The organism is Paenibacillus sp. GCM10027630 (assembly GCF_042676305.1).
Lineage (GTDB): Bacteria > Bacillota > Bacilli > Paenibacillales > NBRC-103111 > Paenibacillus_S.
Window position 1 is genome coordinate 288358 of sequence record NZ_JBHTGY010000031.1, and the last position, 57372, is coordinate 345729.

A 57372-nucleotide genomic window follows, 5' to 3' on the forward strand; every position below is an offset into this window, starting at 1 on the left:
GAAGGTTTTTTGACCTATTGGAAAGTTCGACCCGCGGATTGGCCTGGTACAAACGATTATGAAACAAATATGAAGCTGAGGTGCCATTTCTAATTTTAACATCTTTGAATTCTTAATTTTTTTACGTTTTCAATCATCAGCTACGTGCGCTAAAAGTCCATAACGGAACTTGAAATTCCGTTATTTACTCTACAGCATCCAATTTAAGATAATAGCGGAAGTCGGAATTCCGCTATGTGGAGCGAATGATGAGAATTATGTACAAAACAGAGCGATAGCGGAAGAGGTTATTCCGTTATCGCTCTGTTTTTGTGTGCTTCCATGCCATAACGGAAGGATTCCTTCCGCTAGTGGTTCAAATCACGGGAATAATGTATGATTCGAAGCAATTAACTTTGAATCTCGTATCTCCAACGCTACCATTTAAGACAGGACTTCAACAGCAGTGGCAGTAACCCGTATCTATCCCTCCAAACGCACACACGTAGAAGACACACCAAGTTAGCGCAGCTTTTTGTTTGATAATATTAAAAGTGATGTTTGAACCGGAGGTTCACCTAATATTAGAAGGAAAGCCACCACCAGGACACGAATGTATCTTAATCGAGAGGCTTTCGAATAGAAGTTTTTTTAAAATTAATTAGGCTCAACCTCAAAAACAGTACTTGACCCTCCACGACCACTAGTCCTCGCAAAATCCTGCAAACATGCAGTTATTTTCCTACCGGAATTGCGGTAGAGAGAACAAACCTGCAAAAGTACATCCATTTTCATGGGAAACGCTCCGCTTCAGCTAAGAATGAAAAAATAAATGCACATTTGTATGAATTCTATGAAACTTTCGGAAATACCGGCTAAAGGATGTATAAATGCAGTTTTTTGGGAGCAGGCAGTGGCTTCAATTCGAATAAATTCGAATAAAGTCGTGTGCGTTGTAATTACCGTTCTTAAGTTTTTGTCCAGGGCTAGGTTGGACAAGGAGACGGAATCGAATAACTTCGTTAAGCGCTGATTTCGGTTTTGAGCCATTAATTATCGTAAATATTTAATGCCATCGAGGTATACCTAACTTTTGCGAATGAGTCCGTGCGGCCCGATGCATCATGCAAGTTATTTTCCAAATAATGATAGGCTTGTAAGTCAATAATTCCATCATGCTGTAAAGACATAATCCAGTGGCTTGGAATATGAAGCCATGCCGATTGTAGATCTTCAGCAGATGGAATGGCTGCGGCAGTCGGATGAGAATGCAGCACTCCTACAATTAACCTTTTATTAGTTGAAGTATTCGTAACAATAGGGATCATTGCGGCGGGATCCATCATAAAGCAAACTGAAGCATTTTCAGCAACATTTGCCACGGGTATAAATTCATCTGCATAAACAGTATCCGCTTCTAGAGAACCAAGTAAAAAGCCGCAGGCTTCATACGGCTTTTTTTCTATGCAATAGTATGCCGTTTGATCAAACAAAACTTTTTTAATAAATACCGATCTATACATGGCTAGCCAAGTTCCTTTTAAGTTTGATCTACCTAGTATAATGGTTTTGTAAACATGCGGGAAGATCTGTTAACTAATTTGTCCTTTTGGTTTAATAAGAAAGAATACAAGGACAAGCGTCAGGAGAGATAAGCTGGCTACGGTAATGAAAACAATTTGACTGGATATGTCCATCATCCAACTGAACAACGGAGGGCCGAAGGCTACTCCAAGAAACCTTAAGCTGCTGTAGATCGAGGTAATCATTCCTCGTTGCTGTCTTTCAACAGACCCCGTGATCATAGTATTCAAGCATGGCAATAACAATCCTGTTCCGATGCTGCTAATCGTTAGCAAGCCTATCAAGAAATAGAGATTTTTTTCTAAAATAAAAATACAGGCTCCTAGCGCTATCGTCATAAGAACAAGCCCGATATTCATCAGCCATCTCATCAAGGTTCCATTCTTCTTAATCATGGCTCCGGTTGTGTATGAAGTTACAACCATGCCTAGCAAGGGAATGGCTAACACTAAGCCTTTTTTCACGCCATCGATGTTGTATGGATCTTCTTCCAATATATTGGATAAAAAGAAGAGAACGCCGAATAGAACAAACAGCGCCAAGGAGCCCGCGAAAAAAGCAGTAATCAGCCAACGTCCTTTCTGTTTTAAAATAGTGCCGATTGATTTCAAGTAAGGCTTAAGCTTCTGCGCTTGCTTTTCTTTTTTTGGTTCCTTTAATAAAAACATGACTGCAAGCAAAGAGATCAAACAGAATACAGGGAAAGCGAAAAAGGCAGCATACCAGACAATGAGGGCAAACAGAGTGCCGATGATAGGACTTAGTACTTTACCCATTCCATTGGAAGCTTCGGTTAAGCCTAGCGCTTTACTTTCCGTGCCTCCTTTGTATAAGTCCCCTGCCAATGCCATCGCTATAGGGGCCGTACCGGCAGCGCCAAGCCCTTGAATGGCTCTGGCGATGATAATGATCGTGTACGAGTTCCAGACAGCTCCAAACCCCGCTAGAACGCCTGCTGCTCCATAAATGATTAATGATGGGATCATAATGGCCTTTCGGGAGAAACGGTCTGACAAGTAGCCTGAGATCGGTATGATTAGACCTGCTGTTACCGAAAACAAGGTAATAACCAGACTGCTCTGAAATTTACTGATTCCGAGCTTTTCCTGCATTTCAGGTAAAATAGGAACCAGCATGGAATTGCCTAATACTAGTACCAAGGGAACTGTAGCAATGGCTATGAATTCCCAAATTTGTCCTTTGGATGTGCTGCCTTTTTTATCCTTTTGATTAGTGTCAGGAGCTGTAGTTGCTTCCGATTCCATATCGCTTTCGAAGGTGATGTTCAGCTTGCGATTCTTTGTCTTTTGCATCGGTCGAAAGTCTCCTCTAGAACAGTGTTGTACAAATAATGTGCCCTAGGGTTGATCTTGTCATTCTGTCCGACTTAGAAGGGAGCTCCAACTAACAATGAACCTTTTTGGTTACAATATAAAATAAAACATATTTGGGTTAGAGGAGCGTTTTGGATGAAACGGAACTTTCCAGTATTGCTAATTGCTTTAATATTAACAGGATTAGCGGCTTATCAAATGATACAAAATGGCCAAGAAGTTCGCGCCGCAGGGGGGATTAGACCGCCAGAAATGGCGAGGAATAAACCGGTGCCGTCATTTGCGTTACAAGGATTGGATGGAAAAGGATATCAAATTGGCGGCGAAAGAGAGAAACCTTTGATTGTCAATTTTTGGGCTTCTTGGTGTGGTCCTTGTCATGAGGAAGCGCCGGATTTAAAACGGATGTTTGATAAATACGGCGAACAATTCGATCTGTACAGCGTTAATGTCACCAGAGATGATAGGCTGGAGGACGTAAAGGGGTTTGTGAAAAAGTACGATCTATCCTTCCCTGTATTGCTGGACCAGAAAGGGACGACTGCGGAGCTGTATCGGATATTGTTTGTACCGACCAGTTTCTTGGTTGATAAGCATGGTATTCTTCGGGATGTGATACATGTTCTCCCACCAGAAATGCTTGAAAAGCGTATTCAATTGCTAATTAACAGCCAAGGTTAATAATAAAACCGCGGCAGCAGGAATAATATTCCATGCTGCCGCGGTTTTATTCTAATAGGAGCATTTAATGATTGACAAGCCCGATGCGTTCTTTTTGCTCTTCGGCTTGCACAGCGCTTCTTGTTTTCCCGATTAAAGCATATCGCAGGCTATCGATAAGGGCGTCTCCGCTTGCCTCGATAATATTGGCTGATACACCAACTGTACTCCATGTATTTTGGAAGTCAGTGGACTCAATTAATACACGAACCTTAGCCGCTGTTTTATCCTTTTCGTCAAGCACGCGCACTTTGTAGTCGCTCAGGTGCATGTCTTGCAATACAGGATAATATTGCAGCAGACACTTGCGTAGTGCATTGTCCAGTGCATTTACAGGGCCATTGCCTTCCGCAGCATTATAGACGGATTCGCCATTTACATTCAGTTTCACTATAGCTTCTGTAACGACAGGCTGTCCGGCATTTTTGGCAACTATGATTTTAAAGGATTCCAAGGTGAATAATTCTTCTTGCTTCCCGTAAGCATTACGGATTAGAAGCTCTAATGAAGCGTCGGCTCCTTCGAACTGATAGCCTTGATGCTCCATCTCTTTGATTTGTTCAATCAACTTACGTGATTGCTCATTATTGTGATCGAAATCTAATCCAAGCTCTTGAGCTTTAAACACCAGGTTGCTTTGGCCTGCCAGCTCAGATACAAGCACACGTTGCTTGTTACCGACAAGCTCAGGTTTGATGTGCTCGTAAGTGCTAGGGTTTCTTAGGATTGCCGAAACATGAATTCCGCCTTTATGAGCAAAAGCCGCTGCACCTACGAAAGCCTGGTTCACAGGCAAATGCATGTTTGCAATTTCGCTTACATAACGAGCAACATTAGACAAGCTTTGCAGCTGCTCTTCCGAAATACAGGAGTAGTTCAGCTTAAGCTGTAAATTAGGGATGATAGAGCATAAATTCGCATTGCCGCATCGTTCTCCAAACCCGTTAATTGTACCTTGAACTTGTGTCGCACCGGCCATAACGGCGGCCAAGCTGTTCGCAACTCCGAGCTCGCAATCATTATGGGCATGAATCCCTACGGGAATGGATACGGAACGCTTCACTACGGATACGATTTCACTTATTTCATGAGGAAGGGACCCACCGTTCGTATCACATAAAACGATCCAGTCCGCTCCGGCTTCCTCTGCTTTTTTGATAGTTTGCAGTGCGTAATCCGCATTGTTTTTATAACCGTCAAAGAAATGCTCAGCATCGTAGATGATTTCCAAGCCTTTATTTTTCAAATAATGAACGGAATCGTATATCATGGAAAGATTTTCTTCTAATGTAGTTTGAATGGCCTGGTGAACATGGAAATCCCATGATTTGCCGAAAATCGTTGCAACCGGAACCCCAACTTCCAATATACGGTTGAGATTGATGTCGTTCTCAGGCAGCGTATCCTTGCGTCGAGTACTGCCGAAAGCGGTAACCTTTGCATGCTTGAGGCCAAGCTCCTTAACACGTGTGAAAAATTCAATATCCTTATTGTTGCTGCCGGGCCATCCGCCCTCAATATAATGAACTCCAAGGGAATCAAGCTTGCGGGCAATTTTCATCTTGTCCTCAACGGATAAGCTAATACCTTCACCTTGGGTGCCGTCTCTAAGAGTTGTGTCGAAGATTTTTACGAAGTTGGCCATGGGTTATCCTCCTGCAATAAGACTTGCACAAAATATGATTCATTATTATATCACAATAATTCCAACATAGGGTATCATTTTCACAAAATAGACGGACAGTCCGGCTTGACCTGCAAATGCAAGGAAGGTATCCTGAAGAGGAACGGCTATGTTACGTCACTTTCCTATGGGGGAATAAAAATGTCACTTCTAACCCAGACAGATTATGAATATTGAAAATAAGCAAGCATATCCGGTTAATGGAAGAGTGATTCTTCATATTGATATGAATGCCTTTTATTGCTCGGTGCATGAGGCGGTGGAGCCTGAGCTTTACAAGGGGAAGCCGACAGCTGTTGCCGGTAGTGTGGAGCTGCGCAAAGGTATAATCGTCACATGCTCTTACGCTGCAAGGGCAAAGGGAATTAAGACGGGTATGCTGGTTGGGCAAGCGGTGAAAAAATGTCCTGAGCTGATCCTCATTCGCCCGAATTTTGATTTGTACAGGCAATATTCCCGTGCCTTTATGAATATTGTATATAACTACTCGCCAATGGTGGAAGCCATGTCGATCGATGAATGCTATGTGGATATAACAGGGTCCAAGCAATTTGGTACTCCACTGGAAATTGCTGAGCTTATTCAAAATCGTATTCGGAAGGAACTGCTGCTCCCCTGTTCGGTTGGAGTTGCTCCGAATAAGCTCTTGGCCAAAATGGCCTCCGACATGAAGAAGCCAAATGGGCTTACCGTCCTTCGAAAACGAGATGTGCCGCGGGTATTATGGGATCTTCCCTGTGCTAATTTATACGGTATAGGGGGCAAAACAGCCGAAAAGCTAAAGCGTTTGAATATCCATACTTTAGGTCAGCTTGCCAAAGCAGAAGAGAAGCTGATAAGAGAGCATTTCGGCGTGATGGGCGTTGTATTAAGACATTCAGCCAATGGCGAGGATGATTCACCTGTACATCCGGAGCGGGAACAAAGCAAATCGATTGGTCATACTACAACACTTCCTATTAACTTTACCGATTTAGCTGATATTCGCAGAGTTTTTCTTAATTTGTCGGATCAGGTTGGCAGGCGTCTCCGCAAGCAGATGCTGCTGGCCCAGACTGTACAGATTACTATCCGAGATCCCGATATGAGGACGATTACACGTGCGGCAAAGCTGCAAACTCCAACTGAAAACCGTGAGGACATTTACAGCATGGCTTGTAAATTGTTTGAAGAGCATTGGTCTAAGGGCAAGCCGGTCCGGTTGCTTGGAATCACACTTCAGAATTTATTGGATAAAGCCGAGGCCGCAGTTCAATTGGATTTGTTCGATTATGAGAAGCAGCCTGTGAGGGAAAAGCTTAATAAAACATTGGATGCTCTTCGTGATAAATTCGGGGAAAGCGCGATATTGACAGCGGGTATGCTGGGAGACGATCCATCATCGCTCATACGAGATCATAAAGCGAGAGGTACATCGCTGCAGATGGATCATCTTAAGCTAAATCGGTTGGAGGATGAGAAGTAAGAGATGACGAGTGTGATTGGGTTCGCGGGATTTTCAAATAGTGGGAAGACGACTCTGATTTCAAAGTTAGTAGCCCATTTTACCAATTCCGGACTGAAAGTAGCTGTGATTAAGCACGATGCTCATGGGCATTATAAAGAGGCTGAAGGATCGGATTCCACCCATTACCGGCAGGCGGGGGCTGCTGCGACAGTAGTTGTATCACCAACTTCCTATATGGCATTCCGGCGGGAAGCTGTGGATCTCGAACAAATAGTGGAAATGCTGCAAGCTCAAAGCTATGAGCTCATATTAGTAGAAGGCTTCAAAAATGGAACCCATGATAAAATTGCTTTATTCCTTAATGAAGAACAGGCTGAAATTTTTAAAAGCTTATCTCAAGCTCCAGCAGCTGCCGCATCGTTGGAATCATTAAAAGAGCTAGCACCTACAACGATTCCTTTTCTTGATATAGACGATATAAATGGGATTGCGGCATGGATAGAAGTTCATATGAAGAATACTATTTGAACTTTCTCTTGTTTTATATTATATTTTAGGATGAGCTTACAATTTAGGGAGGAATTTAGAGATGGCAAAATACACTTGGGTTGAAAAAGATACCTGTATCGCATGTGGAGCCTGTGGAGCAACAGCTCCAGATATTTATGATTATGACGATGAGGGTTTAGCTGAAGTTATTTTTGACGGTGATGGCAACAAAGGCGTAACTGAAATTCCTGACGACTTGTATGACGATCTGCAGGATGCTCAAGACGGCTGTCCTACTGATTCTATCAAAGTAGCAGACACTCCTTTCAATTAATCCTTTCAATTAATAATTGATTCGACAAAAAGCCTTTTTTTCTGGGGAATTATTCCTAGGAAAAAGGGCTTTTTTTGTTAAATTTCGTAGAAATTCCATGTATTTGGATGGGTTTTATGATAAGATTATGTACGAAACTTTGGGTTGGAGGGATTAGATGAGAAAAAATGTCAGTAAAACGGCAATAATTGTAACCGGAAATACAATAGTGGTCCTCATTTGTTTGATTTTTCTTACTTTTGGACTATGGAAAGTGCTCTCCGACCAAGTATTCGACATTAATATGAAACAATCCATGACTGGAGCACCACATGGTGATATCCTTGTCATCGGTATTGATGCGGAATCAATTAAGGCGGTCGGTCCCTATCCTTGGGATCGTAAAGTATATGCTCAGTTGATCAATCAATTGGAAAAGGCCGGAGCTAGAGTTATCGGATTCGATATTGAGCTTTACACGGAAAGCAATAACCCGGAGAGCGACAAGTTGCTTGGCGAGGAGATTGCTAAGTATAAAAACATCATCTTTCCTTCCCATGCCGAATTAGAAAATGAATTTGCCCGTTCTACTAAAGTTAAAGAGGGCGAATTGATCATGGCGCAGAGGGTGCAAAATCCAATTCCCGCCATTAACAAGTCTATGAACAAAGCGCATATTAACGCGGCTTTTGATACGGATGGTGTAATTCGTTTTAACTGGCTGCAGATCAATACGCCAGAAGGTATATTGCCTTCAATGGGACTTGCCATGGCTCAATTAGCCGGTGCAGATGTAAGTAAATATGTGAATATGCCAGTGCAGCAAAACAGTCCGAAATCCCAGTTGACCATCAAGTGGGACGGCGTGGAGAAAGATTTTGAAACCATTCCTTTTTCCGAAGTGTACAAGGGGAAAATTCCGGCGGGTACCTTCAAGGACCGGATCATTTTGGTAGGTTATACAGCACCTGGCTCAGATGAAGGGATTACACCGGTTGAACGCCACATGCATCTGGTTTATGCCCATGCCAATATTTTGAATCAAATCCTGAATCAAAAAATTATTACCCCTGTCAGCGGCTCTTGGACCGTCGCATTAGCAGCGTTGATGATTTTGTTATTCGGTTTCTTAACATGGAGATTAAAAGCAATTTCCGGTATTATTCTGGTCTTTTCCGTTTCAATAGGTCTCATGATAGTACAATACCTAACATTTGCTTATAGCGATTTTTACTTGGATTCAGTAGGGGCGGTTTTGAGCGGCCTAGTCTCCTATTTAGGGAACATAGCAATGAAGACCTATTTTGAAACGAAGCAAAAGAACTACATAACCAAGCAATTTGGACGGTACATTTCTCCTGATTTGGTCAAAGAGATTGCCAGTAGCGATTCGGAAATCCAGTTAGGCGGTATCAAAAGAGAGTTAACGCTGCTGTTCCTTGATGTTAGTGGATTTACACCGCTATCGGAGAAGCTTAAACCGGAGGAAGTCGTTGATTTCTTGAATATGATGTTCAACTTAATTACAGAGAGAGCACTTGAAAATCACGGCACAATCGATAAGTTTATCGGTGATGCAGCCATGATCCTGTACAATGCTCCACTGGATGTGCCTAACCATGCTTTCTATGCCGTAAAGACGGGCCATGAAATACAAAAAGGGATGGAGCAGGTTCGTGCTGATGTCGAGGCTAAATATGGGATCAATCTTAGTATAAGAATTGGTATCAATACAGGAGATGTAGTTGTAGGAAATATTGGTTCTTATTTGCGGGTGGATTATACGGCCATTGGAGACAATGTCAATACAGCAGCAAGGATCGAATCGACAGCCAGTCCGAATCAAGTTTGGGTATCTGAATCCACCTATGAGCAGACAAAGGATTATATCGAATATAACTTTGCCGGCGAGAAGCTAATGAAGGGGAAAAGCTCGGCTTTGAAGCTTTTTGAAGTGGTAAGCATAAAGGGTACTCCGGCAGAGGGAGGGAAAGCGGGGAAAGCCTCGTAATGTGTCAAATTTTGCATTGCTAATTAAAAAATATCAAATTACAATTAATAGAGTGAGTTAGTTCGTAAAAAAGATTGATAGAGATGAGAGGAGATTTAATGTGGGACATTCAAAGCGGATGAGGATGGGTGAAAAGAAATCATTTTTGTCGCTATTTGTTGCATTTTGCATGGTGTTTTCATTGTTATCAACAGCACTAGCCAAGCCAGCAGAAGCAAAATCAACTCGAGCTGCAATAATAGTTGCTGCTAATGGTACCGTTAGCGTCAAAAAGGCAGGAGGCTCCAAATCATACACAGCCTACAAAGATATGAGCTTAAACGAAGGCGATGTCATTATTACCGGAGCAAGCTCCTCGGCAGTATTAAAAATTGCCGACCACGAAGACGAGATTACGGTAAGTGAGAATGCGGAAATCATCATTGCGGAGCTGTCTGAACAAGGGGCCGGGAAAACGTCCAAAATAAAGTCATGGGCAGGCTCATTGTGGGTTAAGGTTAAATCCCTGGTTAGCTCGGAGGATGAATTTGAAGTTGAGACTCCAACCGCGGTCATGGGTGTTCGTGGAACGCAATTAGGCGTATCGATTAATCCGGAAACTGGAATTATGACCGTGTTTCTGGCGGCAGGAAAGATTGATGCATCAACAACTACAAACAATGGGCAAGATGGCACCCAGCAAACGACTAACACGATCTTGCTGCCATCCCAACAGTTAAATCTTGACAGCAGGGATGAAGTAAAGGATTTGGATTTTAAAGTCGATATTATTGACATTAATACATTTGTACAGACAGCATCCCCGGAAGTCATTAAAGCACTTATTCTTAATAAATCTCTTATAGATCAAGAAAATCAACAATTTATTGCTGCTAAGAAACAAGAGATTGAAGAGAACGGTAATTCCAATACAGGTGAATCTTCACTGACGATCAAGGATACGGCAGAGCTGGATAAAGTCGCTAAAAACTTGGATAACCTTATTGGAAATATTGCCTTAGCTGCATTGGCGCAAAATAAAATTACTCCGGATGCAATGAAGGCTATCATTTCGGATGCCAACAACCAAATTAATGATGCAACGAAAAAGCTGGATTTAGATAAAGTAGCGCCTTTGGATAAGACTGCGGGTGTAGACTCTGAGAAAGAAAAATTAAAAAAAGCTGAGCTTGAAAAATTAAATGCAAAAAAGCAAGCTGAGTTAGAAACGAAGCTAAAGCTTGAAAAGGAAAAGTTGGAAAAATTAAAAGCGATCTTAGAAAGTATGGAAAAAGAAAAAAAACGAATTGAAGAAGAAAATAAAAAAGCAATTGAAGAAGCTAAACAAAAAGCGGAAGCTGAATACACAAGCAAGCTGAGTGATGAGGAGAAGCAGCGTCTCCAGGCTGAGAAGGAGAAATCCTCGAGCAATGAACCAACAACAACGCCAAGTCCGTCACCTTCATCAGGTGGTAGTTCATCCAGACCGAGCAATACTGTTGTACAGCCGCCTGTACTGATTAGTCCAACAGCTGTAACAACGAATACAACAGGAAGTGTTGAAGTAAAGCTAACGGCGGCAGCAAACTCCAACATCCAAATTCTGAATGGTGAAACCATTGTATCTACTATTGTGGGCAAAGGGGATGCACCTTCCGTATTCACTTTAACTCTACCTGATGGAGTCTATAATTTAAAGGCTCGTGCTGAAATTGGAGGCAGGCTCAGTGCATCCATTACTATTCCGACCATTACTGTTCAAATAACGGATATTACGTTAACTCAGGTTAGCAAAGATGCCAATACCGTTACATTGCAATTGTCTATGAAAAATTTCCTGTCGGATAAGGAGTTTTATGCGATTCAAGCTCATCTGTTCTATAACAACACATTAAGCTACAATGGCCCAAAAGAGCTTGTAGACGTACCGAATACCGTATTTGACGGGGCGGATAAATCAGCAGAAACATTGAAGCAGCATACTGGAAGTACGCAATCAGAATTGGTCTATGCAGCTTCTCAGTTTGAAGCAACTAATTCAACAGCAGAGGTTAAAAATATTACAGTAGTTGGGACAAAGGCTTTGGTTTCAATTCCATTAACCTTCTCTCCCAATGCAACGGGTCCAACGAATGTAGATCTTATTTATGTCAAGGTTGTTAATAAGAACGGTGCTACTGTTGCGGAGTTTACAACTCCCAAATCGATTACAGTAACTAAGTAGGGTATGATTCGGGAAGGGGAACCATATGAAAAAAGTAAGTAAGCTCGTTGCTCTGAGCCTTATAGCATCTGTACTGATGAGCAGTACGACGGCATGGGGAGCATCATTATCCTCAGATAGCGTTAAGGGAAGCAATGACCAGATATTAACTGATGTCAAAACAGTAGCAGGAATCGGTGATTTCGGCGCAGAGAACGGGGCCGCTTTGTCATCATCATTCCGAAGCCCGACCAGTATCGTTGTGTTGCCTAACGGTGCTCAGCTTGTTGCCGACACTCGCAATCATTTGCTGCGTTTAGTCAAAGACAATCAAGTAACCACCTACGCAGGTCTTAGTTTGAAAAAAGATATTAAAGGTTTTCCTGAAGGTGGAAGATATGATGGTAGTACGGATGCATCATTTTTCCAAAACCCTGCCGGCCTTGCGATTGACAGTCAAGGCAACATCATCGTTGCTGATGCGGCGAACCATGCGATCCGTAAAGTTACACCTTCCGGTCAAGTTACAACTATTGCCGGTAACGGCTTAATCGGAATGAAGGATGCTGCAGGGATGGAGGCTAGCTTCTACAATCCTTCTGATGTAGCTGTTGCAGCAAATGGAACTATTTATGTTGCCGATACTTTGAATCATTTGATTCGCAGTATCAGTCCAACCGGGCAAGTTAAGACATTAAATTCCTTGTCAGGGAGACTCATTGAGGTTACGCCTGGACAAGTGATTCAATCAGGTGATTTTGCGGACGGTACCCTGGCATCTGCTAAGTTTAACGAACCTACAGGGCTTGCTTTGGACAGCAAAGGAAACCTGTATGTAAGTGACACAGGGAATCAAAGAATCCGATATATCGATTTGCAGAATAACATGGTAACGACGGTGGCGGGCAGCAGCTTAAATGATGCCAAAACGGGTTTGTATGGAAAGTCAGACCTATATGCTGCCGGCGATTATGCCGATGGACTTGCTAATAAAGCTTTGTTTAACTCTCCTCAAGGTATCGCAGTAACGGATGAAGGCGGACTTCTAATTGCAGACAGCCATAATCATTCGATTCGCTATTTATTGAATGGTCAAGTGTCCACCATTGCAGGAGCTGCAAACCTTCGTGGAGGAGAAGCGGATGGAGCAGATCGCAGCGCTCAGTTAAGAAATCCTTCCGACGTAGCCGTGCAACAGGATGGAAGCATCCTTGTAGCAGATTCTGGCAATAATAAGATTCGTAAGATCAGTCTCTATAAACTGCCAGCCAATCTTCCAAAGGATAATGAAGTGAAGGTGGCTTACGGCTCGCAACTGATTGAATTTAATGTGAAGCCTGAAATTAAAGACGGCAGAACGATGGTTCCGGTCAGAGCGATTACAGAAACACTGGGCTACAAAGTAACCTTTAATGAAGCAGCACGCAGTGTTCAGCTGTCGAAAGACGGGGTTGCCATTGAATTGTATATCGATAAAACAGGTATTAAAAAAACAGTAGAAGGAAAAGATGCAGTTATGAAGGAAACCGATGCTGCACCTTACATTAAGGACGATACTACATTTGTGCCCGTTCGTTTCTTTGCTGAACAAATCGGATTGAATGTCCAGTGGTATGAGGCCGCAAGGACTGCTATTCTTCGTTAATAAACGTCTATAGCTGTATGAGGTTTCGTTATTGAAAGACCTATAATGTTGGATAGCAGAAGGTTCTGCTCTTCACATCATAGGTCTTTTGGATTATGATAGAAGTCAAAAGCCCACTAGGTTGGAGGCGGGATCGAATGTCCAGTATGCAAGAGCTGCAGAATCGAGTGGAAGAATTGGAGAAGCGGAATAAGGAGCTCTCACTATTACTGGAATCGACGGATGAGTTGAAGAAGGGTATGACTGAAATCAATGATCCTTTTTCAATTAGCGTTATTCATTCGCTAGTATTAGCTCTGGATTCCCGCGATCCTTATACAGCAGGTCATTCTTCTAGAGTGGGGCTATATTCTTTATGGGTCGCGAGGGAATTGGGAATATCGGAAATTGAATGCAAGCATTTCTACAGGGCTGCCTTGATGCATGACATTGGTAAAATTGGTGTTCCGGATCGGGTGCTGCTAAAAGCCGACAGTCTGAATGAAGAGGAATTCCAGATTATGATTTCCCATACAACCATCGGTGCCCGAATATTATCCAAGATGCAGCCGGAAGAACGGATGATTCAAGCGACTGAGGTTGCGATGTATCACCATGAGAAGATGGATGGATCCGGTTACCCGGAAGGGCTGCAAGGAGAGGAAATACCGTTTTATGCCAGGATAGTCGCTGTGTCAGATGCTTTTGACGCTATGACTACAGATCGTCCTTATGCCAAGGGAAGAAGCTACAAGGATGGAGTAAATGAAATTATCCGGTGCAAAGGAACGCATTTTGATCCCTGGGTTGTAAAGGCCTTCGAAACCGTTATGCACACACGAAATTATTTAAAGGATGAATTTGAAGTAAGACCCTTTGTTGCACCGGTAGAATAAGTTTTTTTAGTTGAATACATCGTATAAATTTTTTTGCACCAGGTCCCTTGATACCGTGGTGTTTTTTTCTGCCCTAAAAAATTTTGAAAAAGAAGCCGATAGTAAGAGGTAAGGGTGGAAGGAAGGGATTGGATGAAAGGAAAAGAGCATGAGGAGCAGCTTCGACAATTTTTTAAGCATCAAGAAGATCCACTTCACTTAAAAAAATACGTGCGCGAGCACCCGAATAATAAAATGGCCTGGTATTTGCTAGGTCGTGAATATGATGCTCAAGGTAAACGAGGTAAAGCTCTGTATTGCTTTTCACAAGCAGGAGAGGTTTACGAAGCCTTTGAGAATAAAGCTATACCTGTTTCTTTGGAATCCCTCCAATCATTAAAGCAATGGGAACGTAAGGGGATGAGGAAACGCTGGCTTAATCGCTTCCGTATAGCTGCTCTAACGACACTGGCATTGGCAGCGATTGCCTATTCACCACCATTTGAACCGAGCTCACTTCCATTACCCAGTGTTCCATCACTTCCCCAGGATGTTAGCGCGGCGATGGTTGAACAAACCAAGGTGTATTATGTGACGGCCGGTAAAAGCAAAGAAAACGTCGGTGCAGCACTGCAGGAAATGTTGATTAAGGAAAGATTGAACAGCTACGCGATATTGGCTTATGGCAAGCCAACTGATGACGGCAAGTGGATCTCATGGCTGAAACCGCCGGATTTATTGCTTTCTGTCGAAGGTAAACAGGATGCCGCTCAACAGCAAATTTACTATCATGATGCAGAGAGCTGCAGTTGTCAGCCTACTGATTCCTCAAAAGCACGAGCAATTTATCAATCTTGGGCAGGACAACGAGAGCAGGAGCTTGTTCTTCGTTCAGCCATAGCCTCATATACACGTAAAAATGGTCAACCGCCTCAAGAGCTGCAAGCATTGAATCAACCATATCCACAAAATGTACTGCCAGGCATTACACCTTTCATGCAGCAGCTGTATGATCAGCAGAAAGAACAACTCGCTGTAGAATCACCTGACCGTCAGGGGAAGAATCCAGCTGCAATTACTCCAAGCTCTGTGCCTGAAACAGCGGGCATAGGTTCTGGATCGCCTGGTTCTCCTAATTCATTTTCAAGCGTAAGCGGGCTTATGAAGCCGTTGACGGAACCGATTCGGATTGTAGTTGATAAGACTAACCACCGATTGGCAGTTATAAGCGGCCAAATGATTGTACGCAGCTATCCGGTAGGCCTCGGAGCTAATAAAACACCTGAGGGCACGTTCGAGATATCGGAAAAGGTCAGGAATCCGAACGGAAAATCCAATGGCGACTTTGGCAGCAGAGGTATGACGCTTTCAGATACGCTGTATGCCATCCATGGGACTAATAAGCCGGCAAGTATTGAGAAGGACCAATCATTAGGCTGTATTCGCATGCTGCAGGAGGATGTTGAGGAATTGTTTGACATGGTTCCATTAGGCACCTCTGTGACGATCGGAAAAGGCCTTTTGCCGTCTGAAATCAAGCGAGGGGAGCCGGTGTTCCGCCTGCCGCTTAACAGCAATGAAACGAATCCTGGTAAAGTTTACAAATGGTTGGATTAATCCACCACAAAAAAAGGATATCAGGTGACAAAACCTGACGTCCTTCTTTGTTTTTTGATGTTAATTGAACGATAGAGCATTATTTATTCAATAGCAATAATACGGTCATGGCAATAATTATTGCCGCGAATACGCAGCCCACCCAAATTAAAAGTTTTTTGTTGATCTCATCTTTTGGTTTACGCTGCTGCAAATAAGTTGGTTTTTTACGCTGCATAGGGATCAGCCCTGCCTTTTAAGTGGATTTAGGAATATTTTATCATAATGTAACCCATTGCGTAGATGATTTTGCAAGACATGTCCTCTTTATTTTTCCTGCATAAAACGATAAACTGTTCAAAGAGAGCAACTTATCGTTCGTGGGGGAGAGACATAATGCTTTATAAAAAAATAGTTAAGCCGATTTTATTTCAAATGGATCCTGAAAAGGCGCATCATCTTACAATAGATGGCCTTCACACGGCTACAAAATTACCAGGAGGAAGGGCGCTGCTGAGAGGATTGTACGCGGTACCGGAGTATCCTGAATTGAGAACCGAATTGTGGGGAATTCCTTTTGCTAATCCTGTTGGGTTGGCTGCGGGTTTGGATAAAAATGCGAAAGCTGTCACAGGCTTTTCGAGCATAGGCTTTGGGTTTATGGAGGTTGGCACGGTGACTCCAAAGCCGCAGGCTGGCAATGAGCTTCCGCGCTTGTTCCGTCTGCCGGAGGACGTGGCACTGATCAACCGTATGGGCTTTAATAATGTAGGGATCGAAACGATGGCGCAGCATTTGCAAGAATCGGGAAAGCGATCTATACCAGTAGCCGTTAATATCGGGAAAAACAAGGCTACGCCAAATGAGCATGCAGAGGATGATTACCGGGCTTGCATTAAACGGCTTTACGATTATGGCGATTTCTTCGTAGTGAATATCAGCTCGCCCAATACGCCGGATTTACGAAGTTTGCAGCACGGTGACGATTTATCCAGACTACTGGACGCCGTTCAAGCAGAAATGAAGCTGCAGCATCAACAAAAAGGAGGGGCAGCCAAGCCCGTTCTTGTGAAGATTGCACCGGATCTTCAAGATGAAGAAGTTATGTACATGGTCCAAACTATTGTAAATAGCGGTGTTTCGGGCATCATTGCCTCCAATACGACAATCTCAAGAGATGGTTTGACTCATCAGCATAAAGGAGAAATGGGCGGCTTAAGCGGCAGACCGCTCACCGAACGCTCGACTCGCCTGATCCACTCGATATATGCAGCGACTGAAGGAAAGCTGCCGATTATCGGATCGGGAGGTATTTTCACGGCGAAGGACGCTTATGACAAAATATGTGCCGGTGCAAGCTTGGTAGAAATTTACACGGCACTCATTTATGAAGGACCTGGATTGATTCGAAACTTGAATGAGGGATTACTAAACCTTCTGCGGAAGGATGGATTCAGCCATATAACGGAAGCGGTCGGTTCTGCACACCGGCGTTAGTAAGAATGGAGGAACTTGGATGGATGGACGCGACTGGAAAAAATTCCTGTTACCCTATGAACAAACTGTTGAGGAAATGAAGGTTAAATTTAAAACATTACGCGGTGAATTGAAAAGCAGAGAGGAATATTCTCCAATTGAATTTGTAACCGGGCGGGTTAAGAAAGTTTCCAGTATTTTGGAAAAAGCGAAAAGGTTGAATGTTCCTAGTGAGCAATTGGAGAAAGGCATTGAGGATATTGCCGGCATACGTATTATGTGTCAGTTTGTTGAGGACATAGAACGTCTGGCTGAGCTGATCCGTAAGCGTGAGGATATGACGCTAGTCTATGAGAAGGATTACGTCACTAATAAGAAGCCGAGCGGATACCGAAGCTATCACATGATAGTAGAATATCCGGTGCAAACAGCACTTGGGATGAAAAGAGTGTTGGCTGAGGTTCAGATCCGGACACTTGCTATGAATTTCTGGGCTACAATAGAACATTCGCTTAATTATAAATACCGGGAGAGCCTGCCGGAGGAAGTGATTAAGCGGCTTAGCAAAGCTGCCGAAGCTGCCTATTTGCTTGACCAGGAGATGAGCAGTATCCGTGATGAAATTATGGAAGCGCAGCAGTTATTTGATGATAATTCGAATATTATTTCCCGGGTATTAAATGGAATTCAGGAGCTCTATTTCTACTATCGAGTAAGAGAAGCAGCCCAATTCCAGCTGCGCTTCAACGAGCATTGGGAGACTGATGACGTTAGGTATCTCAAAGAGCTGTCTGCTGAAATCGATGAGGCTATTGCACGGGCCAAAAAAGGGTAACTGCTTGAAGAAGCAGCTGCGCTTATCCTGTCCGAAATAATTGAGGTGAAACCGTGATAGGAGAGCAGCCATATGACCTGCTTTATGTTAAGTTTATTTATTACTTTAATGTGGAGCGGGATTATTTCGAGTGTCATGAGGTTATGGAGGAGCTTTGGCTGGAGGAAGGCAGAGCTCCTATATTTCAAGGCCTTCTGCAGGTTGCAGTAGGCCTGTACCATTACAGGAACGGTAATGTGAGCGGAGCCATTAAGCTGTATACAGCAGCGCTGGAGAAGCTTGAACACTCCAAGCAGCCGCGGCTTGGCATTGATTTGGAACGGTTGATACTGGACAGTAAGGCTTATCTGAAGCGCTTGGAGCGGTTGGATCAGGAGCCGTTTGCATTTTATGACTTGGATATACATATAACAGATCCAGAACTAGCTCAACTGGTCGCAGAGCTTACACTGAATCCGCCTGAAGTAAGTCATGAGGAAGAATAATAAAATTGGACTTTACTCCAAATCAGCGCCTTTGTTCAAATAGCGCAGTTGCCGAATATAATTTATGGCAGCAGTACTAGATGGAAAACCTCCCGCTAATTTTGACTCTATTGCCTCAATGGATCATTTTACTGGAAAATATACCTCTATTTGGGACGGATTACCCCGTAAACTGGGATATGTTCTGATTTAGCTCCGGAAATTCCAGTTATATCAGAATTATGGGTATAATTGAGGAGATTAGATGGAGGTTTTCCAGTTATTCTACAAGCGAGGGAATGCCGAGGGGAGTTGTGCCGCTTTGTGGTAGTTGATTCTGGTTAATCGGATCCCATTTTATTCAGAGCATGACTATGTGAGGCAAATTTGTATTCCTGCGTTTGCTTCCAAGCCACATAGGAACACCACTTCAATAAGTGGCTGAAGTCGCACAACCATCCATCCAGACGTACCAATGTACGAAAGCGCACATTGGTACGTTCGATTTCTGTTCAGGTCCTGAACGGAACAGGAAATTCCGTTATTTAATCTGTCGCATCTATTTTAAGACGATAGCGGAAGCCGGAATTCCGCTATTTGGGCCGAATGATGAATATTATGCACATAACGAGAGATGACGGAAGCAGCTGTTCCGTTATCTCTCTGTTTTTTGTGCTTTCAAGCTATAGCGGAACGATTATGTCCGCTAAGAGGTACCAGGTTTCGTTAGTATCAGCGAACTGACGTTCAATCTCACGTGATGCAAGCCCCCTATCGCTAATCGCTCCCTATGTTCTATGGGGCGGGGAGCCGGAAGTACCAGCTCGATGTATAAGTTTGAACCGACCAGAGGCTCACCTTTCTAATATTGCAAGAAAAGCCGCTTAGGACACGAATGTATCTTCATGGAGATTGCTTCGAATAGAAGCTTTTCTTATGAGGAATGAAATACCTTTTTTGGTCAGGTCATTAAATGAAGGATTTTTTACAGAGTTGTGGAATACATCATTACGCTTACAACGTAGAGTGATTCTTTGAACAGACTGCGGGGAATACGTTATGAAACTCAACATCAGAAAAGCAGAAAAACCTTTCATTTGGTTCGCAGTGGGGCTGGCTGTGCTATGTGCGGCAAGCTTCGTTGTTTTTTCATACCCTGTATGGAAAACGTTATTGGTTAAACCCATTGAAACATCCGAACGAAAGGCGAGTTCTGCCAAGCTAATTACTGCACCTGTCAGCTATAAAGCAGCGGATGATTTCAAAGCTTCCAATGTTGAATTGCCACAACACAACTTTGGCTCCCTGCAGGTTAACAAGTCCAAAATAAACAAGGGAATTCAGCTTTTTGCCAAGCAAGGGCATGTACAAGGACAATATGCGGCACCGGATGGAATACGAATGGATTATTTGGTACAACGGCAGCAGCTGGAGGGTAGTAATGCCTGGGTGCAGGTAGATCTTGTATCTGCCGATCCGCAAACACAACAAATGCTCGTAGAACCGATAGGGTTTACTTATTCTAATGGTGAACAACTGGAGGCCGGGCTGCAATCGACGGGATTGAGCGGTTATTTATCGGGGGATGAGTTTCTATACACAACTGTAAAGAATGAGCATGATGAGTGGGTTTATTTGGTCAATAAATTTAATTTTATACATAAGACGATAACACCTGTAATGGAATTATTCCGTTATTCATATAAAGCTGTGAATAGCGGCAAGCCGCCGATTATTTATAGCTCCCAGCTTGCCCCTGACAAATCACATTTGCTCGTACGAGATAGCAGGAATGGAATTTCAAGCTATGATTTGAGTACGGGTGAGGTTAGACAGGCTATAGAAGGCTCGAACGAAGTCAAGGCTGGAGAATATTTTGAACTATTGGCGAACAGCGGTATTGCCCTATATAGTACCTCGCGTTATCAGAATGATGTGTCGTGGATCGACCTGAGTACAGGAATGGTACGCCAACCGTTACTTACTGAGAAGGGTTTTGTTGAGGTTGGGATGGATGTACAAGGGAAAATAATGTATTATAATTTTACTTACGACCGTTTGCCGGAAAATGTAATGATGGGCGATAAGCAATCGCTGCTTTTGCCTAATGGCGTTCAATTGATAGATAAACAAGGGAATCCAACCAAGCGATTCAGCTTATCTAAGGATGCGAAGGAAAGGCTTGAATTCGGAGGCTACAGTGAAAGCAAGAAAGCGGTACTGCTGCATAAATTCATAGTCGCGATGAACGGTAATGGACAGCCCTACAAAAAGACGTTAGGCTGGCTGCTGGGCGATATGAGCACAGGCTCGATGACAATGCTTAGCAAAACGGATGTTCCTGACAATTGGGATAAGAAAGATATTGTGTTCGGTAAAGTAACGCTCAGTGCTTTAGTACCATCCAATCAAGAGCAAGTATTTGTAAATCTTTTGGAAAACAATTATTACATGACCCGTTGGAAGACGGCTTACCAGGTCCAATTGCTTGAGGACGAGGATATTGTTATCTATGAGGATGAAGGGATGAAAAGGATGTTCGTAAGTTCGTTAACCCGATCTGATCTGGTAGTAGCGGCTTTGAACTATAAGAAATATAATTGGGACAATAATACGTTTAGCCTGCTGAGCGGACATTGGTTGGCACGTTATCAAAAGCAGCCTGAAGGCGATAAGATGTATTTTTTTCAGTGGAATTAACTGGAACAGGTATTTAGTGTAAAATAAGATGCGGAAAGTTGGACGAATATGAGCAGTCAGTTGCCTGAAGCTTTTTTAACTAAAATGGAGCGTATGCTGGGTGAACAATATTCGGCTTTTCTTGCTTCTTATGAGGATACCAGGTGGTATGGGCTGCGGATAAATACGTTGAAAACGAGTGTAGAGCAATTCCTTTCCATCTCAGCTTTACCATTAAAGCCGATTCCTTGGACACCGACAGGGTTCTACTATAACGAAGCGGATCGGCCCGGCAAGCATCCGTACTACCATGCGGGCTTGTACTATATACAAGAGCCAAGCGCAATGGCACCGGTCGAGCTGTTGGACGTTCATCCTGGTGAGCGTGTACTCGATTTATGTGCGGCACCAGGAGGTAAATCGACGCAAATTGCAGCGAAGCTGGCGGGTCAAGGCATTCTGGTAACTAACGATATTCATTCAGATCGAGTGAAAGCATTGGTGAAGAACATCGAATTGAGCGGCGTACGAAACGCAGTTGTGCTTAATGAGCAGCCTGAAAAGCTGCAGCGGCCTTTCGAAAGCTATTTTGATAAAATTCTGATCGATGCCCCGTGTTCGGGGGAAGGCATGTTCCGTAAGGAAGAGGATATGGCCAAGGCCTGGCAGCCCGATTGGGTGAAGAAGTATGCTGAGATGCAGCGGGAGCTTCTTAAACAAGCTGCTGTCATGCTGCGAGCAGGAGGACGGATCGTGTATTCTACCTGTACGTTCTCTCCAGAAGAAAATGAAGCAATGATAGCGGAGTTTATCGAAGCACATCCGCGATTTAAGGTATTGCCGATTGCTCCAGAACATGGTTTTTGTTCCGGTGTGCCGGCTTGGGTGGATAGGGCTGCGGGTAGCAGGATCGATGAGTTTGAGAAAGCTTCAGCGCCTCATATTTCTGAACGCTCCAAGCAGGCGGTTGAGGGTACAGTGAGATTATGGCCGCATTTGCTGCAGGGAGAAGGTCATTTTGCAGCGGTACTTGAATATTCCATCGATGATGAGGATGAATTGGTTGATGAGATGCCGTTGCTGCAAGAAGCATCTGGCAGGTTTGAAGCAATGAAAGTAAGTAAGCAGGCTAAGGCTGGAAGGCAGCGCGGCACTGAAGGCTCTCGTCCGTCAGTTAAGGTGAAGGACCAGCCTGCCGTTGATTTGCAGCTGCTGCATCAATTTATAGCAGAGCACGCACCAAACGTAGCCATAGGCACTATTACGCTGCACGGCGACCATGTATATGCTGCGCCAGAGGGCCTTCCTAATTTGAATGGGATTCGTGTCATTCGTCCAGGCTGGTACTTGGGCAGCTTCCGCAAGCAGCGTTTTGAGCCTTCACATGCGTTAGCAATGGGGCTGCAGGCTTCCGATGCGGTCCGGACAGTTTCGTTATCAGTAGGAGATGGCGCTGCAATCAGGTATTTGAAGGGGGAAACTTTGGAGATCCCCCAGGAAAGGGTTATAAGATCCCAAACAGATATCCCCTTGAAAGGCTATTGTCTTGTATGTATCGACGGTTATCCGGTCGGTTGGGGGAAATGGCTAGATGGTATGTTGAAAAATGAGTATCCAGCCGGTTGGAGGTGGACCTAGAATGAAGCAAACGATACGTTTGGAAAAGCTGTTGGCGCATACCGGTCACGGTACGCGCAGTGAGATCAAACGAATGATGAAAACCGGAACGGTTTATGTGAACGGTCGTTCAGTTAAAGACGGCGGCATACAGGTCAATCCTGATCAAGACCAAATTACTGTGGATGGATTAGAAGTTCGTTACCGCGAGTTTATATACTTGATGCTGAACAAGCCACAGGGGGTTATATCGGCGACAGAGGACTCTCGAGACCGTACTGTTATTGACTTATTGGCTGCGGAATACCAGACATTTGAACCATTTCCCGTCGGAAGGTTGGATAAAGACACAGAGGGACTGCTGCTGTTAACGAATGACGGCAAGTTAGCTCATAATTTGTTGTCCCCGCGCAAGCATGTACCCAAAACTTATTTTGCCGAGGTGGAGGGGGAAGTTACAGATGAGGACAAAAATGCCTTTGCAGCAGGTGTGACATTGGATGATGGATATGTAACGATGCCTGCGAAGCTGGTTATTCTAAGATCTGGGGAGCCCGCTGCGGGTGAGGTTTCAAAGATTGAATTGACGATCATGGAAGGGAAGTTCCATCAGGTTAAGCGTATGTTTCAATCTGTTGGAAAAAAGGTCGTCTTCTTGAAACGGATATCGATGGGGCCCCTGCTTCTAGATGAGTACTTGGAAGCGGGCTCCTACCGGGAATTAACTGCTGAGGAGCTCAAAGAACTGCAGCAGGCTAACAATACGTCAGGGTTGAGTTGACAGGAGTTTATGGCAAAGGGATCTATGGGGGAGCTTGAGGGAATTGAAATATTCTATGATTGCATTGGATGTAGATGGAACACTATTAAACGATAATTATGAAATCACGGACATTACCAAGCAAGCGCTGCAGCAAGCACATGCTTCAGGAATAAGAATAGTACTTTGTACAGGCAGGGGACCGGGGAATGCGGTTCCGATTTTGGAGCAGTTAGGTTTAGAGGGAGTGTTAATTACCCATAATGGTGCAGCGACAATTCAAACACCAGGCTGTATTTTGCTGCATGAGAGTGGATTTTCTCTAACCGAGATTGAACCTGTGATCCGTTATTGCAGGGATAAACAAGTTCATTTTGACGTAAATACGGCTTTTGATATGTACGTCGATAAAATAGGTGCTACGGAGGAAAGCATGTATGAGAAATATATGCTTCAACCCCAGAGGGTTAGCGATGTAACGCTTCTGAACCATTCACTTGTCAAATTCACGATTTTCGGAGCTTTAGAGCTAATGGATGATGTAGAGAACGACTTGAGGCTGATGGAGATGCCGAAAGGTCTTCAATATATCCGCAGCGGTGATTATTTTATTGACGTGATGAGCTTGGAGGCTTCCAAAGGTAAAGCTTTGGAGAAGCTTGCGCAGCAATGGAATATTCCCCGGGAGGAGATTATCGCCATGGGGAATTATTATAATGATATAGAAATGCTTGAGTATGCAGGTTTGGGTATAGCTATGGAGAATTCACCTGATGCAGTAAAAGCTGCAGCGAATCTTGTTACTTTATCTAACAATGATAATGGTGTTTATAAAGCATTGGTTAAATTAGAAATAGTCTAAAGAGACTTGTTCTTAAAGTTGTTGCAAGCAGCCAAGTCATTCCTGCAGGAAAAAGACCGGTCACAGCGTAATTGCCGTATGACCGGTCTTTTTATTAATTAAAAGGCATTATATTGGCTTTGCTTAAACCTTGGACTAAGCACATGTCCTTAAGGAGAGCGAAGCTGTTATCCAAGTGGGGTTCTGTTAGGTCGGAGATAGAAGCTTCCTTACCTAGTTACAGAAGTTCATTGACGCTTAATCGCAAGTTTACAGGAAGCCGGCACGAGATACAATGACTAACAAAATGAACAATACCAAAATAACACCTGTGCTCGTGTGAAATCCTCCAACTACAGACATGCTGATTCCTCCCATTTGTTTGTATTAACCGATCAACAAGACAATCTGCAATAATGGTTTAGAAGAACGTTGGTTTAAAGCCTTAATTATTTAAGTTAACTTGGTTGTCGGTCTACTTTTATAGTATGACAAATACCTTTGATCGATATGGACTCCTGTCCCCTATGCATACTTTTTGGGCTTATTAGGACACGCTAGTAAAGATGGTTTATAAAGTCACTGCGACCATACAGTCCATTGGAGGCGAGAATAATGACCGATGTTATGCTCAGACCGGATTTGAAGACGACAGGCGGAGAAGTTAGCGACATACTGTGGAACGATCAGTTTGTTGGAACCATGACACTGGTATATCGCGAGGCAGACCGCATTTCTGGGGCTATCCAATTGGAAGAGGAGAGCCTTCCTCGTAATGCTAAGCAGCGTGTCATGGCTTTTCTACAGGAGCATATCCAATTTCAGATTGAAGCTCTGGGGGTTCATTCCTGCGATGTAATGGTTACATACAGTAAATATGACCATATCATTGCTACGGATACTTTGGAAACTGGAGCTTATAATGTGGAAGAGGATCATGACTTTGATTTTGATTGGCCGGAGAATGAACGGTTCGAGGATGAAGATCCAATGGAGCAAAATGAGTACGTAATGAATGCTTATACGGACACCGTGCCTGTCCAGAGTGCTTCGGATGCAGAGGATTCAGCCTATGACTTTTACGAGTTGATGATTGTAGCAGAGTCTCGTAACAAAGTTGAATATCATATTTATGATGAATTGCAGGAATTGGTTGCCGAAGCATCGATCCGAATCCTCGGTAGTGAGGTAAGCGGGACTGTGACCTGGATGCTTGAGCCTGATGAGGATGAAATAGAAGCTGTTGCTAATCTATTGGTAAGTGATTTTGATGAGGATGAAGTAGATACCTTTGTTCTTAATATGGAATGGGATAAGGAAATTATTGAAACTATTGAGCTGACCCATCAAGATCTGTTCGAGGATGAAGTTGGAAACGAGACAGAAAGTTTATGGGAAACCGTTGACGGGGAGTTGGAGAATGAGGATTATACAATCGTACTTGCTCGCGATGATGGCGATACTCTAACCTATGAAATATACCAACAATCATACGGTGGATTGCCCATTGGCACTGCTACCATAGATATTAGCTCAAGGCAGCTAACTGGATTTATCGATTTTCGGGAACCGGGTAATTCCGATGATCGTGAATGCATTAGCACATTACTGATGCAGGAGCTGGACAAGGAAAAAGAATTTGAATCGTTCAATGTTACCATGTTGTTTCAGAACAAGCCTTTTGAAGAATTAATGTTTGAAACAGAGGCTTATCATTAACAGAATACAATAGTACTCCGTAGTTTGCCGAGAAAACCGGCTGATCCTGTTTCATTTCATACCGCTATAATGCGTCTTGTGATGGAGGGGATAGCTGACTTTCGGACAGGCACGGAGTTTTTTTGTCTTATTGTGATAAATGAAGTGTCCATGCTATAATTAGGTTTGTTTTTTTGCAGGAAGAGGTGAGATGACAATGGAATATGAAATCCCAACAAAAGTACAGCGATTGGGTGTGGATATAAGTAAGGACCAGCTTAAATATCATGATAAAGAAGTACTGGTTTCCAAGGAGTTTACATTCGACAGCGCGCATCATCTTCATTGTTACGAAGGAAAATGCAAAAGCTTGCATGGCCATACGTATAAGCTGCAGGTAATCATGCGCGGCAAAGTGGACGAAAGAGGTATTTCGATTGATTTTGGTGATATTAAGAGAATTGCCAAGGAACGAATCATGAACCTTCTGGATCACCGTTATTTGAATGATGTACTGCCCTTAATGAATACGACTGCTGAAAATATGGTGGTCTGGATGTACGAACAATTGGACCAGGCTTTGCGCGAGGAATCGCTTTATCCAAAGGTTCGTTTGGAGGAAGTTAGACTGTGGGAAACGCCGACTAGCTATGCAGCGGTTACTGCGGCTATGATGGGGGATGTACCAGGTGGAAGTTAAAATGCAAGAGGACGCTATTGTGAATACGAATAACATCAAATTACCGATGGTCGAGATTTTTGAAACCGTAGAAGGTGAAGGGACTGGGGCCGGTTTTCCAACGGTGTTCGTGCGATTATTCGGTTGTAATCTGCGTTGTACCTGGTGCGATACGAAGTACAGCTACCCTCCTGAGGAAGCGGATCGTGTCATGACAATCGGGGAGATTGTAGAGGAAGTACGTAAGTATCGATCCACTCGGATATGTTTAACAGGGGGAGAGCCGCTTCTATATGGTGACAAGTCGGCGGCATTGATTAAAGCGCTGCTGCAAATCGAGACGTTGACAGATCTGCATATCGAAACAAATGGTGCGATCGATGTCTCCCCATTTATGGACAGCATTGACTCACCTCTAGTTAGGTATATTGTAGATTACAAGCTTCCTGATTCCGGAGAGACCGATAAAATGATTTTGTCCAACTTCGCCAAGCTGCGCAAGCAGGACGAGCTAAAGTTTGTAATAGGAAGCGATCGTGATTTTAATGAGGCTGTCCGCGTATTAGAGCATTATTCAACCGAGGCCCTGCCTCTATTCAGCCCAGTATGGGAGACAATGCCGCCAGCCAAGCTGGTACAGCTCATGCTCGACCACGGTCTATCCCATGTCAAATTAAATATGCAACTGCACAAGATAATATGGGATCCGGCTACCCGCGGTGTTTAGTCTTCTTAGTAAATCATGAAAAAGGTGTGAAGCAATATGACTACAAAACTTGAACCGAAAAAAGCGGTCATTATTTTAAGCGGTGGGTTGGATAGCACAACTTGTATGGGGATTGCGCAAGAGGAAGGCTACGAGCTGTACCCAATTACATTCGACTATGGTCAAAGGCATAAAATCGAGTTGGATAATGCACGTTTAGTGGCTGAGCATTATAATGTGAAGAACAGGCATAAAGTCATTACTCTAGGCTTCTTGAAGGAGTTCGGCGGCAGCGCGCTAACGGATGAAACCATTGATGTTCCAGATATGACAAATGTGGATGAGGTAGAGAAAGCAAGAGAAGATTCAGAAGTACCCGTCACCTACGTACCAGGGAGGAACTTGCTGTTTCTCTCCATCGCAACCTCTTATGCCGAGGTTATCGGTGCTGAGGCGATCTATATAGGAGTCAACGCGCTGGACTATAGCGGCTATCCAGATTGCCGGCCGGAATTTATCCATAAAGTGGAGGAAGTTATGGCGCTGGCAACACGGGTGGGTGTGGAAGGTGGACCTATTCGCATCAAAACCCCGCTTAGCACTTGGAGCAAGGCTGACATTATTCGCCAAGGAACCTTGTTGAATGTACCATACCAAATAACGACATCCTGCTACAATGGACAGTCAGAGGCATGTGGGGTATGCGACAGCTGCCGCTTAAGGCTGAAAGGCTTCGCTGAAGCAGGAGTCAGAGACCCTATTGCATACCGTGAGTTACCATCGAGTTAATCGGAAGACATATAAAATCCCCCTGCATATCATCCTCGGATGAAGCAGGGGGATTTTATATGTTCTCAATTGAGTTAATGACGCCAAACTGACTAGCCCTGGCTATTATCGTTCGAATATTCCTTACGCTTATCTTTCCAGAATAATGCGGTTAACATGCGCTCTATCCATTCCTTATCCTGATCAGACAGCTCAATACCATCGAACACCAGATCATTTTCACGCAGAAAGCGCCGTAGATTCACTTGTGGCTTGGTGTAAGGCTCATTATGTTCCAATCCTTGCATCTCCAAGTATCCTGCAATATCCATTAGCTCGGAGTAGGGGGTATTCAATCCTTCCGACAATTTCATCAGCACATCAGGCGAGGGAACCCCGCGGTTTCCATTTTCCAACTGAGAGATGTAAGCGGCAGAAACTCCGGACCGGTCAGCCAGCTCTCTGATGGTGAAGCCTTTTAATTTGCGCATATCGCGCAGTTGTTCATAAAAGTTCATTAGGCAGCACCTGCATAATTAGAAGTAAACAATGGTTAACATTATTATGATAACAGTATACATATGTAATTTCAACGTTCATAAGTTTGTATTCAAAAGTAAACATAAGTGGTTGCAATAGTAAAAAATAGTGATATAATGGAAATTGTCAGTTACAGTTGAAAGGAGGGTGACTTCATTAAGATGAAAATCACAACGAAGTCGAACGCCTTTGTGAAAGCAAGAATTGTAAAAGGATTGTCCCAAAGAGATTTAGCCAAACGATCAGGCTTAAGCCCATCCTACATAAGTTTGCTGGAACGCTCAGTCAAATCAGTAGGTCCGGCCACAGCTAAGAGGCTGAGTGAATTGCTGGATCAGCCCCTGGAAGTTCTGTTCGATATAGAATAAAAACATACTTATCAACAAGCAACGACCTTGTTTTTTCCGCTTGTTTTGGCTTTATACATGGCTTCGTCCGCTTGCTTGATCAATTCGTCGGCAGTTACGTTCTTACTGTAACGGCTCAAACCCATACTTACAGTTACAATGGTCTCCGCCTCGATTCTGGCTCGGATACGTTCTGCAAGCTTACTGGCATCTGTCTCTGTATCCGTAACTAGAACGACCATTTCTTCGCCACCGTATCTGCCGCAAATGCCTATTTGATCGGTTTCCTCTTTTATAATGTTGGCTACCTGCTTTAACACCTGATCCCCCATATGATGGCCTTTTGTATCGTTAAGCTTTTTGAAATTGTCGATATCGCTGAAAAGCACGGACACCTGTATACGCCCTTCGATATGCTGTCTAACCCGGTTGTAGAAGTACTTGCGATTATACAGCTGAGTTAGTCCATCCCTGATGGAAGAATTATAGATGGCTTGCATCAGCTCAATGACACGCTCGAAAATAAACAAGAACAGTACGATATGGAACACCATAGGTATGATCTGCTCGAGTTTGGTTAATACGGTTTGCACACCACCAAAAACATAGCTATTCGCCATATGTATCATATGTGTACAGAAATATAAGGTCAACATAAGCTGGTACTTGATATTTTGACCGATGCGAGGATTCACAAGAAGAAAACTAACGAATATAAGCACAAACAAGAATAGTTCGATTCCAAGCGGCCTAAGTAAGCGAATCTGGTCGCTGCTTCCTTGCAGCCATTCAGGGATATACCAATAGCTCAAAGAAAATAGCGCTGTCACTGCGAAGCACAGGATGAACACGATGCCGTCTCTAAGTCGAGTTGGGTTGTACAGCTGATAGACTCCTAAGTTAACAAGCAGAAATGAAAATAGCTTAAGCATCATAGCCCAATAAAAAGCTGAATCGCTTGTTGAATGTGTCAGTTCAAAATAAATTAATTGATAATGCTGCGCCATCAAAATGATCAAAGAGAGCATGATGGAGAAATATCCGATTTTTCGCCGTGTCATTAATAGTCGGATAGAAACCAGCAATGTAAGCAGCAAAATAACTGAAATGATTAAATATGAAACGACGGCACCAAGTGTGCCTAACCATAAGTCCTCTAGTCGTAAACCATTCATTGTGCGTAATTGACCTCGCATTCTTATGCAGATAGATCTATTATAGCAAACATTCGTTTGGTTTGTCTTATTGATATTTAATGGTATGAAGAAAAACTGGAAGTGTGGAATTGACTATATACGTAACCTGTGATAATATACTTTTTATGTGCAGGTCCGTAGCTCAATGGCAGAGCAACCGGCTCTTAACCGGTAGGTTGTGGGTTCGACCCCCACCGGGCCTATCTTCATTTGTTTTCGCCTAATAGCAAATTCAATGTAAGTCCTCAGTCTTCTTGATTGAGGGCTTTTTTATTTTTAATAAAACCTCCTTCCTGCTCAGGAATACAATGTAACCAAAGCTTCATTGTTACGATGTAAAATGAGCTCGGAAGAGGTTTTTTATATCCACGAATCACGGAAAAGATCACTTGTAAGTTTTATTTTACACTCTTGTAGTAGCCAAATAATACTGTTACGATGTAAGTATTAAATTGTCTTATTACTTGGACGTTTTGCGGAGGGCAACCATGAATATATTACAGGCTTTGTTTTTCCCCCCGGAGCAGCCGGGTGGAGTATCATCGATGATTCCTTTTATGCTGGATCGTTTCAATAAACGAGGCTGGGAAATGGAGTTGTTTTCGTTACCAAAGAGGGTACGAAGCAAGGGAATTGAGCCGGTGCAGTTCTCAACGTTTGATTGGGAAGTGTATGCAGGCAATGCTATCGTTGACAAATATATACAAACATATAAGGACTATGTGTGGTGGACGAAGCTTCGCTTGAACAAAACATATGATTTGATTCATGCCCATCATCCCATAGCTGCACTCGTTATGAAGCAGTTGTTCCCGGATACGCCCATTCTAATGACGGTTCATTCAAGCTTTGAAAAGGAATTGGTGCTGAACGGTAAAATAAAGGAAAACGGACCGGAGCATGCCTTCTTAACTTCGATTTATCGGGAGCTTGAGGAGCGGGTTGACCAGCTCATAACGGTATCCAGTTCATTCAAGCAATATTTAGCCGAATATGTGCAGGAGCCCGAGCGTATTGGTGTAATTCCGAACGGATTTGATGAGAAAAGATTTCGTCCGGTTGCCCATGAGAATAAAACACCACAGCTTATTACAGTTTGCAGGTTAGTCCCGGCGAAGGGGCTGGATACTTTATTATTAGCTTGCGCGGAGCTTAAGAAGCAAGGCCATTCCTTTGTCCTCCATCTAATTGGGGATGGTCCCATTCGTCAAGAGCTTGAACAGATGGCTATAGAGCTGAATATTTATGAGGAAATTATTTTCTACGGCTATATGCTGCATCCAGAGGACTTCATGCCGTTCTTTGATGTATTCGTACTTCCGTCCCGAGCCGAGTCCTTTGGTTCCGTGTTTGCCGAAGCGGCACTTTGTGGATTGGCCTTGATAGGCACGAATGTAGGTGGAATACCGGAACAAATCGTTCATGGGCAGAATGGACTGTTGGTACCGGTGGACGACGTTCCCGCATTGGCTAACGCATTGGAGAAAGTGATCGGAGATCCAACGTACCGGTATAATCTGGGACGTGTAGCTTGGGATAAGGCGCAGAATTCCTACTCTATGTCACGGGTTGTCCAACAGCTTAAGAGTGTGTACCGCCCGTACCGTAAAGAGCAATCATAACCTTTTCTTATAACCAAAAGACCGATCCCAACATGTGGATCGGTCTTTTGGTGTCGAGTAGGAAGCTTCCTCTAAGCTGCTAAACGGAGAATAATAATGCCAACCATAGCCGCACAAAGCCCTGATAGCTCCAATGGCGTAAAACGTTCCTTCAAGACAAAACGGGCGTATAAAAGTACGAATACTACGTTCATGGCAATAACTACGGAAACTAATCCTGTTACACCTAGCTTAAAGGCTGGCATAACTAGCATCATTCCGGAAATATTCGTTAGCCCGACAATCATACCCCAGAGAAGCGTTTTGCCAATGCTCCAATTTACACGTGGAGGGGTTGGCATAGCAGCACTATTCCCGTTCTCAATACTAACCTCAGCTGCTGCAGCTGTCTCAGTGTGAGAGGCTGACTTTTTGCGTTGATTCGAATACCAGGTGAAGCCGAACAACACAGTACCTGTAATGTACATAAGGGACAGTGTAGGCAATGTCTCTGCACCTAACAGGGTGGCCTGCTTGGACGATAAGTCGGTTAATCCAAAGCCAAGCATAGCAAGAGCGCCCCATTGCGCCCCTTTTAAATTACTCCAAGAGATTTCGTTGGAATATCGGATTAACAAAAGTCCGAAGATGATAATGACAAAGGATAATGTCTGCCAAAGGTTTAGCTTTTCATCCCATATGAAATAAGCCATAATTACAACCACAACTGGCGGCAAGCCTGTGAACATGGCTATGATCGCTGCTTTTCCAACTGCAAAGCCACGATATATCGCAGCATTGGAAATGAAGGAGAACAAGCCCATCACTGCACCTATCCAAACTCCTGAAGACCAATGCTGTTCTGCAAACAAATTAATAATTAATGCGATAATTGTTCCCGATAAATAAACCCCGAACAGCAATAAGTTTCGGTCGATAGGGCGTTGGGAAGTCCATTGATACAGAATACCTCTTAAGCCGAAGCAAACGGCTGAGGCAGCCGCAAATACAAACCACATGATGAAAGCTCCTCGCTGAATTAATAATAATAATTATTCATATATCATATTGACCGTCATTCCACCGTCAATGATAAGATTCTGACCTGTTATGAACCCCGCCTGGTCTCCTGTTAAATAGAGGCAAGCGGCCGCAATGTCTTCTGGAGTCCCGACCCGCCCAACTGGATGCTGGAGCTTGTCAAGCTCACTGTGCACCGGCTCCTGCCGATTCGTCGATTTCTGCCAATCGCGTGTTTCGATCCATCCGGGGCTAACCGCGTTAACGCGTATGCCATAACGCCCCAAGCTAACGGCCATAGCGTGTGTGAGCGCCACCAGGCCACCCTTGGAGGCAGAATAAGCTTCTGTATCGGCTTCAGACATCAGAGCTCTTGTAGAGGCCATGTTTACAATAGCGCCACTGCCTTGAAGCTTCATCACAGCAGCAGCTTGCTGCGAGCATAGGAAGGCGCCGCGGAGGTTCACACCAATTACTTCATCAAATTGATCGACAGACAATTGAAGCATGCTGCCATTACGGCTGATCCCGGCGTTATTAATTAGAACATCAATACGCCCAAACTCATGGTGGATACTCTGTATCCAATGAGTGACTTCATCTTCTTTAGCCACATTCACGCACATAAAAACCGCTTGACCGCCTGTATCTAGAAGCTCACGTGTTGTTTCCATTCCTGCTTCCTGATCTGCATCTGCAATAGCAACCACATAGCCTGCCTTGGCATAAGCAAAAGCCACAGCTTTTCCGATGCCCTGAGCCCCTCCGGTAACTGCAACTACTTTTTGCATGATATTTTCTTCCTCCTGCAAATTATATCTAATTTTTTCGTAAACAAGTATATCCTTTACACAAATCCATTGCTTTTTTTACAGGTTATAAATACTATAGTATATAGTATAACAAACGGAGGCGCAATGATGGAGCCTGAACAACGAACAGAGCGGGAAATAACCTATCAAGTGGGTTGGAAACGAGGAAAAATCAAGCTGAATTTAGCGCATCCAGTCGAAAGTGGAGAGTCTTCAGCACAAATTCAAGGGGATGAGAACCTGCTGTCTCGATTGGATAGCTGGAATTTACGCTGGTTGTGGCGATCGGCAGGTTTAATAAGGGATGAAGCTCTGCAAGTGGTATTATGGGTTTTCCCCGTCATAGTATTTGGAGTTTCTATTTGGCTACTATATCAATTATCCTTTCAACAGTAGATTGATACAAAGTTATTATTGAGAAATGAGGCAGGTGACTAATATGAAATTGATTCTGGCAATCGTGGGCGGAAGTATTGGACTGTTGGTTACAGCTTCTGCTGTATTTATGGCTTGGGCTTTGTACCAGCATCATAAAACCAAATCAACTCAAGATATTGTGACAGCAGAGCCCTCAGATAAGGCTGGAATAACGTCTGTAAGTGCAGTTTCGGCTGCAATGCTGCGCTGGACCTTTTTTGACTACGCATTAATTGCCGTATTTGCTGTGGGGAGCTTATTTCTGTTTACGGATGTTATTGCTGTTATTCGTGATGCGGAGAGTTACCCGCTTTATCATTACGGTTACTTAATTTGTGGATTTGTATTTACACTGTTTGGTATGTTGTTTATGATTCTTAGGTTGGCGTTTGTACTATCGTTAGTTCGGGCGGATCGACCGCTTACGATACCGGATAATCATAACCAACCAAGCGATGCTGACCAAGCCGAATAGCGGGTAAAGGGTGGAGAGCAGTGTCTTAAAGCCGAACTGGCTAATTAAATAGCTGAGTAGCAGGATGGACAGTAAAATCCGGTTTTGAGAAAATCTGGTTCGTTGCTCCAGCTGAGTGGAGAGCCCATAAACATCAGCAATAAGAGTTGTAAAAATTTCTCCATAGATTACACCAATAAACAATAACTGCAGTAGTGGGCCCAGATTTTGAATCAAATGTCCCATGGGGATTTCAAATTGGGAAATTCCAGGCATTTGTGCAGATAAAGCAAAATGGCCCGCTAGCAGCATCATTCCAATAATGACTCCACCATAAATTCCTCCCCAGAATAGAACGGAGCGATCCTTAGTTTGAGCTCCTAGAGGGACAAGCACTCCTTGTGACATGGTCAGGTTGAAGGCGGCATAAAGAAATGGTGCAAACCAAATGCGAATTATGCTGTGATCGGATGTTAATTGAAGCCAATTGTTTGAGCCAGGCATGTCCCAGTTATACCACACTATAATACAGCTAAAGGAGAGCATTAAGGGGACAACTATGGAGTTTACGGCAAGAATTGCCTTCATTCCATTATTTAATACGATAAATGAGAATACTAATGTCAGTAACAATCCGAGTTGGTATGGCAAATGAAATTGTTCCTCAAAAAGTGAGCCAGCCCCTGCTAACATAACCGTTGTTACGCCGAACATAGTTACGAGAGTGAACAGACTTATCCACTGTCCAGCTTTTTCACCAAAGAGGAGTTTGTTTAAATCTTCATAGGAACGCGCTTTGACATCATGAGCCAGCAGCATAAGCTTAATTCCAAGCCAAACGAAGAGCAGGCTGGAAATGCCAATCGTAAGCGTGGCCATCCAACCGTACCTAGTAAAAAATTGCAGTATTTCCTGGCCAGTTGCAAATCCAGCTCCCACGACAGTACCGACATAGGTAAAACTGACTTGCGCGATGCTGCCGAGTTTTCTCATCTAAATACCTACCTTTCACACGGCATGTTACTCCCGATATAGTACAAGGTATGAGTGAGTGGACGAACACATGACACTGAACTTGGGAAAATGGCAGGTTTCTGTTAAAATTGATTAGAACTTTTATATTCGTTGATTATATCTGAAGTTGGAGCGTGTTTGAGTGCTGGATGATATTTTACTATTGATAGAAAACTATGGGTACATTGCATTGTATTGCCTTTTGGCTGTAGGGATTATTGGAATTCCCGTACCTGATGAGATTTTAATGACAACAGTAGGGTCCTTAACCTTGGAAGGCGGGCCACTATCATTCGGTACTTCATTTATAGTATGTTTTGCCGGTACAATGACTGGAATGCTCGTTAGCTATTATTTAGGAAAGACCGTTGGGAAGCCCTTCCTGTATCGATACGGTAAATGGGTGAAGCTAACGCCTCAGAGGTTAGAACGAGCAGAGGGCTGGTTTAAAAAATATGGGATATGGGCGGTCGTATTTGGATACTACGTCCCCGGGGTGAGGCATTTCACTTGTTATTTAGCAGGTGTAAGTGGTGTCGTATTATGGAGATATTTGTTGTACGCTGGCAGCGGCGCATTGGTTTGGTGTCTGACATTTCTATCTTTGGGTCACTTTATCGGCAGAAACGCTCCGATGATCGCAGGTGTTGTTCATCATTATTTGGGACTATCCATTGCAATACTGGTTGTATTGGCCGGGGCAGGAACCTATGTCTATTGGCGTTATCGCCGCAAGCGTCAAAAGTCTCATTGAAAAAATACAGAAGCGCAAAAAAAGGACCTCGATGGAGGTCCTTTTTTTGCGCTTCTGTATTTATATGTTTCGGGGCTACCAGTAACACATTACTCTACAGCGAAGAGCTTGATGGAGTNCAATACAGCTCCTGTTGATTTATATGTAAGTACAAAGCTTGTGTTGGAATCCGGTTTACCTAATGTTTTGAACACATCATTCGTAGATTGACCCAGCTTAAGTCCATTAAGACCGGGATTGATATCACTGCTGCGGATGTCGATGAATTGGAGCAAATTCTTCTGATTAAAACCAACCAGGAAATCGGTATAGTCATACACCGTTATGGGGTCGCTATCATCTTCCATGACGAATTGCGATTTCGGTTTACCGTATTTCGCTGTAACCTTTTCCAAGGAGGTATTTAAAGTTAATCCTAGCAGCGTCGGTTTAGCCTGGTTATAAGGGTCTTGAATATCAATCTTTGGCTTCGCGGCCGAAGCCGGTTTACTGTCCGGTGTTTCCTGATCAGGCTGAGTATTATGCTCAACACTCGCCAATGATACCTTATCACTTGGATTCACTATCGCTGGTGTATTATCTGCTTGTTTGACAGGTACGCTCACTTCGGCTGCATCATGCTTATGAGTCACATCAATATTTGCTGCTGTTGGAGGTTGAACTTGTGATTCCCCAGGCTTGGGACTTTGCAGCGTAGTTGATGTATCTTTACATCCTATTAACAGCATAATGAAGATTAAAGGAATAGACCAAAGAGCGATTAATTTATTTTGTCTGATCATCCCAATCTTTCCTTCCTTGAATAATTTGTTAGAATTAATCCGGGTTCATCTGTTGGTTGTACATTAATTACCCTAAAGATAACCTACCTAATCATACTCTGTTCATGAGTAATCCACAAAGTGCATTTATGACAAAAAGAAGGCAAATTTTATGAAAATAGCCTGTTATTATTTTCATAAAGCTTTTTACGTGGACAGAGTCAATGTTTCTCGCATTACATCTATATAGACGCGTTTTACAAGCCGAAGTTGCACTTTCTTAAAAAAAGATTATTGCATTAGGACTTGAAACCCGGAATCTCCTTGTGATAAGTTAACGGAAAGAGTTTTGCGGATGGGGGAGCATAAATGGAATTATTAAAACAACGTATAAGAGAAGTGGGTACTGTACTATCAAACGAGATTATTAAATTGGATGCCATATTGAATCATGCGGTTGATCCTGCACTGACTACAGCAATGGGAAAAGAATTTGCTCGTTTGTTCAGGGAAGAGAATATAACAAAGGTAGTTACGATTGAATCTTCCGGGATTGCGATCGCTTTTGCAGTAGCGCAAGAGCTCGGGGTACCAATGGTTTTTGCCCGTCGCAAGAAATCGCTCAATGCAGATTCGTCAGAAACCTACTGCGAGCGTGTACCTTCTTTTACCAAAGGACTGGTCACCGATATAATGGTATCGCGGGAGTTTCTGGATCCTCAGGATCGAATTCTACTAATCGATGATTTTATTGCCAATGGCGATGCGGCCAGAGGGTTGATCCGAATCATACGCCGTTCAGGCGCTCACTTGGTTGGTGTCGGCATTGCAGTGGAAAAATCATTTCAAGCAGGCGGGCGTACGATCAGGGAATCTGGAGTGCGTGTAGAGTCTTTAGCTAGAATTGCTTCCATGGAGCCTGGGAAAATACAATTTGAATAGTGTGGTTTTCAAGAATTATTTTCAAAATCAATAGACCTTTTCAGCATGGTCATTTTCATTTATAATAATTACATGCGAAGAGAGGAGGCATTGCTATGGGGAATGGTGTACCTGCCGAATTTTTTAAGACTAAGTTAAGTGAAGCCAAAATTCACTTTGAACGTGCCCTCGATTGTAAACATACAGAGTTTGATGACCTGTATCCCTATATGATTGAACATCCTCAATTTTTTTGGTATAAACGTTACGTAGCGTGGTCCGAATTGTTGACGATTGTTAAGTTGTGTGAGCAGCTTGGGGAAGAATGGCAAGAGCAATTTTCTCAACAGCAGGTAGATTATATACAAAAAAGAGTCATGTCCAGCAAAGTTCTTGATTACTGGTTTGAAACTAATGATTCTAAAGAACATGTAAGCTAGTCGTACGATGTACGGTGCTATACAGTAAGAATGGGCAAACCTATTTCACCCTTTACGGTGGAATAGGTTTTGTTTTTGTGTTCAAAATATTCAATTCACTTCAGTCTGGCAAAATATTCATACTTTCGATATGAGCTTTAGTTTCTGAAGTTCCAAGCTCATGCAGTTTCTTGTAAATTTGTGCTAAGTAATAATCAGCGGCATCATTTTCTTTATCGTTATGATATTCGCGGAAAGGGATATGCGCCCGAATGCCTGTATCTTCTTGAGCTTCCATGGATTCCTCGAATAGCTCCTCAAGCTGGTCGCGTTCTTCCTCAGTTGCGTTGATTTCAAATTCGAAATTACCTGTCATGTTCGAAGGCTCCAGTATTTCTCCTTGACCAACTGAAACATAAAAGGTCTTTTTCTCTGTTTCTGTGTTTACATCCATGTTGTTTGAGCTTCCCTTCTTTTGGGCAAATGACTTGACTTATACTAACAGGTTTATTGTGCGCTTCGTTTGGTGTATTCTATTCTTACATAAACTAGATGGAAAAGGAGTGATACAAATGATAACGGAAGATCTTCTGGATCAATATCGGGTTGACGGAACTTTAATTCGTGTTGTAAGAGATGCTGATGTCAAAAATGACGTGAAAGGAATAGTGGTAGCTTGGGATGATGAAACCGTGATGATTCGTAAACAAAACAGACGTATTGTTAAGCTTGACCGCAACCATCATTATCAGCCTTTTGCTGAAGAGCGAAATGTAGAATGGATTGAAGGGTGAAAAACAAAAACCGGGGTTGCCCCCGGCTGTTTCCTTTATTAAATAGTGTAATAAATTTATAAGTTGCCTCTATCCCATTGACTAGCATGTTCGTTCTTAAAGCGGAGTAGTAGATCCTTGGTATTCATTTACTTTGACTCTGAGTTATTAGCTTCTGATTTCGTATTTCTACCTTCTGCCCATTTCTCATCAAACTGCTCCAGCCTGGATGGATGCGAAGCAGGTCCTCTATTTTTCGGTTTGTTGTTTCTGCCCGTCATGATATCACCTCCCCGAGAATAGGTTATCAAGTTCATTAAGTTCTTATCCATCTCAGAATTCAAGGTATAAGCTTAGCGGTTACTGGAACAATATAAGTTAGATGTTAGGGAAATGGAGGGAATCCTATGAAGCAACTGCAAATCGTCAAACTGGATGCTTTTTACGCTCTGAGGCTTCAAAATGTCGGCGAGCTCGAGGTAAGCGGAGATGTCATTATGCTTGCTGCGGAAGCGGGGCAGGCGGATACCCATTTGTTCGATGTCCCTTCAATGGCAAACAAGCAGGCCGCCAAGGAATGGGCATTAAGAGCTCTGCAGGCCTACAGGGAAGGGTAGAAGTCCAGGACGGGTTTTAAAGCAGTAAATAATGGTCTCTAGGGCCTGAAAGCCCCCAAAATAAACATAATACCCAATGTAGCTAACATCCCGATAAGGATGAAGAGAAGGCCGCTTAGAAAAAGGAATGCACCGGGGACAATCAAGCTTGCTATAATAGCAATTCCTATTATCCAAAGCATGGAATGGAAGGTTAGCTTTATAAACCCCCACAACAATAATGCCACTATGACGCCAATAGCTATTTGATATAGAACCATTCGGAATCCTCCCAGTATCTTTGCATGAGCAAAGATTTCTCGTTGTCACATTATATGGAACAAGCTTGGAAAAAATGATGAATGGTTCAAAAATCAGAGAATAATTGTGCAAAACCCAGCATACTATATAATCCAACAATCCGTCTAAAGCACAACGGCGCATGGATTTAGAGGAGGGTATAGGATGTCTGATGAAGGATCCCCATTAAAGGGAACAGTCTACGGTATTTTGTTTACGCTACCAATCTGGTGTCTTATAGCTTGGGTCTGTTATTGCTATTTTATTGCTCGCTAATAACCGTGATATTTACGTAATCCGTGCGGTATGTAAAAACTTGAACCTGAATTAAATAATGAAAGTTAACATAAGGATATGGCTGCACTTCGCTGGCGCTTTTTTTTATATACGTAGAGGCTTGACTTCATGCATGGCATCGTGCTATTATAAATCACGCAGTTACGAAACATTTACATGTTTTCAATAATTCCAATTTGCGGTCATGGCGGAATTGGCAGACGCGCTAGATTCAGGTTCTAGTGTCAGCAATGACGTGGAGGTTCGAGTCCTCTTGACCGCACCAAACCTAAAGCGAAAAACTCTTCAATTAATTTTGAAGGGTTTATTTTTTTTTTGCCACGCATAGCGATTAACTTAGTGGTGAAACTCCACTGAGGGGGGCTGTAGTTACCAATCACTAGCCAAGAGCAGGGTGTCCATCGCGAAGTGGATTCTAAAGGAAGCTGGAGGCAAAATTCCGACCTGAGGAACACGAACATCATCAGGAATAACGCATGGGATGAATTCGCAATACAAGATAAAGTCCAATCAACCCAAACCCATAGCAAAGATGAGAACACGAATAAAGGAACTCGTCGCAAGAAGCAACGGGATGGGAAACGAGGAATGAGCAGAAAAGCTGAGATGGTATATTGTGGGGGAGGTTAACTACTTCAAGATAGCGGATATGAAGAAACGGCCCCAAAGAACGGATGAATGGATGAGAAGACGAATTCGCATGATTCACTGGAAACAATGGAAACGAGTGAGGACAAGGTATAGGAAGCTTCTCAAGTAATGTGTAGCCCCTACCCGATTACTTATATGTTGATGGCTTGTTACGTCACCGCTTAATTTTCTAGAGATATGGCTAAATTCTTCAAATCAATCACAGCATTTAACTTCATAAGAATATCAAGTCCAAGAAGTCCATTAATGTTTCCTTGGGGATCAATAACTCCGAAATCCAACTTTACCTTGCTGAGACTCACTGACCCAAGATTTACTGCTTCAACCTGCTTGGTGAAAAAGTTATGCAAGCTCCCGCCTACGCCATAGAAAGAATGTACATAATCGTCAAGCTCAGCAAAAATACCAATCTCTTCTACAACGTCAGGGGAAATGATCGTTTCCGCGGCTCCTGTATCAACGACAATATTTTCAATTACAATTGATTTTCCTCGGAAAAAAACCTTCATTGAAGTGAACACAAGCCCATCTCTAAACTCGATGTTTGTCATATTGACCCCTAAATCCGAACAATTGCTTGATTTGAATTTCAATCTTTTCTTTGCCTGTATGATATACGATTATGTCATCTCTGGAACGAACCAACTCCCTGGTTGCTTCCTTCTCGTCATCGAAAGCTTGGATAACGGCCATATCATCTACATACCGCACTTGATTTTCAATGTGGGATTTTAAGACTTGGAGTTTCACGAAGCGGTTGGGGTACAGCTTTCGAACTTCATTCCAGTTCATCAAGGACACCTCCAGTTAAGAGCTTGTAAACTAATATTACCATTAACACTGCGGATGTGCCATTTTAAGCTTGAATTACTGATTGTCACTAGGAACTAACTCTTGACCGCACCAAACCTAAAGCGAAAAACTCTTCAATTAATTTTGAAGGGTTTATTTTTTTGCAACTTTCCAATGGGGCTTGATGTGAGAGCTTGAGAACAATAGTATAATTAATAGAAAAGAACCGAAGAAGGTGACGGTATGCTCTGGTCAGAAGTGAGAGACCTTTTTCCAGATCAATTTGTTTTGGTAGAAGAACTAAAATCCCATTATGAGGACAGTATGCTTCATGTCGAAGAAGTGGCTGTGATCAAGACTATTCAGGACGCACAAGAAGCATGGAAAGAACTGTTTTCTGCCAAAAATGAGCGATTTGTATATCACACTTCGAAAGAAAATATCGTCATAGAAGTGCGGACGAAACCTATGATCAGGAGACTTCCTGTTCATGAATCTTGATCTTATTGGTGGCCTGCTGTTTTCCTCTGTAACCATTACTCATCGCGGAAATCATTGACAATACCTTTCATATCGATATTTTATCATAATATCTCCAGAGAAATCTGGAGTTTTTTTGTTTGAATGAAGTCAAAATGGAAGAAGAGAGTGGACCTGGAAGGTCTGATCAATATCGGATTGAATGTTGAGAAATGTAGAAAAATGCACAATTATTTTCATAATATGTTATTATAGGTGGTTGAAGATTGTCGCCAGGAAGGAGTTTGTTTGGGGATAAATAAATTGAATTCTATTATTACTATAATTAACAATTACATACCGGAGGTTATTCTATCAAATGGAACTTAGAAAATCGCTAGTCATATTTACTTTATTCGCTATGATCATAAGTATTTTTATGCCGACACCAGGACTAGTAGCTGCTGCCCCTTCCGATGACGTGATGCTTCAGGATGCAAAAGCTGCATTGGCGATTGGATATGCCAACGGTGATAGTGCAGGGAGAATAACAAATAACCTTTCGCTTCCCACACTAGTTAATGGAGTAACGGTTTCTTGGGTTTCTGACAAAAATTTGGTTATTGACAGCACTGGAGTCGTAAACCGACCTGCATTCGTTGCAGGTGATGCTGTCGTAAATCTTACTGCAAGCCTATCCTACGGTTCTGCAGCCCCAGATAGCAAAATATTTACTGTTATGGTTGTAAGGAAAGCGCCAGCAACCCCTGAAGATTTTGTAGCAGAAGTAAAAGAAAATCTTCAGATTGGCTATGAGGACGGAGATAGCGAAAATTATGTAACGCAAAAAGTAATTATAAATTCCACAGGTGTAGGCAGTACTGTAGACTCTATCACTTGGACTTCTAGCAATGCGGCAGTAGTTCTTGTTAATGGTCAAGTAGTACGTCCTGCTACAGGAAATGAAACGGTTACTCTTACGGCCACGATAACAAAAGGTGCGGCTGTAGACATTAAAACGTTCACGTTGACCGTAATCCAAGCCGTACCGGTCCGTACGGATGCTCAAATAGTAGCCGATACTAAAGAAAACCTTCAGATTGGGTATCAAGATGGAGACAGCTCTAATCATATAACGCAAAATATAATTATAGATTCGACACGTCTTAGAAATACGTTAGATTCAATCACTTGGTCTTCCAATGATTCTAGTGTTATTAACATTATTACTGATAGTGATACGGGTGCTGTTAACGCCGTACTAACTCGCCCGTTGCTGGGTCAGTCAATAGTTACATTGACTGCAGTATTTCAAAAAGGTATGGTTCTGGACACTAAAGCTTTCAATTTAACGGTAGCAGGTCGTGATACAATTCCTCCAGTAACTACTGCGACCCCTGCAGGAACGGTTGGTTTAGATGGTTGGTATAATACAAGCGTTACTGTAACTCTTAATGCAACAGACGCGACAGTAGGGGATACAATTGTTACGAAATACAGAATAAGCGATACATTAGGTGTTTCCGGTTCTGAAACGATCTACTCCGGACCTTTTACGGTAAGTGGTGACGGGACTAAAACGGTTACATATTGGTCTGTTGATATTACAGGGAATAAGGAGGTTGAAAAGACATTAATACTGAAGATCGATACGACAGCTCCTGTAAGTTCCGTTCATTTAACAGGCATCACTGTGGATTCTTTAAATTACCGGAATGCTGTGAATATCACATTTAGCAGCGTGGATATTTCCGGCAGTGGTATAAGTAGCATAAAATATTCATTGAATGGCGGGTCGTTGACTAATATCGCTCAAGGCAATACGTTGAATATATCTGCAGCCGGCAATTATACTCTAGCCTACTATGCAATAGATATGGCCGGAAACGTAGAGCTGACGAAGACTAGTTCATTTAACGTGTTATCCATTCCACCTGTTCCTAACGTAACTGGGGCGACTTACTCTTCTACTATTAACCAAATTACCTTGAATTGGACGAATCCGAATTTCGGGGAATTCAAGCATACTTTGATACGACGTGGTGACGGTGCTGAACAAACAGTAACGGGTACTACATATACAGATATGAACTTATCCCCGAATACCTCTTATACTTATAAGTTTATCGTTGTTGATCAGTATAATGTGGAATCTTCGGGTATAACTGTAAACGCGGCTACATTAGCTGCGCCTATTGTTGATACTACTCCACCATCAGATCCGGTTAACCTAAACATCACACCTAATGGCACAGGATTTGTACTTACCTGGGATACGCCTAATGATAATGATTTAGCTGGGTTTAGAGTATACCGCGACGGTACCAAGATTGGTACTGTAGTAAACGCGACTTATACGGATGTAGTAACTCAAAACGGCACTACTTATTCCTACAAAGTTACTGCCTTTGACAATGCGGGCAATGAGTCAAACGGAGTAACTAAAAATGCTTTGAGCCTGGATTTAGTATCACCTCCAGCTCCGGCGAACGTCCAAGCCTTGCAAGTAAATAATTCAATTATTTTAACTTGGAATGCAGTCTCAGCGGCTGACTTGAAAGGATATAATGTATATGTAAACGGAAGTCGTGTAAATGGTGCAACGGTTATTAGCTCGACCTACACGGTATCTGGATTGGTATATGGACAGTCCTATGAATTTGGCGTTACGTCTGTTGATTTTAGTAATAATGAATCTGCTAAAACTAGCGTTACATTCATCTTGGATTCAAATGGATCTTCGGTGGATCCTATTCCGACTCCAACTCCAAGGCCAAATCATCATAATTCAAATACCACTTCGAATTCTGCAGTCGCTAATCCTCCAGTGGTAGAAGATGGCGTCCTCATCATTACTTCCAGTGATGCGGTAACTGTTACGCAAACGAAAAAAGAGGATGGATCGATAGTAAATATCATTACGTTAAAAGAGGACATATTGAAGCCTTTTGTTGATATTAAAGATGGCTTTGATAAAATAGCGCTGAGTCTGCAAGATCTGACGAAGGCTAGTACCCAAATCGAAATTCCTGCTAATGTGCTATCTGGGTTAGCGGAAAAAGGTTTAGGCTTACAGCTTAAATCTGACTCTGTTAGTATCAATGTTAATATCCCAACTTCTGCAGTAACAAATGGAGCTGTTGCGACTATAACAGTTGATGCTATGAAGTCAGTTGCACCTAATTCAATGACTGCTAACTATTCATCTAAGTCAAATGTACTTGAAATAAATGTGAACGTAGTGGATAAAAATGGTGCCAGTACGCTTAAAGGTGTTGAGGCGGTTCATGCATTAGAAGTCAAGCTGGCTGTGGCTTACCCTAACTCAAATGATCTAAAGCGATATAACGTTTATAAGGAAGAGAACGGTACTTGGGTTCCTATCCGCAGCGTAACTCGCGATGGAGCTAAAGTATTTAACGTATCGCAGCTGAACGGTAAGTTTATAGTGATGACTTATGATAAGACCTTTACTGATGTTCAGTCTCATTGGTCTAAAGATACGGTTGAATTGTTGGCTTCTAAACACATAGTGAACGGTGTTACGGATAATTCCTTTAACCCTAATGGTGAAGTAACTCGCGCAGCATTTATTTCTATGTTGATTCGCGCCATTAATGACGTTAATAAGAAGGAAACAACGAACCAATTTAATGACGTTACACAAGGCGACTGGTATTCTGCTGAAGTTAGTTTAGGTGTTAAAGAAGGTTTAGTGAAAGGGGTCAGCGATAACAGCTTTGCCCCGAACTTAGCGATAACTCGTGAGCAAATGGTAGTGATTGCAGTACGTGCTCTTAATAGATTGGATGGTTCTAAATTCCAAGCAATTGCTGAAACAGTATCCTTAGATCAAAGATTCACAGACGGATCGAAAGTAAGCGATTGGGCTAAGGGAGAAGTAGCGGCTGCAGTTAAATCAGGAATCGTAGAAGGCAATGAACAGAAACAGTTCAACCCAGATGCACTTGGAACCCGTGCTGAAGCAGCAGTTATGATCCTGCGCATATTGGATAAGTCAGGCTCGTATTAATACTTGATTAGTCATGTTTATAACAAAACAAACCGCATCCAACCTCGATATGAGGTGAGACGCGGTTTGTTTTTTTGTCTGAACTTTGACCAATTTGATTGGTTTGTGGAAGATATTATAGATCATTTTTGTGAAGGTAAGCTATGGTTTCAGATCGATTGGAAACATTCAGCTTTTTGTAAATAGCACTAAGGTAATTTTTTACGGTGCCTGTAGTCAAAAATAATTCAGAAGCGATAGCTTGATTGGACTTTCCTAGTTTCAAATTTCTTACAATGTTTAGCTCCTGCAAAGACAAGCTTGACAATTTTTCCTCGTGCTGTTGATCGGAATGTGAGGGCGCGAGTATTTCATTCGATGATCCTTTGTCATGCTGTTCCGCTGACTGAATCGCCTGAGCCAGGCGTAACTGAATGGTGTAGGGGTAATTTATTCTCCCATCCAAACAGTCTTGAATCGTTGAAAGAATCTTTTCAGTAGCGACCCCCTTAACTAAAAATCCGCTCGCTCCATGTCGTATCGCTTCCCATATGTATTCTTCATCCTCGAAGGTTGTTAGAATCAGCACTTTGATATCTGGAAATTCCGTTTTGATCTGCTTGGTTGCCTCGAGACCACTAAGCTTAGGCATATGGATGTCCATCAAAACAAGCTGAGGGCGGTGCAGCTGTACTTGTGCAATTGTTGACATACCGTCGCTCGTTTTGGCAACTACGATGTAGTCTTCCATACTTAGAATGGCCGCTAAGCCATCACGGATTAAGGGTTGATCGTCTGCTATAAGAATGGTTGTTTTAGACAATTCGCTCACTCCGTTCAATCGGTTTTGTCTGAATGGGTATGGTTATCTCAAGTGTTACCCCACTGGGAACATTTTGGTTAGAAATCGACAGTTCTCCTGCGACATCCTCTACTCTCTCCTTCATGGCGTTCAAACCAAAGCCGTAATTAATCTGATTTGGAGCTTTACCGTTATCGGATAAAATAAATCGAATATGCCCGGTATAATAGTTTAATGAAAATTGGAAATAAGTGCTGGAGCCGTGCCGAATTCCATTAGTTAGACCTTCTTGAAGTGCACGGTAAATAGTTAGCTCAATCATTGGTGACAAATCCGGTATATTTTTGTCTATTTCGTAAGCAATCTCTACGTTGGTTTGTCTTTTGGTTTCTTCAATTAAACCTATAAGCTCGGGAATGAACTGGTGTTCTGGCATGTTCTCTCGCAGCAGATGTACGGAAGTTCGAACATCATCCAGACCGCTGAGAATGTTTTCTTTCGTCCTATCAATCATCTCGAGTGCCAGGGAATAATGGTTTTTCCCGATAGCGTGGGCTGCTGTTTGCAGTCCGGTTAATGCTGAGGTTAGCGTATGTCCAACCGAGTCATGAATTTCACGGGATATTCGGGTCCGTTCTTGAAGAATCGCTTTTCTCTCCAGCTCGATTGAGGCGATTCGCAGCTGTTCATTGTCTTTGGCCAATTGATTTTTTTGCTGAAAAGCAATTTTTGCAAGAAAGCTTATTCCGAAAATGGCGAAGTATTCGATGACACGAGGAAAAGCATAGTATATCGGTTCAAAGGGGGGGAATTGGTGAAAAGTCCAGAGGCTTAGCAGACAGCCAGCATAGCTTACTGTCGTAAAAATAATAGAATGGTTTCTGGAGTGATGAAAGGTAAATTCTCCTATGAGAATCAAGATATATACCTGTGCAAAAAAGTCTTCAGACATTACGGAAATAACAAGAGCCAATGCTAGCTGAAAAAATAAAAAGAGAACGCCAATCGGTTGGTGCAAATCGATCTTCAAGATGTAATCCCGAATCAGGAGAACAACTACAAAAGTGCAGGATAGGAGGCATAATCCAATAGAAAACTCAGTCGTGTGGAGTAATAAAGTAACGGTTGCTGTTATAACGACCAGGGTCAATATTAGAGTTAATCTTTTATGTATTTGTGCGTCCATATTATATCCTCACAAGTAATGAAGTATTTACTATCTATATAGTACCACAAACATGACCTAAGTCATATGAACCATAAAATAATGTCGAAAAAAGACAAAAATATGTCTATAATAGTGAGTATTTTCACCTTTTATAGGTCGTTAGAATCATTTATAATAGAAATAGACATATAGTTTAGGATAGATTGAGGAATGTATATAGCTATTTTCCCAAAAGTTACTTGTGAGCTTGCAAGATGTGTGGGTCGAAAGGACTGGGGATAATGGATCTGATATGTATTTAGATAAGAAGAACTAGAATTTCAAGGAGGGGCATAAGCAAATGTTGCTGATCATATGGAACGCATTAGGCTGCATTCTTCTAATTTCGACTCTATATATACTCATCGGTTTATTGCGGGAAAAGCCTGAGCAGGTAAAACTCCCTTTTGATAGCAGGAGAGCATCACATGAAGAACGGAGATCCTCATGAATATGTCGACCGTACTGAAAAAAAGTATGATTCCGGTACTTTTAATGATTGTCATGCTTCTAACCTTGCTGACCAATTCAAACAGGGCTCATGCAGACAATGAACCGAATCTTGCTTTAAACCCCAATGGTACAGGTTATCCGGAACTCACTGCATCCAACACATGCGGCTGCGATAGTGTATGGAGTGTGGTGAATGGCATATTCTCCTACAATGAAAGTCCACGTGACCGTTGGACCAATTACGGTTCTCCGAATCCGACGGATTGGGTAGCTATTAATTTTGGTTCCGCTAAATCCTTTAACCAGGTAAAATTATATGTATTTAATGACGGCGGGGGTGTTCAGACTCCAGCAAGCTATCTTATCCAATACTGGAATGGCAGTGACTGGATAAGTCCGACCAACCAAATCAAAACTCCTGAACTGCCTGAGGCGTCATTAAGTTCGAAGGCTACACCTGCAACCACTTTAAATACGGTAGATTTCGATACAGTTACATCCGATAAATTAAGAGTCGTATTTACAAGTAGAAGCTTTTCATACAGCGGACTTGTTGAACTCGAAGTTTTTTTACATCAAACGGAAGATCAAATTGCAGCAGCAGCGGTAATGACGCTTATAGGACAATTGCCGGTTCAAGCTTCAGTGGCATTAACGGATAAACCGGCTATTTCAGCGGCACGCACAGCCTATAATAATCTTACTTTGGCTCAAAGGAGCCTCGTAACCAATTTAAGTAAGCTAACAGCAGCGGAGGCGGCAATAGCAGCACTGGAAGTAGATCAAATTGCAGCAGCTGCAGTGATGACGTTAATAGGACAACTGCCGGTCCAAGCCTCAGTGGCATTAACGGATAAACCGGCTATCACAGTGGCACGCATTGCCTATAACGTTCTTACTGTGAGCCAAAAAAGCCTTGTAACGAATCTAAGTAAATTAACAGCCGCTGAAGCTGCAATAGTAACATTGGAAACTCCCAAAATGAAAGACATTAACATCCTATCAGCTTTTGGTGACGAATCGGGACATAGGATAACGATAAAATTATCATCGGTTCTGGATGTGACGTATGGGGTACAGCCGGCCAAATTTCAAATCCTCGCGAGTGGGGTTCAAAGCACGGCCACTAATGCTGTCTATGATTTGACTGATTCCAGTCATCAAACTATAAAACTAAGCTTCGCCTCACCAGTGTTACTGAACGAAACATCGGTTTCTATATCCATACAAAGCGGAGCCTTTAAAACAAGCAGCAATGAATTAAACAATGCAATCCAATCAAGACCCGTCATCACCTTCAAGAAGCTCGACTTGTCCAATGATAATCGGATTGGCGTGGACGATATAGTTCTAATGATGAGTAATGCTGCATCGCAAATTGACGTGAATCAGGATGGAGTTTTTAATCGCGAAGATATATTCATACTATTGAGTCAGATTTCGATGCGTTTGAGATAGGCAAATGAGAGGACAATTGCAGCAGATACGTTGACAGTACTGCTGCCAGAGTGATATTATTTGTTGTGATAAAAGACATGCGCAGCCATGGCTGGTGATTGCGTCAAGCCTATCGCTGCATGAACGCAACGACCTGTTTCAATCCAACCACTTGTTAGATTCATAGCAGGTGGTTTTTTAATTTAATTGGTGACGCCCTTAAGAACTTCATAAACCATCATAATACGAAAATAATACGAAAAGGCGGGAACAAGGTTGGAAATCAGATCAGCACAGCATAAGGATATTGAATCGATATTGGACATTTATAATGAGGCGATACTAAATACGGTGGCAACCTTTGATACGGAGCTGCGTACCTTGGAGCAGCAGACACAATGGTTTCACAACCATGGAGAGTTATACCCTATATGGGTTGCTGAGCAGGAGGGTATTATAATAGGCTGGGCCTCATTAAATCCTTATTCCGATCGGTTAGCCTACAGAAGGACCGCTGAGCTGTCTTTATACATCCATAGTGATTACAGGGGCCTGGGGGTTGGCAGGCAGTTGATGAAGCAAGTGCTTGATGCCGGGCTTGCAGCGGGCTTGCATACCGTTCTTTCCCGAATTGTCGAAGGCAATGAGAGCAGCATCCACCTGCATGAAGTCTACGATTTCAAGCATGTAGGAATTATGCGGGAAGTAGGCTTTAAGTTCGGCAGGATGCTGGATGTAATTTTGATGCAGAAAATGCTGTAAGCATTTATCCCCGAAGTTTCTGCCCGGTTGGCAGACGGACAGCGACTTCAGTACCTTGGGATTGATGGGGGCTTTCCAGAGTAAGAGTGCCGCCATGCAGATCAATAATCTCCTTGCAGATAGAAAGTCCTAAACCGGTTCCTCCGCCACCAGGGTGAACTTGATAAAACTTGCCGGTCACTTTGCTAATATGCTCGGTAGGGATGCCAATACCGTAATCACGAACACGAATGACGCAATATTCTCGTTCGGTGGATAAGGTTATTTCTATTATCGTATTGGGATGAGCGAACTTAACTGCGTTATCGATGATGTTAATAAACACCTGCTTCAAACGGTTTTCATCCCCGGGGATGATGTCATTTTCAGGCGCGTTATGGATAGTGAATCGGAATGAAGTATTTTTGCTAGAAGCCTTGGCTGCGAGCTGCAGCAATACCTCATTAAGCAATTCGGCTATATTCGTCTGTTTAACCTCCAATACAAGCTGCTTCTGCTCCAGCCTGGAGAAATCAAGCAGCTCCTCCACCAGTCCGACCAGGCGGTCGGTTTCTTTCGCGATGATTTTGAGACCTTTTTTTGTTTCATTCGTATTTTGTAAATCGCCAAGTAAAATCGTTTCGCTCCATCCTTTTATACTGGTCAAAGGCGTTCGCAGCTCGTGAGAAATGGACGAGATGAAGTCGTTTTTCAAATTATCGGTTTTGACAATTTCCTCGGCCATATAGTTCAAGGTTCGGGCCAACTCACCAAGCTCATGCCGATAGGTTTCATCTAATCGTGTATCGAAATGGCCTTTTGCCATAAGGGAAGAAGCTGTTGTAATATGTTGGAGCGGTTTTACAATAGAGTTTGCTAAAGCCATGCTAATCAGCGTGACAGCTGCCAAAATGATCAAGCCAATCACCAAAGCGATACTCGATATTGTACGAATGACACGGTCAACCGCTTCCAGGGAAGTGATGTAACGCAGCACGGCGATGGACTGGCTGTTCCATTGAAGAGGGGTAGAGACAGCCAGAATACGTTCACCTGTCAACGGATTGGTACCGATCCACCGGCTTGTAGCTCCTTGGGCTGCTGCTTGCACATCTTTGGTCAGCAGCTGCTCCTGCACAGCGAAGCCGCTTGTACTTGCCAGAATCGTCCCCTGGGTGCTAATGACCTGAAGCTCAGCATTATTATGAGCGAAGGAATCCGTAATATCAGCCAGCTGAGTGTCAAGCAGCATTACATTTAAGTTGGCGTGAAACTTATTATAGAAGGAGGCGGATACTTGGGCATGATTACTCAGCTGATTGGAGATGGTGTTGTAGTAATAAACCCGGACAGAGTAAATAAACACACTTTCAACCAAAATTAAGGTTAATAAAACAACGAGAAAATAATGCGACACGACAAGTCGTCTCATTCCTGCTTTAACCATAGTGATGCTCCGTCCATTTATATCCAAAGCCCCACACGGTTTCGATATAGACAGGTTTGGATGGGTCCTCTTCGATTTTTTGTCGGAGGCGACGAATATTGACGTCAACCATCTTGGGATCACCGTAATAATCTTCCCCCCACACCTCATCCAGCAGCGAGTCACGGCTTAGCGGCACACCCTCGTGGATCATAAACATCCTTAGCAAAGCTAGCTCGGTTGGAGTTACCTCCAGCAGGCGGCCATTCTTTCTGACCTCACGAACTTCCGCATCCAGCTCAAAAGGACCTGAGCGAATCAAATCACCGCCGCTGGCTGATGGCGACTTCAGCTCAAGACGGCGCAGCAGGGAATGAATACGTGCCATCAATTCACCCGGACTGAACGGCTTGCTAATATAATCATCAGCTCCAAGAGTCAAGCCGAGTATTTTATCCTTTTCCTGGACTTTGGCGGTTAAGAAAATAATGCCCATCCGTTCGTTACTCTGCCGGATATACTTGCAAACTTCAAAGCCGTCAGGAGCAGGTACCATGACATCTAACAGCGCTATGGCAACCTCAGCGTGCTCTTGAAGATATTGCAGGGCTTCACTGCCTGTGGCTGCTTCAATAACATGGAATCCTTCGCGAAGCAAATTAACAACGATAAAGCTTCGAATGGATTCTTCATCTTCTAATATAAGTACGGTGCTCATGGTTCACATCTCCTAACAGTTTCGCTTTGACGAAATGATTAAGCGTTCAGCTATTTCACCAGCTCGGACAGAGGCCGGAAACGGGTTGAATATTTGACACTGGCCTCTGTAAGATGAAGAGCAGTTACCGTTTTGGCCGTTCGGCCTATTTCCTGCCAGTCGGTGGAAGGCTGCATACTGACCCAAGCTTCCTCAGACATCGTCTTCCACTCCACCGTTTCTCCACTAAGGTTAGCTATGAACCGGATCACTCCCTCGTCTTTGGGCCGTTGAAGCTGATAGTCTTTATTCCACTCGGCAGGGATTTCAAAGTAAAAGCCGCTGCCAATATCCATAAACAATTCGTATAGAGGAGCTGAAGTGTAGCCCTTCTGACTGTCCCAACGGTAAAAAGCTGTAATCCAGGGAGTAGAAACATAAGGTTCATTCTCCCAGCCCGTCGGCACCCGGTCCATACCTATCTCCACAATACCGTCATGATTAAAATCACCGTTAATCGAAGGACGCGGCTTCAGGGGGATGTCTTTGTCAGGGAAGGCTTTAATCAAGTTGCCCTGTTCAAAGTAGACCAGCTGTGTGTAAGCGGAATGAGCGCCTATTCCGGCATCCAGCAGAATACCACGCTTGGACTCTGCAATCCAGTCTGATTGGACCGAGTAATAACCGCTGACATGAGGATCTAATGGTGTCGCTCCAATCGTTTGAAAGCTGTTCTGGCTGTATTGAAGGACAGTTAATGACGAGGAAGCATTTCGTTCCAGGGTCAGAATAGATAAGTCTTTTTTATTATCTTGATTGAGGTCATCAACGACGAACTCAGTGTAAGGCGAATCGAATATTTTGCTGAAGTTATGGCCATCAAACCGATAAACAATTAAGCCTTTAGCTACCTTTTCCCCGCCTGAATAGCCGGCAATTACCTCTAAGCTCCCATCGTCGGTTACATCATCGAACATCAAGGTATCTAATTCATAGCCTTCTCCTTGGAATTCATTAAGCAGCTTCCAGGTGTCACCCTTTTGCTGCCACAGCATTCCGGTAAGACCTTTGTTGTTTTCCGATGCTTGGTAGTATACAATAGCTTCCAGTATGCCATCTCGATCAAGATCGTTGACGAAAATGGATCCGGTTGTTTTGGACTTTTTGGGACGTACCAAAGAGGCTCCCGGGGGAAGAGCATTCTGGATCACTTGTTTTAAGCTCTCTTTTTCCTCAGGTAACCGGGGCAAGTGCATATAGGATTGAGGGTCCTTAGTAAGTGCGCAGCCGCTGCAGATTAAGGCAATGCATGTGAATAATGTGAACGAGAAACGCAGTTTGTTCCGTAACGTCGGAATCACCTTCTTATCAAGGGAATATTCATTAAGTCATTATACCAATCGGCGAGGCTTGAAACGGTAACAAAGCGGTAACAGTTTTAAATAAACACAGAGGTGTGATATTTATCACAGTACAAAATTAGTTCATCATGATACTTTGTAGGTACAGCTACCTATTGTAGAGAAAAGAGGCATATTCATGAACATTAAAATGGGGATTGTAGGTAAGGTTACATGGTTGGTAGTTATAGCTGTATTGATAAGTGTATTATCACTTCTTAGTATTGGATATTTTGTGAATTACAAACAGATTGACCAAGCGGCTGGAGATGAATTAATAGGCTGTGCGAGCATTACCTCGGGACTGCTTACAACAGCAGAGATACAAGAGTTGGCACAGGGCAAAGCTTCACAGGCCTTAAAGGACAAAGTTAATTGGATTGTTAACCATAAAACTATATTTAAAAATGCTGCAATAATAAGCTTGGACGGCGTGCTGATTGTGCCTGATAAGCGTTGGGAGGAGCAGGGCTATAAAGCGGGAGATAAAATATTCATTGATCGCGATGCTGTTGATATGCTGACGGGAATGAAGCATCCTGAAGCGTCTACTGTTTACAACTTCGCAGGTATTGACCGTAAAACTGGCTATGCTCCGATCTTTGCCAATCATGACTCATCCAAAGAAATTGTGGCGCTGATGGCGATTGATTTCGACGCATCGATTATAAAGGAACGCACATTCACAATGTTGATGTTTACGATACAAACGGGAGGCATTTTTCCAGTAGTGGCTGCATTAATAGCGTATCTCTTGATCAGCAGGATGATAAAGCCTATTGGACTCGTTAGCGCCAGAGTGCAAAAAATCGCTGAAGGCGATTTGACCGGAGAGGCCATAACCAGCACAAGCAAGGATGAAATTGGCAGCCTGGTTGCTTCTGTGAATCAAATGAGTGTTCAGTTAAAACAAATGATACATACGATAGAGGATACATCCCGAGAGGTTAACCGAACATCGAAAGTGCTGTCAGGAGACGCTAATCAGACTGCAGCTTCGATTAACACGATGGTTTCAGCGATGCAGCAAATAGCAGCAGGAGCCGATGCTCAGGAGAAAGGGACTGACGAAAGCGCACGTGCGATGGAGGAAATTGCTGAAGGGATCAATGGGATTGCTGATTCAGCTATGACGATGTCGGAGATGATGGCGGATACTCTCAGCGCAGCGATAGAGGGCAGTGAAACATTGAACCGTGTTCTGAAGCAAATGGAGTCGATACATGAATCAGTAGAAGAATCGTCAGGAGCTGTCAAGGAATTATCCAGCAACTCCGAACAAATTGGCCAAATTGTGTTAGTCATGAAGGGGATTTCGGCTCAGACTAATTTGCTTGCGTTAAACGCTTCGATTGAAGCATCGAGAGCTGGCGAAGAGGGAAAAGGATTTGCAGTTGTAGCCGGTGAAATACGCAAGCTGGCCGAACAGTCGAGATTATCCTCCGAGCATATTTCTGAATTAATTGAGTCGGTACAAATCAGAATTCAGCATATGGTTGCGGCTATGGAGCGGGAAATGGTCGAAATGGAGACAGGAAAGACATACATTCACCAGCTAGCCAGCGGCTTCCAAAATATCGTAGATAAAGCGCATAAGTCGAACGGGCAGATCATGGAAATCTCGGCTATTTCCCAGCAAATATCAGCAGGCACGCAGGAGGTTGCCTCATCTGTGCATGAAACGGCGACGATTGCCAAGCTGTCATCCTTACAATCCTCGAAGGTCGCTCAGCTATCTGCAGGGCAGTTGGACTCTATGAGATTGATCACTTCGGAAGCAAGTGGGATGGAAACAATAAGCGAAGAGCTTAGCGGTGTGGTTAGGAAGTTCAAAATCTCCTAGTGCTCCTGCTTATTTGCTTGACTCGATTTTTACAGATAGCTATAATGTAACATATGTCAATGAAGGTATATTGGGACAAAAGTCTTCTGAGCACCCCGTTTGGGGTGCTTTATTGTATAAAATACCGATTGCCGATCGGCTTGATATTGAAAAGAAAAGGGGATCAACTATCATGAATTATAAAAGTTTACTCGCTTCCAGATTAGTTTCTCAGGTGGAGGGTGTTAGTGAGGATGCAATCGCTGAGCTAATTGAATACCCGCCTAATCCGCAGATGGGCGATTTATCTATGCCCTGCTTTAAATTAAGCAAACAGCTGCGTAAAGCGCCGCAAGCTATTGCGGAGGAGCTGAAGGAGCGGTGGGAGGCTCATCCGGCGTTCGAACGGGTGGAGGCAGTATCCGGCTACTTCAATGTGTATTTGAATCGCGGGCAGTTTGCTGCGGATGTGCTTGGTGAGGTTTTAGAACTGAAAGAACGTTTTGGCTCGCAAAATATAGGTCAGGGCCGGAATATAGTCATTGACTTTTCATCTCCCAATATCGCCAAGACGTTTCATATCGGCCATCTTCGTTCTACAATGATCGGGAATGCGATATATAAAATTCATGAGTTTCTCGGCTACAATTGCGTAGGGATTAACCATTTGGGTGATTGGGGAACCCAGTTCGGCAAGCTGATTGTTGCCTATAAGCAATGGGGGGACCAGGCTGCGGTCGAAGCAGAAGGTATTGATGAGCTGCAACGCTTGTATATTAAATTCCACGATGAAGCGGATAACAATCCCGAGCTGGAGACGGAAGCGCGCTTATGTTTTGTAAGGCTGGAGCAAGGGGATGAAGAAGCGTTAAAGCTGTGGAAATGGTTTG

The 57372-nt window shown here is 43.1% G+C and carries 56 protein-coding genes and 2 tRNA genes (1 of these 58 only partly in view); 38 read left to right on the top strand and 20 right to left on the bottom strand.

Features of this window, described 5'->3' with window-relative positions; translation table 11 throughout:
• Positions 1 to 1028 precede the first annotated feature (1028 nt).
• Both ACFQ0C_RS15060 and ACFQ0C_RS15065 read right to left on the bottom strand, forming a co-directional pair.
• Positions 1029 to 1502: a M67 family metallopeptidase gene (locus ACFQ0C_RS15060; protein WP_379367904.1), complete on the bottom strand. Its 474-nt coding sequence runs from the start codon at positions 1500 to 1502 to the stop codon at positions 1029 to 1031.
• Between the two features lie 69 nt (positions 1503 to 1571).
• Entirely contained in the window at positions 1572 to 2876 is a 1305-nt protein-coding gene (locus ACFQ0C_RS15065) for an MFS transporter (RefSeq protein ID WP_258212710.1), read from the bottom strand.
• Positions 2877 to 3032: 156 nt separating this feature from the next.
• Here ACFQ0C_RS15065 and ACFQ0C_RS15070 point away from each other — a divergent pair, with 156 nt between their 5' ends.
• Positions 3033 to 3578, top strand: a complete 546-nt coding sequence (locus tag ACFQ0C_RS15070) for a TlpA family protein disulfide reductase (RefSeq protein WP_379367905.1) — start codon at positions 3033 to 3035, stop codon at positions 3576 to 3578.
• A gap of 64 nt (positions 3579 to 3642) precedes the next feature.
• Here ACFQ0C_RS15070 and cimA read toward each other — a convergent pair whose 3' ends face one another.
• Positions 3643 to 5262, bottom strand: coding sequence for a citramalate synthase (gene cimA, locus ACFQ0C_RS15075; protein WP_379367906.1), 1620 nt, complete (start codon positions 5260 to 5262; stop codon positions 3643 to 3645).
• A 205-nt stretch (positions 5263 to 5467) separates the two neighbouring features.
• On the opposite strand from cimA, the gene ACFQ0C_RS15080 reads away from it, so the two are divergent.
• From ACFQ0C_RS15080 to ACFQ0C_RS15115, 8 genes are all read left to right on the top strand, one after another.
• Positions 5468 to 6766, top strand: a complete 1299-nt coding sequence (locus tag ACFQ0C_RS15080; protein WP_379367907.1) for a DNA polymerase IV — start codon at positions 5468 to 5470, stop codon at positions 6764 to 6766.
• A gap of 3 nt (positions 6767 to 6769) precedes the next feature.
• The gene (mobB, locus tag ACFQ0C_RS15085) at positions 6770 to 7276 is read left to right on the top strand and encodes a molybdopterin-guanine dinucleotide biosynthesis protein B (protein ID WP_379367908.1); all 507 of its coding nucleotides are present in this window, start codon (positions 6770 to 6772) and stop codon (positions 7274 to 7276) included.
• Between the two features lie 61 nt (positions 7277 to 7337).
• Entirely contained in the window at positions 7338 to 7571 is a 234-nt protein-coding gene (locus ACFQ0C_RS15090) for a ferredoxin (RefSeq protein ID WP_171656180.1), read from the top strand.
• A 157-nt stretch (positions 7572 to 7728) separates the two neighbouring features.
• Positions 7729 to 9561: a CHASE2 domain-containing protein gene (locus ACFQ0C_RS15095; RefSeq protein WP_258212715.1), complete on the top strand. Its 1833-nt coding sequence runs from the start codon at positions 7729 to 7731 to the stop codon at positions 9559 to 9561.
• Between the two features lie 100 nt (positions 9562 to 9661).
• Entirely contained in the window at positions 9662 to 11764 is a 2103-nt protein-coding gene (locus tag ACFQ0C_RS15100; protein WP_379367909.1) for a FecR family protein, read from the top strand.
• Positions 11765 to 11789: 25 nt separating this feature from the next.
• Positions 11790 to 13388, top strand: coding sequence for a stalk domain-containing protein (locus ACFQ0C_RS15105; protein ID WP_379367910.1), 1599 nt, complete (start codon positions 11790 to 11792; stop codon positions 13386 to 13388).
• 137 nt (positions 13389 to 13525) lie between these two features.
• The gene (locus ACFQ0C_RS15110; RefSeq protein WP_379367911.1) at positions 13526 to 14263 is read left to right on the top strand and encodes an HD-GYP domain-containing protein; all 738 of its coding nucleotides are present in this window, start codon (positions 13526 to 13528) and stop codon (positions 14261 to 14263) included.
• Positions 14264 to 14395: 132 nt separating this feature from the next.
• Entirely contained in the window at positions 14396 to 15859 is a 1464-nt protein-coding gene (locus tag ACFQ0C_RS15115; protein ID WP_379367912.1) for a L,D-transpeptidase family protein, read from the top strand.
• A 79-nt stretch (positions 15860 to 15938) separates the two neighbouring features.
• Here ACFQ0C_RS15115 and ACFQ0C_RS15120 read toward each other — a convergent pair whose 3' ends face one another.
• Positions 15939 to 16076: a hypothetical protein gene (locus ACFQ0C_RS15120; RefSeq protein ID WP_258212720.1), complete on the bottom strand. Its 138-nt coding sequence runs from the start codon at positions 16074 to 16076 to the stop codon at positions 15939 to 15941.
• 158 nt (positions 16077 to 16234) lie between these two features.
• Here ACFQ0C_RS15120 and ACFQ0C_RS15125 point away from each other — a divergent pair, with 158 nt between their 5' ends.
• From ACFQ0C_RS15125 to ACFQ0C_RS15155, 7 genes are all read left to right on the top strand, one after another.
• Positions 16235 to 17335, top strand: a complete 1101-nt coding sequence (locus tag ACFQ0C_RS15125; protein ID WP_379367913.1) for a quinone-dependent dihydroorotate dehydrogenase — start codon at positions 16235 to 16237, stop codon at positions 17333 to 17335.
• Between the two features lie 19 nt (positions 17336 to 17354).
• Positions 17355 to 18149, top strand: coding sequence for a GTP diphosphokinase (gene yjbM / locus ACFQ0C_RS15130; RefSeq protein WP_258212722.1), 795 nt, complete (start codon positions 17355 to 17357; stop codon positions 18147 to 18149).
• Between the two features lie 53 nt (positions 18150 to 18202).
• Positions 18203 to 18634, top strand: a complete 432-nt coding sequence (locus ACFQ0C_RS15135) for a DUF309 domain-containing protein (RefSeq protein WP_379367914.1) — start codon at positions 18203 to 18205, stop codon at positions 18632 to 18634.
• Between the two features lie 1038 nt (positions 18635 to 19672).
• The gene (locus ACFQ0C_RS15140; protein WP_379367915.1) at positions 19673 to 21313 is read left to right on the top strand and encodes a hypothetical protein; all 1641 of its coding nucleotides are present in this window, start codon (positions 19673 to 19675) and stop codon (positions 21311 to 21313) included.
• Positions 21314 to 21361: 48 nt separating this feature from the next.
• A complete protein-coding gene (locus tag ACFQ0C_RS15145; RefSeq protein ID WP_379367916.1) occupies positions 21362 to 22930 on the top strand; it encodes an RsmF rRNA methyltransferase first C-terminal domain-containing protein in 1569 nt (522 codons plus the stop codon).
• A 1-nt stretch (position 22931) separates the two neighbouring features.
• The gene (locus ACFQ0C_RS15150) at positions 22932 to 23690 is read left to right on the top strand and encodes a pseudouridine synthase (RefSeq protein WP_379367917.1); all 759 of its coding nucleotides are present in this window, start codon (positions 22932 to 22934) and stop codon (positions 23688 to 23690) included.
• A 43-nt stretch (positions 23691 to 23733) separates the two neighbouring features.
• Positions 23734 to 24531, top strand: a complete 798-nt coding sequence (locus tag ACFQ0C_RS15155; RefSeq protein ID WP_379367918.1) for a Cof-type HAD-IIB family hydrolase — start codon at positions 23734 to 23736, stop codon at positions 24529 to 24531.
• Between the two features lie 249 nt (positions 24532 to 24780).
• Here the strand turns inward: ACFQ0C_RS15155 and ACFQ0C_RS15160 are convergent, their stop codons facing one another.
• Positions 24781 to 24873, bottom strand: a complete 93-nt coding sequence (locus ACFQ0C_RS15160) for a YjcZ family sporulation protein (RefSeq protein ID WP_258212728.1) — start codon at positions 24871 to 24873, stop codon at positions 24781 to 24783.
• 252 nt (positions 24874 to 25125) lie between these two features.
• Between ACFQ0C_RS15160 and ACFQ0C_RS15165 the strand changes: the two genes are divergently transcribed.
• From ACFQ0C_RS15165 to queC, 4 genes are all read left to right on the top strand, one after another.
• A complete protein-coding gene (locus ACFQ0C_RS15165; protein ID WP_379367919.1) occupies positions 25126 to 26229 on the top strand; it encodes a hypothetical protein in 1104 nt (367 codons plus the stop codon).
• A gap of 196 nt (positions 26230 to 26425) precedes the next feature.
• A complete protein-coding gene (gene queD, locus ACFQ0C_RS15170; RefSeq protein WP_379367964.1) occupies positions 26426 to 26908 on the top strand; it encodes a 6-carboxytetrahydropterin synthase QueD in 483 nt (160 codons plus the stop codon).
• Positions 26889 to 27614: a 7-carboxy-7-deazaguanine synthase QueE gene (locus ACFQ0C_RS15175; protein ID WP_379367920.1), complete on the top strand. Its 726-nt coding sequence runs from the start codon at positions 26889 to 26891 to the stop codon at positions 27612 to 27614. The genes queD and ACFQ0C_RS15175 overlap by 20 nt, the downstream gene beginning before the upstream one ends.
• Before the next feature lie 36 nt (positions 27615 to 27650).
• Positions 27651 to 28382 carry a 7-cyano-7-deazaguanine synthase QueC gene (queC, locus tag ACFQ0C_RS15180; RefSeq protein ID WP_379367921.1) on the top strand — a complete coding sequence of 244 codons (732 nt, stop codon included), beginning with the start codon at positions 27651 to 27653 and terminating at the stop codon, positions 28380 to 28382.
• Positions 28383 to 28474: 92 nt separating this feature from the next.
• Here the strand turns inward: queC and ACFQ0C_RS15185 are convergent, their stop codons facing one another.
• Complete coding sequence (locus ACFQ0C_RS15185; RefSeq protein ID WP_379367922.1) at positions 28475 to 28879, bottom strand: helix-turn-helix domain-containing protein; 405 nt, start codon at positions 28877 to 28879, stop codon at positions 28475 to 28477.
• 183 nt (positions 28880 to 29062) lie between these two features.
• Here ACFQ0C_RS15185 and ACFQ0C_RS15190 point away from each other — a divergent pair, with 183 nt between their 5' ends.
• Positions 29063 to 29269 carry a helix-turn-helix domain-containing protein gene (locus ACFQ0C_RS15190; RefSeq protein ID WP_258212734.1) on the top strand — a complete coding sequence of 69 codons (207 nt, stop codon included), beginning with the start codon at positions 29063 to 29065 and terminating at the stop codon, positions 29267 to 29269.
• 11 nt (positions 29270 to 29280) lie between these two features.
• Here the strand turns inward: ACFQ0C_RS15190 and ACFQ0C_RS15195 are convergent, their stop codons facing one another.
• Positions 29281 to 30423, bottom strand: a complete 1143-nt coding sequence (locus ACFQ0C_RS15195) for a GGDEF domain-containing protein (RefSeq protein WP_379367923.1) — start codon at positions 30421 to 30423, stop codon at positions 29281 to 29283.
• A 152-nt stretch (positions 30424 to 30575) separates the two neighbouring features.
• Between ACFQ0C_RS15195 and ACFQ0C_RS15200 the strand changes: the two genes are divergently transcribed.
• Both ACFQ0C_RS15200 and ACFQ0C_RS15205 read left to right on the top strand, forming a co-directional pair.
• Positions 30576 to 30647: transfer RNA gene (locus tag ACFQ0C_RS15200), tRNA-Lys, on the top strand.
• 285 nt (positions 30648 to 30932) lie between these two features.
• On the top strand, positions 30933 to 32066 hold the full coding sequence (locus tag ACFQ0C_RS15205; RefSeq protein ID WP_379367924.1) for a glycosyltransferase family 4 protein: 1134 nt from the start codon (positions 30933 to 30935) through the stop codon (positions 32064 to 32066).
• Positions 32067 to 32137: 71 nt separating this feature from the next.
• Here ACFQ0C_RS15205 and ACFQ0C_RS15210 read toward each other — a convergent pair whose 3' ends face one another.
• Positions 32138 to 33064 carry an EamA family transporter gene (locus tag ACFQ0C_RS15210; RefSeq protein WP_379367925.1) on the bottom strand — a complete coding sequence of 309 codons (927 nt, stop codon included), beginning with the start codon at positions 33062 to 33064 and terminating at the stop codon, positions 32138 to 32140.
• Positions 33065 to 33097: 33 nt separating this feature from the next.
• Positions 33098 to 33856, bottom strand: coding sequence for a glucose 1-dehydrogenase (locus tag ACFQ0C_RS15215; protein WP_379367926.1), 759 nt, complete (start codon positions 33854 to 33856; stop codon positions 33098 to 33100).
• A gap of 129 nt (positions 33857 to 33985) precedes the next feature.
• Here ACFQ0C_RS15215 and ACFQ0C_RS15220 point away from each other — a divergent pair, with 129 nt between their 5' ends.
• Complete coding sequence (locus ACFQ0C_RS15220; RefSeq protein WP_379367927.1) at positions 33986 to 34273, top strand: hypothetical protein; 288 nt, start codon at positions 33986 to 33988, stop codon at positions 34271 to 34273.
• Between the two features lie 43 nt (positions 34274 to 34316).
• The gene (locus ACFQ0C_RS15225; protein WP_258212741.1) at positions 34317 to 34769 is read left to right on the top strand and encodes a hypothetical protein; all 453 of its coding nucleotides are present in this window, start codon (positions 34317 to 34319) and stop codon (positions 34767 to 34769) included.
• Here ACFQ0C_RS15225 and ACFQ0C_RS15230 read toward each other — a convergent pair.
• The gene (locus ACFQ0C_RS15230; RefSeq protein WP_379367928.1) at positions 34695 to 35741 is read right to left on the bottom strand and encodes a YkvI family membrane protein; all 1047 of its coding nucleotides are present in this window, start codon (positions 35739 to 35741) and stop codon (positions 34695 to 34697) included. The genes ACFQ0C_RS15225 and ACFQ0C_RS15230 overlap by 75 nt on opposite strands.
• 163 nt (positions 35742 to 35904) lie before the next feature.
• On the opposite strand from ACFQ0C_RS15230, the gene ACFQ0C_RS15235 reads away from it, so the two are divergent.
• The 3 genes from ACFQ0C_RS15235 to ACFQ0C_RS15250 all read left to right on the top strand — a co-directional run bounded on the left by ACFQ0C_RS15235 (position 35905) and on the right by ACFQ0C_RS15250 (position 38638).
• On the top strand, positions 35905 to 36516 hold the full coding sequence (locus ACFQ0C_RS15235) for a DedA family protein (protein WP_308861705.1): 612 nt from the start codon (positions 35905 to 35907) through the stop codon (positions 36514 to 36516).
• Between the two features lie 1130 nt (positions 36517 to 37646).
• On the top strand, positions 37647 to 38219 hold the full coding sequence (locus ACFQ0C_RS15245; RefSeq protein ID WP_258212744.1) for a xanthine phosphoribosyltransferase: 573 nt from the start codon (positions 37647 to 37649) through the stop codon (positions 38217 to 38219).
• A 95-nt stretch (positions 38220 to 38314) separates the two neighbouring features.
• A complete protein-coding gene (locus ACFQ0C_RS15250) occupies positions 38315 to 38638 on the top strand; it encodes a hypothetical protein (RefSeq protein WP_258212745.1) in 324 nt (107 codons plus the stop codon).
• A gap of 100 nt (positions 38639 to 38738) precedes the next feature.
• On the opposite strand, the gene ACFQ0C_RS15255 is transcribed toward ACFQ0C_RS15250, so the two are convergent.
• Entirely contained in the window at positions 38739 to 39071 is a 333-nt protein-coding gene (locus ACFQ0C_RS15255; RefSeq protein ID WP_258212746.1) for a hypothetical protein, read from the bottom strand.
• Between the two features lie 118 nt (positions 39072 to 39189).
• Here ACFQ0C_RS15255 and ACFQ0C_RS15260 point away from each other — a divergent pair, with 118 nt between their 5' ends.
• Positions 39190 to 39411: a hypothetical protein gene (locus ACFQ0C_RS15260; RefSeq protein ID WP_379367930.1), complete on the top strand. Its 222-nt coding sequence runs from the start codon at positions 39190 to 39192 to the stop codon at positions 39409 to 39411.
• Between the two features lie 128 nt (positions 39412 to 39539).
• Here the strand turns inward: ACFQ0C_RS15260 and ACFQ0C_RS15265 are convergent, their stop codons facing one another.
• A complete protein-coding gene (locus ACFQ0C_RS15265) occupies positions 39540 to 39671 on the bottom strand; it encodes a hypothetical protein (protein ID WP_258212748.1) in 132 nt (43 codons plus the stop codon).
• Between the two features lie 126 nt (positions 39672 to 39797).
• Here ACFQ0C_RS15265 and ACFQ0C_RS15270 point away from each other — a divergent pair, with 126 nt between their 5' ends.
• The gene (locus ACFQ0C_RS15270) at positions 39798 to 40007 is read left to right on the top strand and encodes a hypothetical protein (protein ID WP_379367931.1); all 210 of its coding nucleotides are present in this window, start codon (positions 39798 to 39800) and stop codon (positions 40005 to 40007) included.
• A gap of 38 nt (positions 40008 to 40045) precedes the next feature.
• On the opposite strand, the gene ACFQ0C_RS15275 is transcribed toward ACFQ0C_RS15270, so the two are convergent.
• Positions 40046 to 40267 carry a hypothetical protein gene (locus tag ACFQ0C_RS15275; RefSeq protein WP_379367932.1) on the bottom strand — a complete coding sequence of 74 codons (222 nt, stop codon included), beginning with the start codon at positions 40265 to 40267 and terminating at the stop codon, positions 40046 to 40048.
• Between the two features lie 494 nt (positions 40268 to 40761).
• Here ACFQ0C_RS15275 and ACFQ0C_RS15280 point away from each other — a divergent pair.
• Together ACFQ0C_RS15280 and ACFQ0C_RS15285 are read left to right on the top strand one after the other, a co-directional pair.
• Positions 40762 to 40848, top strand: a tRNA-Leu gene (locus ACFQ0C_RS15280).
• A 336-nt stretch (positions 40849 to 41184) separates the two neighbouring features.
• Positions 41185 to 41343 carry a group II intron maturase-specific domain-containing protein gene (locus ACFQ0C_RS15285; RefSeq protein WP_379367965.1) on the top strand — a complete coding sequence of 53 codons (159 nt, stop codon included), beginning with the start codon at positions 41185 to 41187 and terminating at the stop codon, positions 41341 to 41343.
• 52 nt (positions 41344 to 41395) lie between these two features.
• Here ACFQ0C_RS15285 and ACFQ0C_RS15290 read toward each other — a convergent pair whose 3' ends face one another.
• Positions 41396 to 41785, bottom strand: a complete 390-nt coding sequence (locus ACFQ0C_RS15290) for a retroviral-like aspartic protease family protein (protein WP_379367933.1) — start codon at positions 41783 to 41785, stop codon at positions 41396 to 41398.
• On the bottom strand, positions 41766 to 42026 hold the full coding sequence (locus ACFQ0C_RS15295; protein WP_379367934.1) for a hypothetical protein: 261 nt from the start codon (positions 42024 to 42026) through the stop codon (positions 41766 to 41768). Before ACFQ0C_RS15295 ends, ACFQ0C_RS15290 begins: the two co-directional genes overlap by 20 nt.
• Before the next feature lie 243 nt (positions 42027 to 42269).
• Between ACFQ0C_RS15295 and ACFQ0C_RS15300 the strand changes: the two genes are divergently transcribed.
• Together ACFQ0C_RS15300 and ACFQ0C_RS15305 are read left to right on the top strand one after the other, a co-directional pair.
• A complete protein-coding gene (locus tag ACFQ0C_RS15300; RefSeq protein WP_379367935.1) occupies positions 42270 to 42527 on the top strand; it encodes a hypothetical protein in 258 nt (85 codons plus the stop codon).
• A 337-nt stretch (positions 42528 to 42864) separates the two neighbouring features.
• The gene (locus ACFQ0C_RS15305; protein ID WP_379367936.1) at positions 42865 to 46518 is read left to right on the top strand and encodes an immunoglobulin-like domain-containing protein; all 3654 of its coding nucleotides are present in this window, start codon (positions 42865 to 42867) and stop codon (positions 46516 to 46518) included.
• Between the two features lie 115 nt (positions 46519 to 46633).
• Here the strand turns inward: ACFQ0C_RS15305 and ACFQ0C_RS15310 are convergent, their stop codons facing one another.
• Entirely contained in the window at positions 46634 to 47320 is a 687-nt protein-coding gene (locus ACFQ0C_RS15310) for a response regulator (protein ID WP_379367937.1), read from the bottom strand.
• Positions 47313 to 48485, bottom strand: coding sequence for a sensor histidine kinase (locus ACFQ0C_RS15315; RefSeq protein WP_379367938.1), 1173 nt, complete (start codon positions 48483 to 48485; stop codon positions 47313 to 47315). Before ACFQ0C_RS15315 ends, ACFQ0C_RS15310 begins: the two co-directional genes overlap by 8 nt.
• 474 nt (positions 48486 to 48959) lie before the next feature.
• Here ACFQ0C_RS15315 and ACFQ0C_RS15320 point away from each other — a divergent pair, with 474 nt between their 5' ends.
• Positions 48960 to 50417 carry a discoidin domain-containing protein gene (locus tag ACFQ0C_RS15320; protein WP_379367939.1) on the top strand — a complete coding sequence of 486 codons (1458 nt, stop codon included), beginning with the start codon at positions 48960 to 48962 and terminating at the stop codon, positions 50415 to 50417.
• Positions 50418 to 50672: 255 nt separating this feature from the next.
• Positions 50673 to 51158 carry a GNAT family N-acetyltransferase gene (locus ACFQ0C_RS15325; protein WP_379367940.1) on the top strand — a complete coding sequence of 162 codons (486 nt, stop codon included), beginning with the start codon at positions 50673 to 50675 and terminating at the stop codon, positions 51156 to 51158.
• A gap of 4 nt (positions 51159 to 51162) precedes the next feature.
• On the opposite strand, the gene ACFQ0C_RS15330 is transcribed toward ACFQ0C_RS15325, so the two are convergent.
• From ACFQ0C_RS15330 to ACFQ0C_RS15340, 3 genes are read right to left on the bottom strand one after another with little or no spacing between them, the layout of a single operon-like run.
• Positions 51163 to 52584 (bottom strand): sensor histidine kinase, encoded by a 1422-nt coding sequence (locus ACFQ0C_RS15330; protein WP_379367941.1) that lies wholly within the window; start codon positions 52582 to 52584, stop codon positions 51163 to 51165.
• Entirely contained in the window at positions 52577 to 53281 is a 705-nt protein-coding gene (locus ACFQ0C_RS15335; RefSeq protein ID WP_379367942.1) for a response regulator transcription factor, read from the bottom strand. Before ACFQ0C_RS15335 ends, ACFQ0C_RS15330 begins: the two co-directional genes overlap by 8 nt.
• A 50-nt stretch (positions 53282 to 53331) precedes the next feature.
• A complete protein-coding gene (locus tag ACFQ0C_RS15340; protein WP_379367943.1) occupies positions 53332 to 54471 on the bottom strand; it encodes a hypothetical protein in 1140 nt (379 codons plus the stop codon).
• A 328-nt stretch (positions 54472 to 54799) separates the two neighbouring features.
• Here ACFQ0C_RS15340 and ACFQ0C_RS15345 point away from each other — a divergent pair, with 328 nt between their 5' ends.
• On the top strand, positions 54800 to 56503 hold the full coding sequence (locus ACFQ0C_RS15345; RefSeq protein WP_379367944.1) for a methyl-accepting chemotaxis protein: 1704 nt from the start codon (positions 54800 to 54802) through the stop codon (positions 56501 to 56503).
• Positions 56504 to 56675: 172 nt separating this feature from the next.
• A protein-coding gene (argS, locus tag ACFQ0C_RS15350) for an arginine--tRNA ligase (RefSeq protein WP_379367945.1) crosses the window boundary here: on the top strand, positions 56676 to 57372 show its 5' end (the start). 1022 nt of this gene lie beyond the right edge of the window; 697 of the gene's 1719 nt are visible here — the first part of the coding sequence; its start codon is at positions 56676 to 56678; the stop codon falls past the right edge of the window.

Bases quoted from the DNA above. Each gene is read 5' to 3' on its own strand.
- ACFQ0C_RS15220 (WP_379367927.1), top strand. From the start codon at position 33,986: ATGGAGCCTGAACAACGAACAGAGCGGGAAATAACCTATCAAGTGGGT.
- ACFQ0C_RS15345 (WP_379367944.1), top strand. From the start codon at position 54,800: ATGAACATTAAAATGGGGATTGTAGGTAAGGTTACATGGTTGGTAGTT.
- ACFQ0C_RS15175 (WP_379367920.1), top strand. From the start codon at position 26,889: ATGTACCAGGTGGAAGTTAAAATGCAAGAGGACGCTATTGTGAATACG.
- ACFQ0C_RS15275 (WP_379367932.1), bottom strand. From the start codon at position 40,267: ATGGTTCTATATCAAATAGCTATTGGCGTCATAGTGGCATTATTGTTG.
- ACFQ0C_RS15095 (WP_258212715.1), top strand. From the start codon at position 7,729: ATGAGAAAAAATGTCAGTAAAACGGCAATAATTGTAACCGGAAATACA.
- ACFQ0C_RS15190 (WP_258212734.1), top strand. From the start codon at position 29,063: ATGAAAATCACAACGAAGTCGAACGCCTTTGTGAAAGCAAGAATTGTA.
- queC (WP_379367921.1), top strand. From the start codon at position 27,651: ATGACTACAAAACTTGAACCGAAAAAAGCGGTCATTATTTTAAGCGGT.
- ACFQ0C_RS15305 (WP_379367936.1), top strand. From the start codon at position 42,865: ATGGAACTTAGAAAATCGCTAGTCATATTTACTTTATTCGCTATGATC.
- ACFQ0C_RS15080 (WP_379367907.1), top strand. From the start codon at position 5,468: ATGAATATTGAAAATAAGCAAGCATATCCGGTTAATGGAAGAGTGATT.
- ACFQ0C_RS15245 (WP_258212744.1), top strand. From the start codon at position 37,647: ATGGAATTATTAAAACAACGTATAAGAGAAGTGGGTACTGTACTATCA.
- ACFQ0C_RS15195 (WP_379367923.1), bottom strand. From the start codon at position 30,423: ATGAATGGTTTACGACTAGAGGACTTATGGTTAGGCACACTTGGTGCC.
- ACFQ0C_RS15255 (WP_258212746.1), bottom strand. From the start codon at position 39,071: ATGGATGTAAACACAGAAACAGAGAAAAAGACCTTTTATGTTTCAGTT.
- ACFQ0C_RS15290 (WP_379367933.1), bottom strand. From the start codon at position 41,785: ATGACAAACATCGAGTTTAGAGATGGGCTTGTGTTCACTTCAATGAAG.
- ACFQ0C_RS15335 (WP_379367942.1), bottom strand. From the start codon at position 53,281: ATGAGCACCGTACTTATATTAGAAGATGAAGAATCCATTCGAAGCTTT.
- ACFQ0C_RS15215 (WP_379367926.1), bottom strand. From the start codon at position 33,856: ATGCAAAAAGTAGTTGCAGTTACCGGAGGGGCTCAGGGCATCGGAAAA.
- ACFQ0C_RS15185 (WP_379367922.1), bottom strand. From the start codon at position 28,879: ATGAACTTTTATGAACAACTGCGCGATATGCGCAAATTAAAAGGCTTC.
- cimA (WP_379367906.1), bottom strand. From the start codon at position 5,262: ATGGCCAACTTCGTAAAAATCTTCGACACAACTCTTAGAGACGGCACC.
- mobB (WP_379367908.1), top strand. From the start codon at position 6,770: ATGACGAGTGTGATTGGGTTCGCGGGATTTTCAAATAGTGGGAAGACG.
- ACFQ0C_RS15140 (WP_379367915.1), top strand. From the start codon at position 19,673: ATGAAACTCAACATCAGAAAAGCAGAAAAACCTTTCATTTGGTTCGCA.
- yjbM (WP_258212722.1), top strand. From the start codon at position 17,355: ATGGATGGACGCGACTGGAAAAAATTCCTGTTACCCTATGAACAAACT.
- ACFQ0C_RS15150 (WP_379367917.1), top strand. From the start codon at position 22,932: ATGAAGCAAACGATACGTTTGGAAAAGCTGTTGGCGCATACCGGTCAC.
- ACFQ0C_RS15320 (WP_379367939.1), top strand. From the start codon at position 48,960: ATGTCGACCGTACTGAAAAAAAGTATGATTCCGGTACTTTTAATGATT.
- ACFQ0C_RS15120 (WP_258212720.1), bottom strand. From the start codon at position 16,076: ATGCAGCGTAAAAAACCAACTTATTTGCAGCAGCGTAAACCAAAAGAT.
- ACFQ0C_RS15165 (WP_379367919.1), top strand. From the start codon at position 25,126: ATGACCGATGTTATGCTCAGACCGGATTTGAAGACGACAGGCGGAGAA.
- ACFQ0C_RS15250 (WP_258212745.1), top strand. From the start codon at position 38,315: ATGGGGAATGGTGTACCTGCCGAATTTTTTAAGACTAAGTTAAGTGAA.
- queD (WP_379367964.1), top strand. From the start codon at position 26,426: ATGGAATATGAAATCCCAACAAAAGTACAGCGATTGGGTGTGGATATA.
- ACFQ0C_RS15205 (WP_379367924.1), top strand. From the start codon at position 30,933: ATGAATATATTACAGGCTTTGTTTTTCCCCCCGGAGCAGCCGGGTGGA.
- ACFQ0C_RS15110 (WP_379367911.1), top strand. From the start codon at position 13,526: ATGTCCAGTATGCAAGAGCTGCAGAATCGAGTGGAAGAATTGGAGAAG.
- ACFQ0C_RS15115 (WP_379367912.1), top strand. From the start codon at position 14,396: ATGAAAGGAAAAGAGCATGAGGAGCAGCTTCGACAATTTTTTAAGCAT.
- ACFQ0C_RS15225 (WP_258212741.1), top strand. From the start codon at position 34,317: ATGAAATTGATTCTGGCAATCGTGGGCGGAAGTATTGGACTGTTGGTT.
- ACFQ0C_RS15270 (WP_379367931.1), top strand. From the start codon at position 39,798: ATGAAGCAACTGCAAATCGTCAAACTGGATGCTTTTTACGCTCTGAGG.
- ACFQ0C_RS15160 (WP_258212728.1), bottom strand. From the start codon at position 24,873: ATGTCTGTAGTTGGAGGATTTCACACGAGCACAGGTGTTATTTTGGTA.
- ACFQ0C_RS15300 (WP_379367935.1), top strand. From the start codon at position 42,270: ATGCTCTGGTCAGAAGTGAGAGACCTTTTTCCAGATCAATTTGTTTTG.
- ACFQ0C_RS15295 (WP_379367934.1), bottom strand. From the start codon at position 42,026: ATGAACTGGAATGAAGTTCGAAAGCTGTACCCCAACCGCTTCGTGAAA.
- ACFQ0C_RS15070 (WP_379367905.1), top strand. From the start codon at position 3,033: ATGAAACGGAACTTTCCAGTATTGCTAATTGCTTTAATATTAACAGGA.
- ACFQ0C_RS15060 (WP_379367904.1), bottom strand. From the start codon at position 1,502: ATGTATAGATCGGTATTTATTAAAAAAGTTTTGTTTGATCAAACGGCA.
- ACFQ0C_RS15330 (WP_379367941.1), bottom strand. From the start codon at position 52,584: ATGGTTAAAGCAGGAATGAGACGACTTGTCGTGTCGCATTATTTTCTC.
- ACFQ0C_RS15260 (WP_379367930.1), top strand. From the start codon at position 39,190: ATGATAACGGAAGATCTTCTGGATCAATATCGGGTTGACGGAACTTTA.
- ACFQ0C_RS15145 (WP_379367916.1), top strand. From the start codon at position 21,362: ATGAGCAGTCAGTTGCCTGAAGCTTTTTTAACTAAAATGGAGCGTATG.
- ACFQ0C_RS15315 (WP_379367938.1), bottom strand. From the start codon at position 48,485: ATGGACGCACAAATACATAAAAGATTAACTCTAATATTGACCCTGGTC.
- ACFQ0C_RS15090 (WP_171656180.1), top strand. From the start codon at position 7,338: ATGGCAAAATACACTTGGGTTGAAAAAGATACCTGTATCGCATGTGGA.
- ACFQ0C_RS15265 (WP_258212748.1), bottom strand. From the start codon at position 39,671: ATGACGGGCAGAAACAACAAACCGAAAAATAGAGGACCTGCTTCGCAT.
- ACFQ0C_RS15230 (WP_379367928.1), bottom strand. From the start codon at position 35,741: ATGAGAAAACTCGGCAGCATCGCGCAAGTCAGTTTTACCTATGTCGGT.
- ACFQ0C_RS15210 (WP_379367925.1), bottom strand. From the start codon at position 33,064: ATGTGGTTTGTATTTGCGGCTGCCTCAGCCGTTTGCTTCGGCTTAAGA.
- ACFQ0C_RS15105 (WP_379367910.1), top strand. From the start codon at position 11,790: ATGAAAAAAGTAAGTAAGCTCGTTGCTCTGAGCCTTATAGCATCTGTA.
- ACFQ0C_RS15125 (WP_379367913.1), top strand. From the start codon at position 16,235: ATGCTTTATAAAAAAATAGTTAAGCCGATTTTATTTCAAATGGATCCT.
- ACFQ0C_RS15065 (WP_258212710.1), bottom strand. From the start codon at position 2,876: ATGCAAAAGACAAAGAATCGCAAGCTGAACATCACCTTCGAAAGCGAT.